General features: G+C 68.9%; 47 protein-coding genes and 5 pseudogenes (1 of these 52 running past the window's edge). 24 read left to right on the forward strand and 28 right to left on the reverse strand.

What is annotated here, in order from left to right:
- The first annotated feature begins 37 nt into the window (after nt 1–37).
- The 10 genes from ABZW18_RS18695 (at nt 38) to ABZW18_RS18740 (ending at nt 11,402) form a co-directional block, all read left to right on the forward strand.
- Entirely contained in the window at nt 38–1,237 is a 1,200-nt protein-coding gene (locus tag ABZW18_RS18695) for an acetyl-CoA C-acyltransferase (RefSeq protein ID WP_356188637.1), read from the forward strand.
- Between the two features lie 260 nt (nt 1,238–1,497).
- Nucleotides 1,498–2,136 carry an HAD family phosphatase gene (locus ABZW18_RS18700; RefSeq protein ID WP_356188639.1) on the forward strand — a complete coding sequence of 213 codons (639 nt, stop codon included), beginning with the start codon at nt 1,498–1,500 and terminating at the stop codon, nt 2,134–2,136.
- Nucleotides 2,137–2,464: 328 nt separating this feature from the next.
- Nucleotides 2,465–3,991, forward strand: coding sequence for an AMP-binding protein (locus ABZW18_RS18705; RefSeq protein ID WP_356188641.1), 1,527 nt, complete (start codon nt 2,465–2,467; stop codon nt 3,989–3,991).
- A 59-nt stretch (nt 3,992–4,050) separates the two neighbouring features.
- Nucleotides 4,051–5,016, forward strand: a complete 966-nt coding sequence (locus ABZW18_RS18710; protein WP_356188643.1) for a nitronate monooxygenase family protein — start codon at nt 4,051–4,053, stop codon at nt 5,014–5,016.
- 356 nt (nt 5,017–5,372) lie between these two features.
- Nucleotides 5,373–6,059: a TetR/AcrR family transcriptional regulator gene (locus tag ABZW18_RS18715; RefSeq protein ID WP_356188645.1), complete on the forward strand. Its 687-nt coding sequence runs from the start codon at nt 5,373–5,375 to the stop codon at nt 6,057–6,059.
- A gap of 685 nt (nt 6,060–6,744) precedes the next feature.
- On the forward strand, nt 6,745–7,563 hold the full coding sequence (locus tag ABZW18_RS18720) for an SDR family oxidoreductase (protein WP_356188647.1): 819 nt from the start codon (nt 6,745–6,747) through the stop codon (nt 7,561–7,563).
- Entirely contained in the window at nt 7,560–8,372 is an 813-nt protein-coding gene (locus tag ABZW18_RS18725) for an enoyl-CoA hydratase-related protein (RefSeq protein ID WP_356188649.1), read from the forward strand. The genes ABZW18_RS18720 and ABZW18_RS18725 overlap by 4 nt, the downstream gene beginning before the upstream one ends.
- Nucleotides 8,359–9,588, forward strand: a complete 1,230-nt coding sequence (locus ABZW18_RS18730; RefSeq protein WP_356188651.1) for an acyl-CoA dehydrogenase family protein — start codon at nt 8,359–8,361, stop codon at nt 9,586–9,588. Before ABZW18_RS18725 ends, ABZW18_RS18730 begins: the two co-directional genes overlap by 14 nt.
- Before the next feature lies 1 nt (nt 9,589).
- Nucleotides 9,590–10,372: an SDR family oxidoreductase gene (locus ABZW18_RS18735; protein WP_356188653.1), complete on the forward strand. Its 783-nt coding sequence runs from the start codon at nt 9,590–9,592 to the stop codon at nt 10,370–10,372.
- On the forward strand, nt 10,365–11,402 hold the full coding sequence (locus ABZW18_RS18740) for a phosphotransferase family protein (RefSeq protein WP_356188655.1): 1,038 nt from the start codon (nt 10,365–10,367) through the stop codon (nt 11,400–11,402). Before ABZW18_RS18735 ends, ABZW18_RS18740 begins: the two co-directional genes overlap by 8 nt.
- A gap of 7 nt (nt 11,403–11,409) precedes the next feature.
- Here ABZW18_RS18740 and ABZW18_RS18745 read toward each other — a convergent pair whose 3' ends face one another.
- Nucleotides 11,410–11,613 carry a transposase domain-containing protein gene (locus tag ABZW18_RS18745; protein WP_356188657.1) on the reverse strand — a complete coding sequence of 68 codons (204 nt, stop codon included), beginning with the start codon at nt 11,611–11,613 and terminating at the stop codon, nt 11,410–11,412.
- A 658-nt stretch (nt 11,614–12,271) separates the two neighbouring features.
- Here ABZW18_RS18745 and ABZW18_RS18750 point away from each other — a divergent pair.
- From ABZW18_RS18750 to ABZW18_RS18770, 5 genes are read left to right on the forward strand one after another with little or no spacing between them, the layout of a single operon-like run.
- Entirely contained in the window at nt 12,272–13,831 is a 1,560-nt protein-coding gene (locus tag ABZW18_RS18750) for an ATP-binding protein (protein ID WP_356188659.1), read from the forward strand.
- A 33-nt stretch (nt 13,832–13,864) separates the two neighbouring features.
- Nucleotides 13,865–14,260, forward strand: coding sequence for a roadblock/LC7 domain-containing protein (locus ABZW18_RS18755; protein ID WP_356188661.1), 396 nt, complete (start codon nt 13,865–13,867; stop codon nt 14,258–14,260).
- A gap of 3 nt (nt 14,261–14,263) precedes the next feature.
- The gene (locus tag ABZW18_RS18760; RefSeq protein ID WP_356188663.1) at nt 14,264–14,656 is read left to right on the forward strand and encodes a DUF742 domain-containing protein; all 393 of its coding nucleotides are present in this window, start codon (nt 14,264–14,266) and stop codon (nt 14,654–14,656) included.
- Nucleotides 14,634–15,305 (forward strand): ATP/GTP-binding protein, encoded by a 672-nt coding sequence (locus ABZW18_RS18765; RefSeq protein ID WP_356188665.1) that lies wholly within the window; start codon nt 14,634–14,636, stop codon nt 15,303–15,305. Before ABZW18_RS18760 ends, ABZW18_RS18765 begins: the two co-directional genes overlap by 23 nt.
- The gene (locus ABZW18_RS18770; protein WP_356188734.1) at nt 15,229–15,828 is read left to right on the forward strand and encodes a GAF domain-containing protein; all 600 of its coding nucleotides are present in this window, start codon (nt 15,229–15,231) and stop codon (nt 15,826–15,828) included. Before ABZW18_RS18765 ends, ABZW18_RS18770 begins: the two co-directional genes overlap by 77 nt.
- Nucleotides 15,829–16,194: 366 nt before the next feature.
- Here ABZW18_RS18770 and ABZW18_RS18775 read toward each other — a convergent pair whose 3' ends face one another.
- On the reverse strand, nt 16,195–16,641 hold the full coding sequence (locus tag ABZW18_RS18775) for a DUF2855 family protein (protein ID WP_356188667.1): 447 nt from the start codon (nt 16,639–16,641) through the stop codon (nt 16,195–16,197).
- Nucleotides 16,642–16,698: 57 nt separating this feature from the next.
- Between ABZW18_RS18775 and ABZW18_RS18780 the strand changes: the two genes are divergently transcribed.
- A complete protein-coding gene (locus tag ABZW18_RS18780) occupies nt 16,699–17,331 on the forward strand; it encodes a helix-turn-helix domain-containing protein (RefSeq protein ID WP_356188669.1) in 633 nt (210 codons plus the stop codon).
- Between the two features lie 330 nt (nt 17,332–17,661).
- On the opposite strand, the gene ABZW18_RS18785 is transcribed toward ABZW18_RS18780, so the two are convergent.
- The 5 genes and pseudogenes from ABZW18_RS18785 to ABZW18_RS18805 form a co-directional block, all read right to left on the reverse strand.
- On the reverse strand, nt 17,662–18,711 hold the full coding sequence (locus ABZW18_RS18785; protein ID WP_356188671.1) for an LLM class flavin-dependent oxidoreductase: 1,050 nt from the start codon (nt 18,709–18,711) through the stop codon (nt 17,662–17,664).
- Between the two features lie 357 nt (nt 18,712–19,068).
- Nucleotides 19,069–19,722 carry a TetR/AcrR family transcriptional regulator C-terminal domain-containing protein gene (locus ABZW18_RS18790; protein WP_356188673.1) on the reverse strand — a complete coding sequence of 218 codons (654 nt, stop codon included), beginning with the start codon at nt 19,720–19,722 and terminating at the stop codon, nt 19,069–19,071.
- A 411-nt stretch (nt 19,723–20,133) separates the two neighbouring features.
- Nucleotides 20,134–21,471: an MFS transporter gene (locus tag ABZW18_RS18795; RefSeq protein ID WP_356188675.1), complete on the reverse strand. Its 1,338-nt coding sequence runs from the start codon at nt 21,469–21,471 to the stop codon at nt 20,134–20,136.
- Nucleotides 21,468–23,030 (reverse strand): long-chain fatty acid--CoA ligase, encoded by a 1,563-nt coding sequence (locus ABZW18_RS18800; RefSeq protein WP_356188677.1) that lies wholly within the window; start codon nt 23,028–23,030, stop codon nt 21,468–21,470. The genes ABZW18_RS18795 and ABZW18_RS18800 overlap by 4 nt, the downstream gene beginning before the upstream one ends.
- A gap of 315 nt (nt 23,031–23,345) precedes the next feature.
- A pseudogene (locus ABZW18_RS18805) lies at nt 23,346–23,634 on the reverse strand (acyl-CoA dehydrogenase family protein); the annotation flags it as partial.
- A gap of 306 nt (nt 23,635–23,940) precedes the next feature.
- Between ABZW18_RS18805 and ABZW18_RS18810 the strand changes: the two are divergent.
- From ABZW18_RS18810 to ABZW18_RS18835, 6 genes are all read left to right on the forward strand, one after another.
- Nucleotides 23,941–24,234, forward strand: coding sequence for an acyl-CoA dehydrogenase family protein (locus tag ABZW18_RS18810; protein WP_356188679.1), 294 nt, complete (start codon nt 23,941–23,943; stop codon nt 24,232–24,234).
- A 177-nt stretch (nt 24,235–24,411) separates the two neighbouring features.
- Complete coding sequence (locus tag ABZW18_RS18815; RefSeq protein WP_356188681.1) at nt 24,412–25,599, forward strand: acetyl-CoA C-acyltransferase; 1,188 nt, start codon at nt 24,412–24,414, stop codon at nt 25,597–25,599.
- A 36-nt stretch (nt 25,600–25,635) separates the two neighbouring features.
- Complete coding sequence (locus ABZW18_RS18820) at nt 25,636–25,809, forward strand: SDR family oxidoreductase (protein ID WP_356188683.1); 174 nt, start codon at nt 25,636–25,638, stop codon at nt 25,807–25,809.
- 63 nt (nt 25,810–25,872) lie between these two features.
- Nucleotides 25,873–26,064, forward strand: a complete 192-nt coding sequence (locus ABZW18_RS18825; protein ID WP_356188684.1) for a hypothetical protein — start codon at nt 25,873–25,875, stop codon at nt 26,062–26,064.
- A 9-nt stretch (nt 26,065–26,073) separates the two neighbouring features.
- The gene (locus ABZW18_RS18830) at nt 26,074–27,267 is read left to right on the forward strand and encodes an acyl-CoA dehydrogenase family protein (RefSeq protein ID WP_356188685.1); all 1,194 of its coding nucleotides are present in this window, start codon (nt 26,074–26,076) and stop codon (nt 27,265–27,267) included.
- A gap of 75 nt (nt 27,268–27,342) precedes the next feature.
- Nucleotides 27,343–28,839 carry an AMP-binding protein gene (locus tag ABZW18_RS18835; RefSeq protein WP_356188687.1) on the forward strand — a complete coding sequence of 499 codons (1,497 nt, stop codon included), beginning with the start codon at nt 27,343–27,345 and terminating at the stop codon, nt 28,837–28,839.
- Nucleotides 28,840–28,886: 47 nt separating this feature from the next.
- On the opposite strand, the pseudogene ABZW18_RS18840 reads toward ABZW18_RS18835, so the two are convergent.
- Nucleotides 28,887–29,206 (reverse strand): annotated as a pseudogene (locus ABZW18_RS18840) (FBP domain-containing protein); the annotation flags it as partial.
- 79 nt (nt 29,207–29,285) lie between these two features.
- Between ABZW18_RS18840 and ABZW18_RS18845 the strand changes: the two are divergent.
- Both ABZW18_RS18845 and ABZW18_RS18850 read left to right on the forward strand, forming a co-directional pair.
- A complete protein-coding gene (locus ABZW18_RS18845; protein WP_356188689.1) occupies nt 29,286–29,855 on the forward strand; it encodes a WHG domain-containing protein in 570 nt (189 codons plus the stop codon).
- Nucleotides 29,856–29,942: 87 nt separating this feature from the next.
- A pseudogene (locus ABZW18_RS18850) lies at nt 29,943–30,164 on the forward strand (lipase); the annotation flags it as partial.
- 326 nt (nt 30,165–30,490) lie between these two features.
- Here ABZW18_RS18850 and ABZW18_RS18855 read toward each other — a convergent pair.
- From ABZW18_RS18855 to ABZW18_RS18950, 20 genes and pseudogenes are all read right to left on the reverse strand, one after another.
- Nucleotides 30,491–30,817, reverse strand: a complete 327-nt coding sequence (locus ABZW18_RS18855) for an alpha/beta hydrolase fold domain-containing protein (RefSeq protein ID WP_356188691.1) — start codon at nt 30,815–30,817, stop codon at nt 30,491–30,493.
- A gap of 15 nt (nt 30,818–30,832) precedes the next feature.
- Entirely contained in the window at nt 30,833–31,945 is a 1,113-nt protein-coding gene (locus tag ABZW18_RS18860; protein ID WP_356188693.1) for a hypothetical protein, read from the reverse strand.
- Nucleotides 31,946–32,017: 72 nt separating this feature from the next.
- A complete protein-coding gene (locus ABZW18_RS18865; RefSeq protein ID WP_356188695.1) occupies nt 32,018–32,971 on the reverse strand; it encodes a hypothetical protein in 954 nt (317 codons plus the stop codon).
- 1 nt (nt 32,972) lies between these two features.
- Nucleotides 32,973–34,448, reverse strand: coding sequence for a hypothetical protein (locus ABZW18_RS18870; protein ID WP_356188696.1), 1,476 nt, complete (start codon nt 34,446–34,448; stop codon nt 32,973–32,975).
- Nucleotides 34,435–37,914 (reverse strand): hypothetical protein, encoded by a 3,480-nt coding sequence (locus tag ABZW18_RS18875; protein WP_356188698.1) that lies wholly within the window; start codon nt 37,912–37,914, stop codon nt 34,435–34,437. The genes ABZW18_RS18870 and ABZW18_RS18875 overlap by 14 nt, the downstream gene beginning before the upstream one ends.
- On the reverse strand, nt 37,911–40,487 hold the full coding sequence (locus tag ABZW18_RS18880; protein WP_356188700.1) for a dynamin family protein: 2,577 nt from the start codon (nt 40,485–40,487) through the stop codon (nt 37,911–37,913). Before ABZW18_RS18880 ends, ABZW18_RS18875 begins: the two co-directional genes overlap by 4 nt.
- A gap of 60 nt (nt 40,488–40,547) precedes the next feature.
- Nucleotides 40,548–41,099: a hypothetical protein gene (locus ABZW18_RS18885; protein ID WP_356188702.1), complete on the reverse strand. Its 552-nt coding sequence runs from the start codon at nt 41,097–41,099 to the stop codon at nt 40,548–40,550.
- Complete coding sequence (locus ABZW18_RS18890) at nt 41,096–42,946, reverse strand: hypothetical protein (RefSeq protein WP_356188704.1); 1,851 nt, start codon at nt 42,944–42,946, stop codon at nt 41,096–41,098. The genes ABZW18_RS18885 and ABZW18_RS18890 overlap by 4 nt, the downstream gene beginning before the upstream one ends.
- 266 nt (nt 42,947–43,212) lie before the next feature.
- A pseudogene (locus ABZW18_RS18895) lies at nt 43,213–43,455 on the reverse strand (integrase core domain-containing protein); the annotation flags it as partial.
- A gap of 80 nt (nt 43,456–43,535) precedes the next feature.
- Nucleotides 43,536–46,049 (reverse strand): ABC transporter substrate-binding protein, encoded by a 2,514-nt coding sequence (locus ABZW18_RS18900; protein ID WP_356188706.1) that lies wholly within the window; start codon nt 46,047–46,049, stop codon nt 43,536–43,538.
- 309 nt (nt 46,050–46,358) lie between these two features.
- The gene (locus ABZW18_RS18905; protein WP_356188736.1) at nt 46,359–47,927 is read right to left on the reverse strand and encodes a glycosyltransferase family 39 protein; all 1,569 of its coding nucleotides are present in this window, start codon (nt 47,925–47,927) and stop codon (nt 46,359–46,361) included.
- A 483-nt stretch (nt 47,928–48,410) separates the two neighbouring features.
- Nucleotides 48,411–49,400 (reverse strand): glycine betaine ABC transporter substrate-binding protein, encoded by a 990-nt coding sequence (locus tag ABZW18_RS18910; protein WP_356188708.1) that lies wholly within the window; start codon nt 49,398–49,400, stop codon nt 48,411–48,413.
- Complete coding sequence (locus tag ABZW18_RS18915; RefSeq protein WP_356188710.1) at nt 49,400–50,281, reverse strand: ABC transporter permease; 882 nt, start codon at nt 50,279–50,281, stop codon at nt 49,400–49,402. The genes ABZW18_RS18910 and ABZW18_RS18915 overlap by 1 nt, the downstream gene beginning before the upstream one ends.
- On the reverse strand, nt 50,278–51,465 hold the full coding sequence (locus ABZW18_RS18920) for a betaine/proline/choline family ABC transporter ATP-binding protein (protein ID WP_356188738.1): 1,188 nt from the start codon (nt 51,463–51,465) through the stop codon (nt 50,278–50,280). The genes ABZW18_RS18915 and ABZW18_RS18920 overlap by 4 nt, the downstream gene beginning before the upstream one ends.
- Nucleotides 51,466–51,553: 88 nt before the next feature.
- The gene (locus tag ABZW18_RS18925; RefSeq protein ID WP_356188712.1) at nt 51,554–52,201 is read right to left on the reverse strand and encodes an ABC transporter permease; all 648 of its coding nucleotides are present in this window, start codon (nt 52,199–52,201) and stop codon (nt 51,554–51,556) included.
- Between the two features lie 46 nt (nt 52,202–52,247).
- A pseudogene (locus tag ABZW18_RS18930) lies at nt 52,248–52,471 on the reverse strand (Lrp/AsnC ligand binding domain-containing protein); the annotation flags it as partial.
- A gap of 1 nt (nt 52,472) precedes the next feature.
- Nucleotides 52,473–53,495 (reverse strand): hypothetical protein, encoded by a 1,023-nt coding sequence (locus tag ABZW18_RS18935; RefSeq protein WP_356188714.1) that lies wholly within the window; start codon nt 53,493–53,495, stop codon nt 52,473–52,475.
- 348 nt (nt 53,496–53,843) lie between these two features.
- Complete coding sequence (locus ABZW18_RS18940; protein WP_356188716.1) at nt 53,844–54,605, reverse strand: class E sortase; 762 nt, start codon at nt 54,603–54,605, stop codon at nt 53,844–53,846.
- Nucleotides 54,606–55,369: 764 nt separating this feature from the next.
- Nucleotides 55,370–57,253, reverse strand: coding sequence for an FAD-dependent oxidoreductase (locus ABZW18_RS18945; RefSeq protein ID WP_356188718.1), 1,884 nt, complete (start codon nt 57,251–57,253; stop codon nt 55,370–55,372).
- Nucleotides 57,254–57,358: 105 nt separating this feature from the next.
- Nucleotides 57,359–57,671, reverse strand: the 3' end of a protein-coding gene (locus tag ABZW18_RS18950; protein ID WP_356188740.1) for a BTAD domain-containing putative transcriptional regulator. Its footprint extends 1,262 nt past the window's final position; only the last 313 of its 1,575 coding nucleotides appear in the window; its start codon lies beyond the right edge, outside the window — the gene reads right to left on this strand; its stop codon occupies nt 57,359–57,361.

The raw sequence follows: 57,671 nt of genomic DNA on the forward strand, positions 1-57,671 counted from the left end.
CCGGACGAACCGGCCCGACAGGAAGCAGTGAGGCGACATGAGGGAAGCAGTCATCGTTTCGACGGCACGGACGCCGATCGGGAAGGCGTACCGCGGCGCGTTCAACGACACCCAGGCGCAGGAACTTGCCGCCCATGCCCTCTCGCACGCGGTGCGGCGCGCCGGGCTCGAGGGAGGCGAGGTCGAGGATGTGATCCTCGGCTGCGCCATGCAGCAGGGGGCCTCCGGTGGCAACGTCGCCCGCCAGGCCGCTCTCCGTGCCGGACTTCCGGACACCGTGTCGGGGATGACGATCGACCGGCAGTGCTCGTCGGGCCTGATGGCGATTGCGACGGCCGCCAAGCAGATCGTCGGCGACGGAATGCAGGTCGCTGTCGGCGGCGGTGTCGAGTCGATCTCCTTGGTGCAGAACGACCACATGAACACCCACCGCATGGCGGATCCCTGGCTGGTCGAGCACAAGCCGAGTATCTACATGCCGATGTTGCAGACGGCGGAGATCGTCGCCGAACGCTACGGCGTGAGCCGGGAACGCCAGGACGAGTTCGCGCTGGTGTCACAGCAGCGCACCGCGGCGGCGCAGGAGGCCGGGCGGTTCGACCAGGAGATCGTCGCGCTCGACAGCGTCAAGAAGGTCCTGGACAAGCAGTCCGGGGAGGTGCGGGACGAGGCCGTGACCCTGACCCGGGACGAGGGCAACCGCGCGTCGACGACACTCGAGGGCCTGGCCGGGGTGGCGGCGGTACTGCCGGACGGTCAGGTGACCGCGCATTCCAGCGTGACGGCGGGCAACTCCTCACAGATGTCGGACGGGGCTTCGGCGTCGGTGTTGATGGAGTCGAAGGAAGCCGAGCGCCGCGGGCTGGAGCCGCTGGGCGTGTACCGGGGTATGGCCGTTGCCGGTTGCGCGCCGGACGAGATGGGGATCGGTCCGGTGTTCGCCATTCCCAAGCTGCTGAAGCAGCACGACCTCACCATCGACGACATCGGTCTGTGGGAACTCAACGAGGCGTTCGCTTCCCAGGCGCTGTACTGCCGTGACGAACTGAACATCGACCCGGAGCGGTTCAACGTGAATGGCGGCGGAATCTCGGTCGGCCATCCGTACGGAATGACCGGTGCCCGCCTGGTGGGGCACGCCCTGATCGAGGGCAAGCGCCGCGGCGTCCGGTATGTGGTGATCTCGATGTGCGTCGGCGGCGGAATGGGCGCAGCCGGGCTGTTCGAGGTCGTTTGAGGTCCGCGTCCCGGCTGGGCGGCGCAGGCAATGGCCGGCCGGTGGTCGCGGCACCCGTCTCGTCCTCCGAGTCCTCCGCGGTCCCTGCCTCTCCACGAGGCCGGGGCGCGGCCGTCGGGGTCGCGGAGTCGACGAAAAGGGGCCCGCCCGCCCTCATCCTTCCGCGGGCTTCCGCGAGGCCGCGCGATGAGGCCGGCGGGACATGGCTGCCGTTGTATGAGGCCGGTGAAAAGCCGGCCGTGAGAGAGGGTGTGGGTACTGTGTCGAATGTGGTGGAAAAGGCCCGAACCGCGGTTCTCGTGGACTTCGGCGGGGTCATCACCTCCAGTGTGTTGCGGGCTTTCACCGACTTCGGCGCCTCGCTCGGCGGCGACCCGCGCCTGCCGCTGGACCTCCTCAGCCGGGACCAGCCATCACGCACTCTCCTGGCCGACCACGAGTGCGGCCGTATCGACGCCGAAGCCTTCGAGCGAGGATTCGCCGAGCGTCTCCGTGCCCACGGCGCCGACGTACCGGCCGAGGGGCTCACGGCCCGGATGCAAGCGGGAATGTCGATCGACCAGGACGTGCTCGCCCTGCTCGATGATCTCCGCGCCGCCGGGTACCCCGTTGCGCTGGTATCCAATTCGTTCGGCGCTGGAACCTACGACGGCGTCGACCTCGCCGCTGTGGCCGACGCGGTCGTCATCTCCTCCGAGGTCGGGATCCGCAAGCCTTCCCGGCGGATATACGCGATCGCATGTGAACGCCTCGGCGTCGCCCCCGAGGAGGGGGTCATGATCGACGATCTGCAGCAGAACCTCGACGGAGCGGCGCGGATCGGAATCGGGGGCGTGCTGCACACCAGTGCCACCGACACCCGCCGCCAACTCGCCGAACGCTTCAGGATCACCGCCTGACCGATCGACCGGTCGCGGGAGACCGGTCATGCCCCGTCGGCACCGCCCGCGGGCCGAGCGGCAGTGCTCGCGCTTCGCCCTGTGCGGTGCTCATGCCTTCTGCCTCCCCGTACCACCTCTGCCCGCCCAGGCGGCCGGACGAGCTGCTGTACGCGGTTCGCGACGGTGGCATCGCCGTCGTCCACGGCGAGAGGCCTGGGCGATACGCACCTCCGGCCACTTCCCCCGGGCCCAAAGTCTTGAATTCGATGCCGGATTCAATTCTACTGACGGGCGAGGGTGAGACCCGTACCGCATCACCTGCTGACATCCCCGGAAGGCACCGCCCATGGCCAGTGTTTTCGACCCGGTCCGCCGCCACGCGGCCGCAACTCCCGACAACATCGCGCTGCGCGGCGGCGCGGATCAGTGGACCTACCGGCAGCTGTGCGACGCGAGCGTTCGGTATGCGGGTGCCTTGGCCGCCGCGGGCCTGTCGCCCGGGGACCGGGTGCTGCTGGCGGCGCCGTCGGTGCCCGAGTTCGTGGTGGCCTACCTCGGGATCCAGGCCGCGGGCTGTGTCGTGGTGCCGGTCAACACGATGTCCACCCGGGCCGAGGTCGAATACGTCCTCGGCGACGCCGGGTGCTCGTTGGCGATCGCATGGCACGCCCTGGGCCCCGCCGTCGCGGAGGCGGCCGCGACGCTCAAGGTGCCCTCCTGGACGCTGTCCCCCGGCGCGACGGTCACCGATGCCGCCCCCGCCCGCGTCGTCGACCGGGACCGCGACGAGACCGCGGCCATTCTGTACACCTCGGGTACGACAGGGCGGCCGAAGGGTGCCCAGCTCACGGTCGGGAACCTGTTGTCCGCCGGGGAGATCGGCGCCGAGTGCAGCCGCGGATCGAGCGCCGACCGTACCGGCACCGGACTCCCGCTGTTCCACGTGTTCGGCCAGGCGTCGGTCATGATGGCGACCTTGACCGTGGGCGGTTCGATGTCGTTGCTGGCCCGATTCGACCCGGCGTCGATGCTGGAGATGCTGCGCCGCGACCGGCTCACCATCATGGCCGGTGTACCGACCATGTGGAACGCGATGCTGCACGCGGCAGGGGATGCGAACCCGGCGGACTTCGCCGGGCTCCGCGTCGCCGTCTCCGGGGGCGCGTCGCTGCCAGGGGAGATCGCCCGGGCCTTCGAGGCCCGTTTCGGCTGCACCATCCTCGAAGGCTATGGGCTCACCGAGACCACCGCGTTCGGCACCTTCAACGACATCGACCGCGGCGGCAAGACCGGGTACACCGGCCGGGCGGTCCCGCGGCTGCAGGTCCAGGTGCGTGATTTCGACGGCAACGAGTGCCCGCCGGGTACCGCCGGCGAGGTCCACATCAAGGGACCCACGGTGATGCGTGGCTACTGGAACCGCCCCGCGGACACCGCCGCGGCAAACTCGCCCGACGGCTGGTTCCGGACCGGCGACCTGGGTGAAACCGACACGGACGGCGACCTGCGCATCGTCGACCGGATCAAGGACTTGATCATCCGCGGCGGCTACAACGTCTACCCGAGTGAGGTCGAGGAGGTTCTCTACGAGCACCCGGACATCATCGAGGCAGCCGTGATCGGCGTTCCCGACGACCACTACGGCGAGGAGGTCGCAGCGCTCGTCGCCGCCCGGCCCGGTTCGGATCTCGGTGCCGCCGAGGTGTCGAGCTGGACACGAGAGCGGCTGTCCGCCTACAAGGTCCCGCGCATCATCCGGTTCGTCGACGCGCTGCCCAAGGGCCCGAGCGGGAAGATCCTCAAGCGTTCCATCGACCGTACGGAGCTGACCCGCGATCCCGCGCTCGGCGACGTACCCGCCCGCCGGAACTGAACATCCGTCGACGGACGAGACGTGTCCGCCGCACTAGAGAGACGCATGGTGAGTTGCTCATGAGCCTGCCTCCCATCCTGCGGGACCGGCTTCGCCTGCCCGTGGTCGCATCGCCGATGTTCATCGTGTCCAATCCGGAGTTGGTCATCGCCCAGTCGGCCTCCGGCATCGTGGGTTCCTTCCCCGCGCTGAACGCGCGGCCCCAGTCGGCGCTGCGCGCATGGCTGCAGCGCATAACGGAGGAGTTGGCCAAGCACGACGCCGACCGTCCCGAGGCACCGTCCGCGCCGTTCGCGGTCAATCTCATCGTGCACAAGACCAACTCACGCCTGGAGGAGGACCTCGCGACCGTCGTGGAGTTCAAGGTGCCGATCGTCATCACCTCTCTCGGCGCCCGGGCCGATGTCAACGATGCGGTCCACTCCTACGGCGGCATCGTGCTGCACGACGTCATCAGCAACCGGTTCGCGCGCAAGGCGGTGGAGAAGGGCGCGGACGGCCTGATCGCCGTCGCCGCGGGCGCGGGCGGGCATGCCGGCACGCAATCACCCTTCGCGCTCGTCCAGGAGATTCGCGACTGGTTCGACGGCCCCCTTCTGCTGTCGGGCTCCATCGCCCACGGCCGCTCGATCCTCGCCGCGCAGGCCGTCGGCGCGGACCTCGCCTACGTGGGTTCGGCGTTCGTCGCCACCGACGAGGCGAACGCGGAGGACCAGTACAAGCAGATGATCGTGGACTCCACCGCTGCGGACATCGTGTACTCCAACCTGTTCACCGGCGTGCACGGCAACTACCTCCGGGGCAGCATCGAGGCCGCGGGGCTCGATCCGGCCGCACTGCCCGGCTCCGATCCGTCCACCATGGACTTCGGAAACCAGGACATCAAAGGGGCGAAGGCGTGGCGGGACGTCTGGGGCGCCGGTCAAGGCGTCGGCGCGGTCGGGGCGGTACTTCCCGCGGCAGCGGTCGTCGAGCGCCTCGCCGGTGAGTACGCCGAGGCGAAGAGCCGGCTTCAGCGCATGTGACGGTGTGGCAGCCGCCAGCCGCATCCCACCGCTGAGTGCCGCACTCGGCGGGTACGGCCACTCGGTGCGACCGGCGCCGCCCCGCTCGCGGGAACCGGCGCCGCCGTCGCCTCCTCGGCGTCGCGGAACCCGTGGCGCCCGCCAGTGCAACGGCCGCGCGCCGTAGGGCGGTACGCGTCGGTGACCGTCCGCTGTGCGGATGGTCACGGCGCCGCATCCCCATGTGGTCGAGCGCCTGGACTCCGGCCGCTTCGGTCGCTCCACGGACGGGTCGGGAACCGGCTCCGGAATTCCCCCGAGCCCGCGCACCTTGCGCATTTGTGATGCTGGCGTCAGATTCAAGTACACTTCGGGGGATGGACACCACTGCGCCCGAGGACAGCGAGAAGGCACCTCCGATGGCGCCCCTCTCGCCACTTCGCGAGCCGCCGACGACGAAGCGCGGAGCGCGGACACGCGCCGCTTTGGTGAAGGCCGCGCGGAAGGTGTTCGAGCGGGACGGCTACCTCGACACCCGCCTGGCCGACATCACCAAAGAGGCCCGATGCGCGGCGGGATCCTTCTACACCTACTTCGCCAACAAGGAAGAGGTGCTTGCCGCCGTCCTCCTGGAGGCGCAGGAGGACATGCTGCACCCCGGCGTGGGCCGGGTGCAGGGTACCGACGATCCGTATGCGGTACTCGAGGCGAGCAATCGCGCGTATCTCGAGGCGTACAAACGGAACGCGAAGCTGATGGCGCTGCTTGAGCAGGTCGCACAAGTGGAGCCGGAGTTCCGTGAGTTCCGAAGCCGGCGCACGGATACGTTCATCCGCCGCAACGCCCGCGGCATCGCCGACCTGCAGGCGCGGGGTGTCGCAGACGGTGAGGTCGATCCGATGATGGCCTCCCGTGCGCTGTCGGGCATGGTCAGCGTCATGGCCTATAACGCCTTCGCGCTCGGCGAAAGGCAAGCAGAAGGTGCGCCTGTGGACTTCGAGGAGCTCGTGTCCACGGTCACCCGGCTCTGGGCGAACGCCCTGCGCTTCCCCGGCCACCGCTGATCCGCCGTAGCGCCGGCCGGGGCGGAGCCTGCCGCCTACGATCGTTCGACGATCCCGGATCCCGGCGCCCGCATCGGCGACGAGGATCGGCTTGCGCGAGTTCACGCTCGACCACTTGACTCATCACACCCTGGTACCGCCGGGTACCTTCTCTCCTTCCCCCTCCTCCACGGATGTGACGATCGCGCGCAGGCGGATGGGTAAGCCGACCGGTCAGGGGCGGGGAACGGTACCTGGCCGCAGCCGTCGCCGAGGCTCGGGGCGAAGCTGTCGAACGTCAGCAGTTGCGACGACACGGCCGCAGGGCCGGTCCGGGTCAGAGGCGTGGAGCCGGTGCGCGATGACGCCCGTCAGCGGGGCTCGCGGCCGGGCGCTCGTGGCCGAGTGGCCGTCTCTCGCGTCTGGCGAAGGCGTTGACCCGCTTCTGGTTTCCGTAGGACCGAGCCCCTTGCCGATCCGTTCGGTGAGCCGCTCGTACCTCTGGGGGACGGACGGAAGGGCGGCGATGCGACCGTGAAATCTCTGTCCGCAGTTCAGTGGGGCGAGGCGGCCTTCTCGACGTGGCGATGCGCACCAGACGGTTGAACTTGACGTCAGATTCAATTATAAAGGTTGGGCGGGGACCACGGTCACATCTCGGGGCCGTGCCCCGGCACCGCACGCCCCGCCACGGAGAGGGTTCGCTGTGAACGTTGCAGAAAGAGTCGCCATCGTCACCGGTGGCGGTGGCGGCATCGGCGGCGCGCTGGTCGCCCGGCTCGCCCGCGAAGGCGCCCGGGTCGTCGTCGCCGACCTCGACGCGGACACCGCGCGGGCGGTATCGGAGAGAGTCAACGCCGACCATCCGGGCAGCACCGTCAGCGCCGGCGCGGACGCGTCGGACACCGCCCAGATCCAGCAGTTGATCGCCCTGGCGGAGAGCGCGTTCGGTCCGGTCGACCTCTACTTCGCGAACGCGGGCATCGGCGGGGCACCGGGCCTCGACGCGGGCGAGCAGGACTGGGACCTATCCATCGACGTGAACCTGCGAGCCCACATCCGTGCGGCGAGGCTGCTGGTGCCGCGATGGCTCGAGCGCGGCGAGGGCTACTTCGTCAGCACCGCCTCGGCGGCCGGGCTGCTCACCCAGATCGGCTCCGCCACGTATGCCGTCACCAAGCACGCGGCCGTCGGATTCGCCGAATGGCTGAGTGTCACCTACGGCGATCGCGGGGTCCATGTCAGCTGTCTGTGCCCGATGGGGGTGAACACCAGGATGCTGTCCTCCGGGAAGGACTCCGGGGACGTCCTGGGGAGAGCGGCCACGCAGGCCGTCACGTCCGCGGGTGACGTCCTCGAGCCGGCGGAGGTCGCCGACGCCGTCCTCGCCGCGATCGAGGGCGAGCGCTTCCTGATACTGCCGCACACAGACGTTCTGGACATGTACCGGCAGAAGGGCTCGGACTACGACCGGTGGCTGCGCGGGATGCGCCGCTACCAGAGCTCCCTGCTGGCGCAGGCATGACCGGCGCGCCGGGCGAGCTCGTCCTCGCCGAACACCGCGGGCCCGTGCTGGTGCTCACGTTCAACCGGCCCGCCAAGCTGAACGCCTGGACCGACGAACTCGAAGACCGCTACTTCACGCTGCTCGACGCCGCCGAAGACGACCCGGACGTACGCGCCGTCGTGGTCACCGGCGCGGGACGCGGATTCTGCGCCGGCGCCGACCTCCAGCGGTTGCAGGCGGCCGGCGAGGTCTCCGAGGCGGACAGGGCGCGGCGCCGGCCGCGCGACGTGCCGCTGACCCTGCGCAAACCGCTGATCGGAGCGGTGGGCGGGGTGGCCGCGGGCCTGGGCATGGTGGAGGCGCTCTACTGCGACATTCGCTTCGGCTCGCCGTCGGCCCGGTTCACCACGGCATTCGCGCAGCGCGGGCTGATCGCCGAGTACGGGATCTCCTGGCTGTTGCCCCGGCTCGTCGGGCACAGCCGGGCAACGGACCTGTTGCTGTCGAGTCGCATGGTGGACGCCGAGGAGGCACTCCGTATCGGACTCCTCGACCACCTGGTCCCCACCGGCAATGTGGTCGATGCCGCTGTCGCGTACGCGGCTGAGCTCGCGACGCGCTGCTCCCCGGCATCCATGGCCACCATCAAGAGCCAACTGCAGGGCGACGCGGACGGCACCTACGCCGATTCCGTGACCCGGGCGGAAGGCGTCATGCTCCAGGCCTTCCGCGGGGCCGATTTCGTCGAGGGCGTGGCCAGTCACCTCGACAAGCGCCCACCGAGTTTTCCCTCCCTACCCGTCAGGAGTTCAGATGTCCCTGTTTGAGATGTCGGACCGCGCCAGGAAGTACCAGGCGGATCTGCTCGAGTTCATGGATTCGCACATCTACCCCGCTGAGGAGGTGTACCACGAGCAGATGCGTGCGTCGGGTGACCCGCATTTCCACCCGCCGATCATCGAGGAACTCAAGGCGGAGGCGCGCAAGCGCGGACTGTGGAACCTCTTCCACCCGCACGCCGAGTGGGGCCCTGGGCTGACGAACCTCGAGTACGCGCCGCTGGCGGAGATCATGGGGCGCAGTCACATCGCCTCCGAGGCGTGCAACTGCAACGCTCCCGACACCGGCAACATGGAGGTGCTCACGCGGTTCGGCACCGACGAGCACAAGGAGAAGTACCTGGGGCCCCTGCTCGACGGGACGATGGCCTCGGCCTTCGCGATGACCGAGCCGCGTGTCGCCAGTTCCGACGCCACCAATATTGAGTTGCGGATGGAGCGCGACGGTGACGAGTACGTGCTCAACGGCCGTAAGTGGTTCGCGTCCAATGCCCTGCACCGCAATTGCAAGGTGCTCATCGTCATGGGGAAGACCGATCCCACCGCTGACCCGCACCGGCAGCAGTCGATGATGGTCGTCCCGATCGACGCCCCCGGGATCACGGTGATGCGCGGGCTGCCGGTGTTCGGCTACCAGGACCGTGAGGGGCACGCCGAAATCGATTTCACCGACGTCCGGGTGCCGGTCAAGGACGTACTCAAGGGCGAGGGTGAGGGTTTCGCGATCAGCCAGGCCCGGCTCGGGCCCGGTCGTATCCACCACTGCATGCGGGCGATCGGCGCGGCCGAGCGGGCGCTGGAGCTGATGTGTCGGCGTGCGCAGTCACGGGTGACGTTCGGTCGTCCGGTTGCCGACCGGTCCAATGTCCAGGACTGGATCGCGGAAGCGCGTATCGATATCGAGATGATCCGCCTGCTCACGCTCAAGGCCGCGTATCTGATGGACACGGTCGGGAACAAGGAAGCGCGCACCGAGATCGCGGCCATCAAGGTGGCCGCCCCGAACATCGCGTTGAAGATCGTCGACCGCGCGATCCAGGTGCACGGGGGAGCAGGAGTGACCGATGACTTCCCGCTGGCGATGATGTACGCGCAACTGCGGACGTTGCGGCTGGCGGACGGTCCTGACGAGGTCCACAAGCGGGCCATCGCCAAACAGGAACTGCGGCAGTACCGCGACGCCGCCACGGCAGCGGTGGGTTGAGATGGCAGGACTCGATCTCACCGGTCGCACCGCCGTCGTCACCGGCGCCTCGCGCGGTATCGGGCTGGCGATCGCCCAGGCCATCGCCGCCGCCGGCGGAAACGTCGTCCTCACCTCCCGGTCCCAGGAGGCGGCGGACGCCGCCGCGGCCCAGGTCAGGGGAACAGCGGTCGGCGTCGGTGCGCACGCGGTCGACGAAGAGGCGGCCCAGCGCTGTGTGGATCTGACGCTCGAGCGCTTCGGAAGCCTGGACATCCTCGTCAACAACGCGGGGACCAACCCGGCCTTCGGGCCGGTCATCGACCAGGACCACGGTCGGTTCGCCAAGACCTTCGACGTGAACCTGTGGGCTCCCGTCCTGTGGACGGGTCTGGCCATGCGGGCCTGGATGGGCGAGCATGGCGGGGCGGTCGTCAACACCGCTTCGGTCGGCGGCATGGGCTTCGAGGCGAACATCGGGTTGTACAACGCGTCGAAGGCCGCACTCATCCATCTCACGAAGCAATTGGCCCTGGAACTCTCGCCAATGGTTCGCGTCAACTCCGTGGCACCGGGTGTGGTGCGCACGAAGCTGGCGGAGGCTCTGTGGAAGGAGCACGAGCAGGCCGTGTCTGCCTCGACAGCGCTTGGGCGCATAGGGGAGCCTGCCGACATCGCCTCGGCGGTCGCCTTTCTCGTCTCGGACGCCGCGAGTTGGATCACCGGCGAGACCATGGTGATCGACGGCGGGCAGTTGCTCGGTGACGCGCTCCCGTTCAGGCAAGGAGCCGGCATCGGTGTCTAGCGCGGACATCGTCGGAATCGACGCCGGGGCGGTGAGCCGCTGGTTCGAGACCCTCGGCGTCGACTTCGCCGGGCCGTTGACTTTCGACCGGATCGGGCTCGGCCAGTCGAACCTGACCTACCTGGTATCGGACCAGGACGGCGGCAGGTGGGTGCTGCGGCGCCCACCGCTGGGTCGCCTGTTGGCGTCGGCGCACGACGTGGCCCGCGAGGCGCGGATTCTGACCGCGCTGGAGGGCACCGCCGTCCCGACCCCGCGGGTGCTCGGGCTGACCGATGATCCTGCCGTGACCGACCTCCCGCTGCTGCTCATGGAGTTCGTGGACGGCCAAGTCGTCGACAGGATGTCGATCGCGCAGTCGTTGACGCCCGAGCGCCGCCGGGCGATCGGAATGTCGTTGCCGCGGACGCTGGCGAAGATCCACGCGGTCGATCTCGAGGCGACCGGGCTGACCGGTCTGGCCAGCCACAAGCCGTATGCGCAGCGTCAGCTCAAGCGGTGGTCGGGCCAGTGGGAGAGGTCCAGGACCCGCGAGTTGCCCGCCCTCGAGGACCTCACCCGGCGCCTTGTCGCGGCCGTCCCGGAGCAGCGCGAACTGACGCTCGTACACGGCGACTTCCATCTGCGCAACGTCATCACCTCCTACGACAGCGGGGAGGTGACCGCGGCGCTCGACTGGGAGCTGTCGACGCTGGGGGATCCGTTGGCGGACATGGGCAGCCTGCTGGCGTACTGGCCGGAACCGGGGGAGGAGGAGACCGGGGGCGATTTCGCCGCCTCCGTCCTCGAAGGCTTCCCGGACCGTGCCCGGCTCACTGAGGTGTACCTGACCGAAACAGGCCGGGACCCGGCGGCACTGCAATTCTGGCACGTGCTGGGCCTGTGGAAGGTGGCTGTGATTGCCGAGGGCGTGATGAGGCGAGCGATCGATGAACCCAAGAACAAGAGCGCGACAGGCACGCCCACCGTGGAACGTATCGATGCGCTCGTGGACAAGGCATGTCGAATCGCTCGCGAAGCCGGGATCTGAGAAGTATTCAGCGAAGGCGATCGCGATGGGCGCCGTGCGGGGAATCAGATGTTTCCCGGCGGACGGCGCTGTCGGAGCTGCTGAACAGGCACAACGCCAAGATGAAGGAGACCACCGCCCGGACCGGCGACAGCCGGCGCCGACGCTCGCCGCAGCCGGTCGACTCCACGACCTCGTCCGCCGGCCCAGGGCTGATCTCCTCGGTCAACACGCCGAGCCGGACATGCTCTACCGAAACGCCGTTCCGGCGGCACCATCAGCCCGTTCAACGGGACATGACTGTCCTCCGCGATGGCAGACGGCGGGCGGGCGATGGCACACTGAGCGGCCAACGGAGTTCCCTCGCGGACAGCCGGATCTTGGTCGATCTTCTGTCCTACCGGGAATTCCGTTGTTGCGTCCCAGCCTCCGTCGACACGTCACCAGAACCTGCTGCTGGACGGAGAGTTGGCCATCCCGAGCCGAAGAAGCCCCGTTACGGGCTGCTGCACGCAGCAGCCCGCATCACCCGCGGCGGCCGCCGCCTCCACCTGGCCCTGGCGGCATGAGCTGACGAACGCTTTCGTCTGCCTCGCGGCTTTGCCGAGGCCGACCCGCTGTCAGTTCCCTCGAGTTTGCCGCCACTGCCCGTGAGTGCCCGTTCGTTCTGGCACGGATTTGGCACGTTCGACCGGTGTGTGTCACGGCACTGGGGCCAGTTCGGGAACGTGCGGTCTGATCAATCGTTCCCCACGACGTAACCACCCGTGACGTGGAGCGCTGTTGGAGGTAATGTGCGTCGTACACTTTTCGGCCAGCTGGCCGATATGTATCCAGGGAACGTGATGCAGGAACCTTCGATGTTGCCCGCTCATGCCCACCAGGAGCCGATGTCAGTCGGCTCCCAAGCGTGGCATGTCCCGGACGATCTGGGCGGTCGTGGCAAGGCGGCTGAGCGCCACATGGTGCTACTCGCGGTGTTGCCTGCCGGGTTGGTCGCGATCACGGGAGCCGCAGCCGCTGCTCTCCTGTTCACCGCGGGTGTGGGCCACGTCGACAAGGGCGCCTTCTGGGGGCTGCTCACGGGCGCGCTGCTGCTCATCTGCGGGATCCTCACGGGCGCGGGGTACTTCGCCTCAGCGAAGGCGCGGTCCGTCGAGCGCCGCTATACCGAGCTGAGCTGCTTCGCAGCACGCGGCCAGGCCGAACTGGCGAAGTTGCGGCAGCAGACAGAGCGTGGCCAGCAGCTGATAGAGCGTCAGCGGAATCAGCAGAACCGATTCCCCGGGGCGACGGGGGATGCGCTGGACCGGCTCGGGCACGAGGTCGCATCCGCCCAGCGCGCTGCCGAGGCGACTGTGGCGGAGACCGCGGCAGGGGCGCGCGGCGGCGTGCAGTTCGAGGTCTTCGCCAATCTGGCCCGAAGGCTGGAGTCCCTGGTGCACCGCGAGATCGGGCTGCTGGACGACCTGGAGAACGAGGTCGAGAACCCGGACTTGCTCAAGGGCCTGTTCCATGTGGATCACCTGGCTACCCGTATCCGGCGATACGCCGAGAATCTCGCCGTGCTCGGCGGCGCCGTCTCCCACCGCCAGTGGACCCGACCGGTCAGCATGAGCGATGTGCTGCGTTCCGCGGCTGCCGAGATCGAGCAGTATTCGCGGGTCAAGATGGTGCCTCCGGTAGACGGCACGGTGAGCGGGCACGCGGTCGTCGACGTGGTCCACCTGCTGGCGGAGCTGGTGGAGAACGCCACGGTGTTCTCCCCTCCCCAGACCCAGGTGCTGCTGCGTGCCGAGCACGTCACCGCCGGGCTGGCGGTCCAGGTCGAGGACCGTGGTCTGGGCATGACGTCCACTGAGCGGAACCAGCTGAATTCCCTGCTCGCTTCCCCTGACGGGATCGCTTTGGGCGAGCAGCTCCAGGACGGTCGGATCGGCCTGTTCGTGGTCTCCGCGCTTGCCCGGCGGCACGGTATCGCCGTACAACTTCAGAGCAATATCTACGGCGGTACGGAGGCGGTGGTGGTGCTGCCGCATGAGCTGTTGGGCCGGCGTCCGGATGTGGCGGAACCACAGCAACAACCGTCGGGCGTCGCTCCCCCCGCCCCTCATGGACACCCCGACGAATCGGCGGAGCAGACGCGTGCGCGGGACACGCCCATCGCTCGAGGCGCGGAACCCGCACCGGTGGCCGAACCGCCAATCGCCCCCGTCGCGGCCCCCACGCCGGGAGAGGATCGCCCCCTGCTGCCGAAGCGCCGCCGTCAGGAACACCTCTCCCCGGAATTGCGGCAACCCCCTCACGCTGCCGTGGCGTCGAAGGATGTCGAGCACGATGCCGGCCTGATGGCCGCATTCCAGACCGGCATCCGCCTGGCCGAAGAAGCCAAGGAAACGGAGACCTCCCCGTCCCGTGGCGAACATACGCGGCCAGACCCGGCCCCCTAGCAGTTTCACGTCATTGAGGAGAAGTACACGATCGTGGTGAGCGAAGATCTTTCTTGGCTGTTGAGCGGCCTTGTGCAGCGCGTACCGCATACGCGGAGCGGACTGCTGTTGTCCTCGGACGGTCTGGTGATGGCCTCGGACGGACTGGACAAAGACGCAGCGGATCATCTGGCGGCCCTCTCCAGCGGGCTGTACTCGCTGGCCCGCAGCGCAGGCAAGCGATTCGACGACGGCGGTGATGTGCAGCAGATCGTGACCCAACTCAGCAGCTCGCTCCTCTTCGTCTCCGCGGCCGGGCAGGGTGCCCTGTTGGCAGTGCTCGCCGGGCGCGAGGCGGATGTGTCGGTGCTGGGCTACGAGATGACGATGATGGTCAAGAGCGTCCGCCCGCACCTGGGGGCCGCTCCCCGTCAGTCGGTGGGGCAGTGACAGATGCCGGACGACTCGGACGATCCGGATGGGCGGTTGCTCGACGATGCCGTCGGGCGGCTGGTCCGGCCGTACACCGTCAGTGACGGACGCACCAGACCAACCTGCCACTTCGACTTGATGACCATGGTGGTGGCCACCGGTACCGCGCTTCGGAGCGGTCTCGGACTTGATCACACACATGTACTCGAGCTGTGCCGGACGCCGGTCACGGTGGCTGAGATCGCGGGGCACACACGCATGCCCGCAACAGTGATCAAGGTGCTGCTGTCCGACTTGGCGGAGCGTGGCGCGGTCGCCACACGGCGCTTCGACCTGGGAACACAGGGGCCATGTGTTACCCCCGATATAGATCTATTGGAGGCGTTGCGGGATGGGCTCCTCAAACGACTCTGAGGCACCCGGCGCCGACTCCCTTCCGATGGGGATCAAGATTCTGGTCGCCGGGGGTTTCGGGGTGGGCAAGACCACCTTTGTGGGAGCGGTCAGCGAGATTGAGCCGCTGAGCACGGAAGAGCTACTGACCGAGGTCAGTGCTGCGACGGACAGGCTGGACGGGGTGGAGAACAAGGCCACCACCACGGTCGCGATGGACTTCGGCCGGATCACCATCAGCCCCGACCACGTGCTCTATCTGTTCGGCACGCCCGGCCAGGAGCGCTTTTGGTTCATGTGGGACGAGATGTCAGCCGGGGCACTTGGTGCGATAGTGCTCGCCGACACCCGTCGGCTGGACCACAGTTTCGCGGCGGTTGACTTCTTTGAAGCGCGTGGCATCAGATTCCTCGTCGCGGTCAATGAGTTCGAAGGGGCGCACCACTATCAGCCGGAAGAGGTGCGGGCGGCGCTGGACCTCAAGCCCGAAGTGCCGGTGGTCCTGTGTGATGCTCGCCTGTCCAGCTCGGGTATTCGGATTCTACTTTCCCTCGTTCAGCATCTGATCAGTTCAAGGAGTCCCCATGACAGAAATGGTGTACAAATCTCCCTTCGGGGGGGAGATAGCGATCGCCGTGCGTCATCTGCTTCTCCCTCCGGAGGACCCTGAGGCACAGGCCCGGGCGCTCCGGCTTCGGGAACTGGGGATTGAAGACAAGCCCGTTCCGGAGTTCGATGAATTCGCGCGTGAACTGGCGCAGCGCACCGGGGGGTGCTACGCGGGCGTCAACTTCTTCGTCGACGAGAACCGTCAGTACTTCGCGGGCTTGTACAGCGCGGCCTCCGACACAACCGTGGAGCTGGAGTCCCCCCTTCTCGAGGACCCCGTGCCCGGTCGAGTGATGCCTCGTGACTTCGACATAGGTTTCTGCCCGCATGTGGTCAGGCGGCGCAAGGCTCTGGTCCTGGAGGACGTCCGCGACTATCCACGTTATGCCGGGAATCACGTGATCGATGCAATCGGAATCCACTCCTATCTGGGAGCGCCGCTGATCGACCGCACGGGCATGGTGCTGGGCACGATCTGTGTAGTGGACCAGGATCCGCAGCCCTGGGGTCACCAAGGGCTGGAGACCATCAAGACGATGGCGGCTGAACTGGTGGAGCGCATCGAGCGGTCGGAGCACGGTTAGTGAGGGAGCCTGCTTGAAGGGGCCTGTGTAGGGCAGATGAGGCGCGCTGGGGAGGCCGTCGAGGCAAAGGCGCCCAAGGGTGGTCATGCGCCGGTCTTCCTCTATGATCCGGCACCGACCAGCCCTTCGGGCAACCAGGTTTCGCCCAACGGCATCGTCAAGACTGCCAGAGGCAGGAACATCTTTGACGGCCTCGACCAGCGGTGGACACAGGTGACTGGGAGTCCGTCGCAAAGGCCGAACCCGAAGTCATCATGATCCTCGACTACGGTGATCTGCCCGCGAAGAAGAAGATCGACTTCCTGAGGAAGTCCCTGTGGGTGCCCGATACTCGGCCGCCCTATGCGACCTGGGTGTATTCGTGGATCACTCCGCCGAGTCGGTCATGGCGGATGACTCTGTCTTCGGGATGGCCTGGGGGTGCGGCGCGACGAGCGCCCACACCCGGCCGGTGCCGGGAACGGGTGCCGGTTGCGCCTGCGGACCGACCGCGCCATGGACGCGAACTGCGCGCACCGGTGTCAGCGGGCGGTCCGGGGAGCCGGATCCGTTGCGGGATGCGACGACCTCGGCGAAGCCCCGGAGCGGGACGATGCCCCAGCCTGCCCGGGTCGGAAAGAACTCCCAGTAGCGGAAGGACTCGCCGAGCGCGGCGTAGGTGACGTTGTCGGCGGTGAGGCCGACCCGGTCGACCCGCAGCAGCGCCTCGCCGTCCCGGATCTCCGGGACCAGCGCGTCGACCAGTTCGGCGGTCGACAAGTCATCGCGGGCGACGAGTAGATTCCAGCCGCTGGAAGTGGCGGAGGTGTCCATAGGCCGGAACGTAATTGAATCCGGGTTCGGATTCAATACTCGGCTAGGATGCGGCGCATGCCCTCGCCCGACCCTTCAGCCTCCGAGCCCGTAGCACCCCGGCGCACCCGTCGTGGGATCCGTACCAGGGACGCCCTCGTCGCCGCAGCCCGGCGGACCTTCGAACGGGACGGCTACCTGGACGCCAGGATCGTCGACATCGCGGCCGAGGCCGGCGTCGCCACCGGCAGCTTCTACACGTACTTCGCCTCCAAGGACGATGTCTTCGCCGCCGTTCTGACGGAGCTACAGGACGAGATGCTGCACGCGGGAGTCAGTGGCGGCAGTCGCCGGGAGCTGCGCCGCGGGGTGGAGGAAGCCAACCGCGCCTACCTGGAGTCCTATCGGCGCAACGCGGCGCTGATGGCCGCCATGGAGCAGGCCGCTGCCGTGGACCGGCGGTTCCTGCAGCTGCGGCTGCGGCGGTCGCAGGCGTTCATCGAGCGCAGCGCCGCAGCGATCACCCGCCTCCAGGAAGCCGGCCTCGCCGACCCGGCGCTCGACCCGGCAGTCACCGCTCGGGCCCTCAGCGCCATGGTGAGCCGCATGGCGTACGTGACCTTCGCCGCCGACCAGCCCGTGCCCTTCGAGACGCTGGTGGAGACCCTCACCCGGCTCTGGATGAACGTACTGCGCATGCCCCAGGAGTGATCCTCTGCCCGCTGGGCTCTGCGATGTCTATGATCCGAGTCACTGCGGCCACCTCCTTACGGGGGCTCGGATCCGCCGTTTTCCGACGCCGGGGCGCCTTGTCGGGTTGAACGGGTGCACCCCCCGACAGCTCGACGAAGTGGGGCGGGAGTACGGCAGAAGTGGTCCTCGGAAGACGTGGTGGCGCCCTGGGCGATGCGGTCGGCGGTGCGGCCCGTGGCGGGCTGCGCTACCCATGGCCCGCTTCCGCAACGGACCACCGGGCGGCCCCGATGTGATTGAGCCGTGGTGGACTACCGCCGCGTCGGCCAGTCCTCGTGCCGGGCGGGGTCATGGGAACGCGGGCATGATCGTGTCGTGGATCAGGCGGAGCTGGTGGTTCACGTCGGCCACGCCCTCGAGGTCGCGGCCGGTGAAGGCTTTGACGAGGCTGCGGTCGGTGATGGCGCAGATCACGTGGTTGACACCACTGGGGGCGATCTCCCGCTGTACCTTTTCCAGACACTCCTGCGGAGTGCCCGCGATGGAGAGGCGTTCGGCGATCTCGGGTGTGGTCAGCTCGATGCCGCGGGCGAGGTCACCGGTGGCGATGGCGTCGATGATCGGCTTGAGTTCGCCGGGGTCCACCCCGTTGCGGCGCAGCTGCTCCTCGGGCATCGAGGAGGCGTAGATGCCGACCATGCTGCGTGCCGCGTCCTTGGCGGTCGCGGAGTCGGGGCCGGTAGCGAAAACGACCCAGGCGCCGATGTCGAGTGACCGCCAGTCCTTGCCTGCCCGCTCGGCTCCGGCCCGGATGTGTCGTACTGCGTAGTCGTATGCCTCGCGGGTGTAGCTCAGCGCGTGGTGGCAGCCGTCGGACAGTTCCCCCGCTGCCTCGAAGGACCTGGGGCCGCGCATCGCCCCGAGTTTGAGCGGAACATGGGCCTGGACCGGGCGGGCGAAGGTGAACAGCCCGCGGTAGGTGAAGAATTCGCCGTCGTATGTGATGGTGCCGTCGTCGAGGAGCGTGCGCACCACGTGCAGGGCCTCTTTGACGCGGGACAGTGGCCGGGTACGAGCCCAGTCGATGCCGTACTGCGCCAGCAGCCCGAAGTTTCCGCTGGACAGGACTGCTTCCGCGCGCCCGTCGGACAGCTCGTCGAGGGTGGCCAGGGCCTGGGCGATCAAGGTGGGTTCGCGGAGGGTCACGGGGGAGACGCTCGGGCCCAGCCGGATTCGGCGGGTCTGGCCGGCGGCCGCGGCGAAGAGCAGCCACAGATCTTTGTGCCATGTCTCGTCGGCGGCATAGCAAGCGTGGAAGCCGAGTTCGTCGGCGAGCCTGATCGATGCCAGGGACTCCTGGAGTGGGTAGTCGGGGAGTAGGGCATAGCTGAACTTCACGGGCGTCACCTTCCGAAGTGGAATGAGGCGGTACCGGTCGTCGAGCCTGATTCCTCCTATGAGGGGCCCCTTCGAGGGTGTGGACAGCGTCCTCATCTGTCCAGAGTGCGTGGGCGGTTGAGCCCCGGGGCCCGCGCCTCGTCGGCGGGGCGTCCTGCCCACTGGGCCCCGACGAGCTGTCCGATGGGGTATCCGGTCCGCGACCCAAAACCGAGCCGACGATGCTCTGTTGCTCCGCCTTCGGCCGGCGGCCGTAGCCGGCGACAACGGCGGGCACGGGCTCGAAAAACGCTCCCGGACCGGCTTGGACTGCATCTGCTGTACCAGACGGCACATTGAACGGAATGCGTCAGACCGTCAGGATCTCTCGGAATCCTCCGCGGACGCGGCAACCCGGGCGTGCAGTGCCGTGAGACCGTCGAGGAACATGTCAAGAGCGAGTTCGAAGCTGTCCTGGTCGATCTCGTCGGCACGCTCGCGCAAACGGTAGGCCCCGGCCAGGTGCGGGTATCGGTCGACGTAGACCTGGATATCGTCGTCGAATCCTCCGGCGAAGGAGCTCATCGCGGCACCGACCACCAGGTACTTGGTCGAGGCTCCGATCATCGTGGCGTACCGGGGAGCCCAGCCTCCGGCCACCAGACCGCCATGTACGGTGTCGGCGCGCCGCAAGGACGCTTCACGATGTGCCGGTCCATAGGCCAGGAACGGAACTATGTTGGGATGAGCGGCCAGCGCAGCGCGATAGGACCGTGCCCAGGACGCCACTCCATGACGCCAGTCGCCGGTCTCGAAGCCCGAGACATCGACGCTCGCCATGATGGTGTTCGCGACTTCGTGGAGGACATCGTCCTTGGTCTTCACATGCTCATAGAGCGAAGAGATCTGGACCCCGAGGCTTCGGGCGAGCTTGCGCATCGACAGCTCGGCGAGCCCTTCCTCGTCCACGATGGCCAGCGCCGAGGTGCAGATACGGTCCCGGCTGAGGATCGGTTTGGTCGGCCGGCCCACCGATGCACCCCCAGGTCGTCTCGCGGTCGGTCACCCGCAGTGCCCAGCTTCTGACCTCACCTTACACGCAGGGTCAGCGTGGGAACGTCACTCGAACAGGGACCGACGCGGGCCACGGCGTGCCCCTCCTGCGGTCCGCGGTCCGAACCGGAGGCAGGGCCGGCACGGCGGACCGGGGCGCCTGGAGTCACGCCGGGCCGGAGGCCAGGGGCCCCGTTGCGGGGCCACGGAAAGGTAACGGGGTGCCGCTCTGCATCCAGTGGCGCAGCCCACGAGTTGGTCCGGTTCGAGGCCGGGGGAGTGCACACCCGCAATGACGGCCACCGCACGCCCCCGAGCACTTGGTCGTACTCGGAGCATCGCGCGGTGGCCGCCCCGTTGTCGACAACCCACCGGGGTTGAAAGCGACGGCTATTCCGACGGATCGCGGACCGGCTTGATCCGCCACAGCGACAGCAGGGCGACGGCCGCCATCACTGCGATGTATATGGAGATCGACATCGAAGTGTGCGTGGTCTCCAGCAGCAGAACCATCAGGAACGGTGCCAGACCACCGCCGAGCACCGCGGCGATCTGGTAGCCGAGGGAGGCGCCGGAATAGCGCACCTCGGCGCTGAACATCTCGGCGAACAGCGCCGCCTGCGGACCGTACGCCACCGACAGGCACAGGACGCCCCCGACCAGGGCCAGGACGACGAGCGGGAACTGCTTGGTGTCGACGAGCTGGAACATCGGGAACGCCCAGATACCCAGGGCCACGACCCCGGCAGCGTAGACGCGGCGACGGCCCACGCGGTCAGAGAGCGCCGCGAAGAACGGGAGTGCGACGAGCTGGGCGGCATTGCCCAGCAGCACGGCAGTGAGCACGGTGCTCTTGCTCATTCCCAGGTGCCTGGTGCCGTAGTCGAGCATCCCGGTGACCAGCAGGTAGAAGGACGCGTTGACGACGAGGAACGAGCCGGCTGCGAGAAGGATCTGCTGGGGCTGGGAGCGCAGCACCTCCAGCACCGGCGAGCGCCGCCGGGTTTCCTTGCTCTCGGCCAGCCGCTCCTCCGCGCGTTGGAACGCCGGCGTCTCCTCCAGCCGCTTGTGGACGAACATGGCGAGCGCGATCATCACAACGCTGAAGACGAACGGCACCCGCCATCCCCACGCCTCGAAGTCGTCCTTGGCGACCACGCTGGTGATGAAGAGGAAGGTCAGATTGCCGAGGATCAGGCCGATCGGTACGCCGAGCTGCACAAAGCTGCCGTACAGTCCTCTCCGCCCGGGCGGTGCGTACTCGGTCGCGACGAGCATCGCACCGCCCCACTGCCCTCCGACCGCCAGGCCCTGGGCGAAGCGGAGCAGCGCCAACATGATGGGTGCAGCGATCCCGATCATGGAGAAGGTGGGCAGCAGACCGATCAGCGTGGTCGCCGCGCCCATGATGATCAGTGTCGCCACCAGAACGGGTTTGCGGCCGAACTTGTCGCCGTAGTGGCCGCAGACGATGCCCCCGAGCGGGCGCGCGGCGAAGCCGATGGCGAAGGTCGCGAAAGCCGCGAGCACTCCGGCCACGGGGCTGAACGACGGGAAGAACTTTGTGCTGAACACGAGCGCGGCGGCCGTGCCGTAGATGAAGAAGTCGTACCACTCGATGGCGGAGCTGGCCATGGCGGTGAGGGCTGCACGGCGCACCTCGGAGCGCGGAACCGCTGCTGTATCGATTGGTTTCTGCGGGTCTGTCCTGGGGCTCTGAACAGTCATGGGGCGACGGTCCTTTCGGTGGCTCGGGGGGTGGCCTGCTGGATGAACTGCCGACGCAGTTCCCGCTTGAGCACCTTGTGGCTGGGGCCAAGCGGCAGACGGTCGACGACCTCGACGCGACGGGGGTACTTGTGGCGGCCCAACCGGTCGCGGGTCCACGCGATGAGGGCGTCAGGATCGATGCGGCGGCCGGAGCGCGGCACGACAACGGCGCAGATCTCTTCGCCGCGTTCGTCGTCGGGGATGCCGATGACGGCTGCCTCGGCGATGTCGGAGTGGCGCGTCAGGGCTTCTTCGACCTCACGGGGGTAGACGTTGAACCCACCGCGGATGATGAGATCCTTCTTGCGGTCGACGACCGAGAGAAACCCGTCGGCATCCTTGCGCCCGATGTCGCCGGTACGGAACCAGCCGTCGACGATGGCGGCGTCGGTGGCCTCCGGGTCACCGAGATAACCGGCCATGACGTTGTGACCGCGAATGACGATCTCGCCCGTCTCGCCGTGCGGCAGCAGCTCGATGCAGCCCTCGATATCGGCGTCGGCGATCTCCACCTCAACGCCCCACAGGGGATGGCCGACGGTGCCCGGCCGCGTCCCGTACCCGGACTGGTTGACACTCGCCGTCGGAGAGGTCTCGGACAGTCCGTAGCCCTCGTACACGGTGGTGGTGAAGGTCTTCTCGAAGCGCTCGAGCACCGCGACCGGCAGTGACGCGCCACCTGAGATGCACATGGCCGGCTGCGGGAGCTCCGGCTGACCGGTCGCGCTGTCCAGGAGCCGGATGAACATCGTCGGTACGCCGTAGAATGCAGTGACCGCTTCGTCCCGCATGAGGGCGATGGCGCCGTCCGGATCGAACCGCGGCTGCAGCACGAGCGTTGCGCCCACCCGGAAGGTCGCGTTCATGGCCACGGTCTGGCCGAAGGTGTGAAACAGCGGCAGGCAGCCGAGCACGACGTCGTCAGGGCGCAGCCCATTGGCATCGTAGGCATTGACAGTCGCGTTCATGACCAAGTTGAAGTGGGTGAGCACGGCACCTTTGGGGCGCCCTGTGGTGCCGGAGGTGTAGAAGATCACGGCTGGGTCGTCGGTATCCCGAGTGGTGTACGTACGCAGAGGGTCGGCCGGACGCGCGAGTGCGTCCAACGACCCGCTGTTGTGACGGTCCCCGAGGGGCAGGACGGAGATCCCCGCCGTGTGCGCAGCCTTCCGGCCGAGATCGAGGTGGCTCACCTCAGCGACGAGCGTTCGGGCGCCGGAGTGCTGGAGGATGTACGCGGCTTCGTCGGCGTTGAGCAGCGTCGGCACCGGCACGACGACACCGCCGAGGGCCAGGATGGCGTAGTAGGTGCGAACGAAGTCCGCCGTATTGGGGCACAGCAACGCCACACGGTCATCGGGGCGCACGCCCTGCTCCCGTAGCGCGGCGGCGTAGCGCAGGGCCTCGGCCCACAACTCGCCATAGGTCAGGCGGACGCCGCCTTCGACCAGCGCGAGACTGTCGGGGGAGCGACGGGCGGGTTCGGCGAGCGTCGCCGCGAGCGACAAGGCTGTCATAAGGTCTCCTGCCATCACACAAGAGCGCTGACATGGGTCAGCGAAGGACTGGCGGACATGGGTCCTGGGCGCCGAGCGGCGGCCTGACGAAGCTCGGAGCGCCGTATGCGGGTGGTTCGGCGAGTCGGCTACGCCGGTCGGGTGCAACAGATGAACACGAGGGGACGGGTTCGGTTGCGGCGCGGGTAAGGGCCGTGGACCGCGCTCTGTGGGCGTCCGGCAGCACTCGGAGGTGGCCGATCATCGTTCGGTTGTTGCCGCAGCGTAAACCGATCGTCGATCGGTTACAAGGGGCGGCCGTCGATGTAGCCGTTTGCCGCCGAACACCTGGATCGCCAGGTTGGAAGCCCTGACGGCGGTTTCGCCGGCGAACAGCTTCGCCATCGACGCCTCGGTCCCGAACCGCTCGCCGCGCTCGATGAGATCGGCGACCCGCCACACCAGCAGCCGGGCGGCGTCGGTCTCCACCGCCATGTCGGCGAGCATCTCCTGGACGAGCTGGTATCCGGCGATGGGGCGGCCGAACTGCTCGCGCTCACCGGCGTACCGCAAGCTCGCCTCCAAGGCCGCGCGCGATGCCCACGCACCCGGCCGCCACTGACAAGGGGGCGACCACGAGACCGCCAAGACCTACGGACAAGGCCCGGCCCTGGGGAGCCGGACACATCCGGATCCTGGAGTCACGGTGCGTGCACGCCCCAGCCGGCGGTGGCGTACGGCGCGCTCGGGGGGGCGGCCCCCTTCACAGCGGGCGCGACACGGACTACAGTCCCCAAAAACTTGCAGTGCTAGTTTAACTCGGCGCGCCTGCCTCTCAGCGCGCTCCATTGCACCCGACCGCGAGGTGTACCCCCATGGATCTTGAACTCACACCGGAGCAGGCGGCCGACGCGACCTGGCCAACGGCCCGATGTCGTTTACGACGGGCTGTGTCGGCATGGTCTGGGCCGGCCTGGAGGCGGCCGTGCGGCACGCGGGGGAGCGCAAGCAGTTCGGCACGCCGATCGCCGGGCACCAGCTGCTCCAGAAGATGATCGAGGACACTGCCGTCGCCCTCGGCGCCGCCCGGCTGCCGACCTGGCGGGTCGCCGACCACATCGGCCTCGGGCTGCCTTGCGCCGCCGAGCCCCGGTGGCGCAGTTGTACCCCGAGCGAGGCCGCGGAGCGTTGCGCGAACAACGCGCTCCAAATCTTCGGCGGCTAGGAATGCACCGACAAGTACCCGGTGGGCAAGCCGCCGCACGACGCCCGCGAGATGACCCTTCCAAGAGGGCACCAGCCAGATCCACAAGCGTTCATCGCAGTTGCCTTCACCGGTGTAACTCCATCGGTCGAGCTGCCCGTTCCACACCCACCACCGCCCGCCCAACCAGGAGTCCCCGTGCGCCCCGTGTACTTCGCCGCCGCCCGCCGCACCCCCATCGGTCGGCTGCGTGGCGCCCTGTCCACCGTCCGCCCTGACGATCTCGCCGCAACCGTCCTCAAAGGCCTGCTCGCCGATGTGCCCGCCCTGGACCCGGTCCGCATCGACGACGTCTATTGGGGCGCCGCCAACCAGGCCGGCGAGGACAACCGCAATGTCGCCCGGATGGCGGTGCTGCTGGCCGGCCTGCCGGAGTCCGTGCCCGCAGCCACGGTCAACCGGCTGTGCGCCTCGGGCATGGAGGCGGTCACCTCCGCCGCGCGGACCATCGCCGCAGGCGAAGCCGAGGTGGTGGTGGCCGGCGGCTCGGAGTCGATGAGCCGCGCCCCCTTCGTACTGCCCCGCCCGGACGAGGCGCTGCCGCACAAGATCGAGACGTATGACACCCGGCTCGGCTGGCGGCTGACCAACCCGCGTATGCACCAGCTGCACGGCGTGCTCTCCATGGGCGAGACCGCCGAGGAGGTCGCCGAGCGCTATGGTGTCGGCCGCGAAAGGCAGGACACTTTCGCGCTGCGCAGCCACCGGCGCGCCGCCGCCGCCCGCAAGGACGGCCTTTTCGACGCCGAGATCCTGCCCGTCACCCGGCCCGACGGGGTTGTCGTCGCCGCGGATGAGGGTATCCGCGACGACACCACCGCCGAGCGACTCGCATCCCTCAAACCGGTCTTCCGCCGGGACGGCAGCGTCACCGCGGGCAATGCCTCCCCGATGAACGACGGCGCTGCCGGGCTGCTGCTGGTCAGCGAGGAGGCGCTGCGCGAGCTGGAGCTGGAGCCGCTGGGCCGTTACGCCGCCGGCGCCAGTGCCGGGGTCCACCCCGACACCATGGGCATCGGCCCGGTCCCCGCCACCCGCAAGGTGCTGGCCCGGCTCGGCTGGGACATCGCGGACATCGAGGAGGCCGAGTTCAACGAGGCATTCGCCGCCCAGGCACTGGCCTGTATGGACCAGTTGGGCATCGACGGGGAGCTCGTCAACCCGACCGGCGGTGCCATCGCGCTCGGCCACCCCCTCGGTTGCTCCGGTGCCCGCATCCTCACCACTTTGCTGCACCGTATGCGCCGCACCGGCGCACGCCGCGGGCTGGCCACCATGTGCGTCGGCGTCGGCCAGGGCAGCGCCGTGGTCATCGACCACGGCTGACACCCACCCCTCACAGGCGCCGATGGGAGAACGTTCATGAGCAGGTTCGGCTCCGCACCCGAGGAGCACCAGCGGCTGGCCGCCGAGCGCACGCCGCTCCGCCGCGTCGGGCAGCCGGAAGAGGCTGCCGCCGTGGTCGCCTTCCTCGCCAGCGACGACGCCTCGTACGTCAGCGGCCAGACCCTGTACGTCAACGGCGGAGCCCGCTGAGTGTCCTCGCCCGCCGCGGCCGGCTGCGCGCCGCGTTCCGGACCTTCGGGACCGTGAACCCCGGTGGGCAGCAGCCTGACCGCCCTGCTCACGGCGAACCCGGAGCTCGCGGTGACCCGGAGCAGGACGCCCACCGAGCTCCGGGCCGACCCCGTCCGCTCTGCCGGGTTCAGCCGCCCCTCGGGTCTGCGCCGCCGGCCGTTCCCCACCCCCACCCGCCGAGTCGACGTCGGCGTGTCCCAATTGATCACGTAAGGAAGCCCGATGAGCACCAGCCGTACGCTCGCGCCGTTCGACCCGATTGATCCGCTGGGCCTGGACTCCCAGCTCTCCGAGGACGAACGGGACGTCCGCGACACCGTCCGGAAGTTCTGTGCGGAACACGTGACCCCCTACGTCGCGGACTGGTTCGAGGCCGGTGATCTGCCGACCGCGCGTGAACTCGCCCAGGAGTTCGGCAGGCTCGGCCTCCTCGGCATGCACCTCGAGGGCTACGGGTGCGCCGGCGCGAGCGCGGTGCACTACGGTCTGGCTTGCCTGGAACTGGAGGCCGCCGACTCGGGGATCCGCTCGATGGTCTCCGTGCAGGGCTCCCTGGCCATGTACGCGATCTGGGCGCACGGTTCCGAGGAGCACAAGCAGGAGTGGCTGCCGCGCATGGCCGCGGGCGAGGCCATCGGGTGCTTCGGCCTGACCGAACCCGACTCCGGTTCCGACCCCGGCTCGATGACGAGCAGGGCGCGGCGCGACGGCACGGACTGGGTCCTGAACGGCCGCAAGATGTGGATCACCAACGGCAGCATCGCCGACGTCGCCGTGGTCTGGGCGTCCACCGAGGACGGAATCCGCGGTTTCGTCATTCCGACCGACACTCCTGGGTTCAGCGCCCACAAGATCAAGCACAAGCTCTCCCTGCGCGCGTCGGTGACCAGCGAACTGGTACTGGACGACGTCCGGTTGCCCGACAGCGCGATGCTGCCCGAGGCGAAGGGGCTTTCGGGACCACTCAACTGCCTGAGCGAGGCGCGGTACGGGATCATCTGGGGCGCCATGGGCTCCTCCCGGTCCGCCTGGCAGGCCGCACTCGAATACGCCCAGCAGCGCACGCAGTTCGGCAAGCCGATCGCCGGCTTCCAGCTCACCCAGGCCAAGCTCGTCGACATGGCGGTGGAGCTGCACAAGGGCCTGCTGCTGGCCCTGCACCTCGGTCGTCAGAAGGACACGGTCGGCCTGCGACCCGAGCAGGTCAGCTTCGGCAAGCTCAACAACACGCGCGAAGCGCTGGGGATCTGCCGGACCGCGCGCTCCATCCTCGGTGGCAATGGCATCTCACTGGAGTACCCGGTGATCCGGCACATGGTGAACCTCGAAACGGTGCTGACCTACGAGGGCACGGCCGAGATCCACCAGCTGGTGCTCGGCCAGGCGTTCACGGGGCACAACGCGTTCCGCGGATAGGCCATCACGCGGGCGGCACCACCGGCTCGCGTATACGTCCGTACAGGACTTATCTCAATGAAGAGAGGGTTCCCGATGACCGCAACCGTCAGCTTCGCAGACACGGAGATCGCCCCCGAGGAGCTTGATGCGCGGGCCCGCAAACTGGCCGGCGGAATGGCCGCCCTGGGGCTGCGCGAGGGCGATGTGGTCGCGGTGCTCCTGCGCAACGACCCCGTCTACGTGGACATCATCCTGGCCTGCCGGATCGGCGGGTTCTCCTACTGTCCCCTCAACTGGCATTTCACGCCGTCCGAAATCGGCTACATCATCCAGGACTCCGGCGCCCGGGTGGTGATCGGCCACGCCGATCTGCTCAACGCGGCACGCGCCGCTCTGCCCCACGGCGTCACCACACTCGCCGTCGCGGGCGATGCCGGCGGGGAAGCGGTCGAGTATGAGAAGTGGCTGGTACATCAGCCGGATTACAGCGGTCCGGTCGTGGCACCGCGCGGGCACATGGCCTACACCTCGGGCACGACGGGACGGCCCAAGGGTGTGGTCCGCGCTCCCATACCCCTGGGGGCAGTGGAGTTGTACCGGAGGCGGTCCCTCGAGGTGATGGAAGCCAGTTTCGGGGTGCGGGCAGGTTGCCGTGCCCTCATACCGGCTCCGCTTTACCACAGTGCGCCGAGCGGCTTCGCGCAGTGGACGAGCCAGATCGCCGACACCCTCGTCATCGCGCCTCGCTTCGACGCCGAGCAGACGCTCGCCCTGATCGAGCGTCACCGCGTCGACACCTTGTACTGCGTCCCGACCATGTACGTCCGCCTGCTGAAACTGCCGCGCAGAGTGCGTGAGCGCTATGACCTGTCCTCGCTGCGGTTCGTCGGATCCACGGGCGCGCCCTGTGCTCCGGAGGTGAAGAAGGCGCTGATCGACTGGCTCGGTCCGATCGTGCACGAGACCTACGCCTCCAGCGAGAGCGGCTGGATCACCGTGATCGACTCGAAGGAGGCGCTTGAGCGTCCCGGCAGTGTCGGCCGTCCGGTCGGCGAGGCGCGGATCCGTGTCGTCTCCCCGGACGGCGTGGACTGTCCCCCCGGTGAGACCGGGATCATCTACGTGCGGCAGCCCGCGTACACGGACTTCACATACCGGAATCAGCCCGATGCGCGTGAGCGCGTCGCTCTGGACGACCTGATCACCCTCGGGGACATGGGCTACCTCGACGCGGACGGTTACCTCTACATCTGCGATCGCGCGGTGGACATGGTGATCTCCGGCGGAGTCAACATCTATCCGGCCGAGATCGAGAACGCGATCCTCGGGCAGCCCGGTGTGCTCGACTGCGCGGTGTTCGGTGTGCCCGACCCGGAATTCGGCGAGCGGCTGCACGCCCTGGTGCAACCGGAGCGCGATGCTGTGATCGACCCGGGGGAGCTCGGCCGGGCCCTGCGCGCCACGCTCGCCGGATTCAAGGTGCCGCGGAACATCGAGATCGTCGACGACCTGCCGCGCGACGACAACGGCAAGATCGCCAAGCGTCGCATCCGTGCGCATTACGCGGAGCCCGAGGCGCGACAGGCCTGACGGTCCCGCCCAATTCCCGCCACCGCATCATCCCTGCCCACCGGAGGCGAGTTGCCCTGCTGTCCGGCCTTCCCCGCCCTCCCCGCGACCATCGGGGAGACACCGCCGGTGTCGGTGGTCGCGCACATGAGCACGTGCTGCGCCGCATCCGCCAGGAGGTGGTGCTGGGGCAGCGCAGCGCGAGGGCCCTCGGGCGGCCGTCCAACTCGGTGACGAGGTAGGAGCGGTCGGGAGCCTGAGGATCTCGCCAGCCGAGGCAGTCCAGGTCGTCCCAGGGGCGGTCGGCCAGGTCGCGCGGGACAGGCAGGCGTTTCGCCGCGCCCTTGGTGCAGTTCACGAACGCGGTACGGATCTCTCGTTCAGTCAGCGGCTTCTCAAAGAGAGGCCAATTTGCCTATAGGTTTTAGGTAACTGCATAATTGGTTCTGCCGAATGGGAGGACGGGCATGGTACGCGTAGGACTGACCACGGAACGCCTGGCCCGGGCGGGGGCGGAACTGGCCGACGAGGTCGGCTTCGACCAGGTGACCGTCTCGGCGCTCGCCCGGCGGTTCGATGTCAAGGTCGCGAGTCTGTACTCGCACCTGAAGAACTCCCAGGACCTCAAGACCAGGATCGCTCTGCTCGCCCTGGGGGAACTCGCCGACCGGGGCGCCGCAGCTCTGGCCGGGCGGGCCGGCAAGGATGCCCTGGCCGCCTTCGCGAACGTCTACCGCGACTACGCCCGGGAGCATCCCGGCCGCTACGCCGCGGCCCAGCTGAGGCTCGACCCGGAGACGGCGGCCGCCAGCGCCGGCGGCAGGCACGCAGAGATGATGCGGGCGATTCTGCGCGGCTACGACCTGACGGAGCCGGACCAGACGCACGCGGTCCGGCTTCTGGGCAGTGTCTTCCACGGCTACGTCAGCCTGGAGATGGGGGGAGCGTTCAGCCACAGCGACCCCGACACGCAGGAAACCTGGTCACGGATCCTGGACGCCCTCGACGCCCTGCTGCGGAGCTGGCCCGCGCCCTGACCAGGGCCCCGCACCAGCCGGAGGCCGTCGGCCGCGCGGCGTATCGGCGAATCGGAACGATCCGAAATATTTGACCAACGGGCGGACATCATCCGGGAGGAGCTCTCTCGCATCACCGCCGCGCGGGCGGCTGACGACCCGAACCTGCGCTTCCTCGACGGCCGCGAACTCTACGGCGAGGCGGACTTCTCCGAGCTGCCGCTACCCGACCAGCTTCACCCGGATGCTGCGGCACACCGCCGCATCGGCGAACACTTCGCCAAGCTGGCCTTCACCGCTAACGGCCTCTTCACGGACGGCAGCGCCTGAAACCGGTTTCTGTCTCGCCACCCGTGATCGGCGAGACAGAGCCTGGTAGTGCTGAGTCGGGCATGGGGCTTACCCCTCGGTGAGGACGATGGGGTAACCAGCCCCAAGGGGCGGTTGCCGGCAGGTGGGGCAGTGGCCGGTCCAGGTGGCGAGCAGCCGTTGGAGCGGGTCCAGGGCCTGGTAGAGGGTCAGGCCTCGCCAACCTCAAACCGGCCAGGACGCGCGAGGAACCCGCGTGGGTTCGTCTGAAGGCCATGCGACAGCGGAAGACTTGCTGATGTGCCGGAGTCGCCATGAGAACATCCATGCCGGGCGGCCCACCGTGCTCAAACGGCCGGCACCGCGCGTTGCCGCTGGTTGCCGACGTGTGCGGCGCCGCCGACGCCGGCCGAGGGTGCGTCATGAGGTGACGTCCGCTGGTTCTGTGAGGGCGTCCCGGGGGCGCGCACCTGGTGTGCGAAGGCCCGCTGGGCGAGCCGGATGTGGGGAAACAGGATGTCGAATCCGTGGACCGCGCCGGGGAATTGCACGATCTCCGTCTGCACGCCCGCCGCGCTGAGCCGCGCCGCGTAGGCCGGCCCCTCGTCCCGGAGCGGGTCGACTTCCGCGATCACGGACAGCATCCGTGGCGGCAAGGGCCAGGGAGCTGTCACGGAGTCAGGTCTCTCCTACACGCTGCCGGCCGCCTCCCACAGGCAGATCAGCGTGCGGTCGGCTTCCGCGCCCGGAACCCGGACGCCGGTCTGCCACAGGAACTGGTGAAGGTCGGGAATGCCGTCACTCCACACCTCGGCGAAGAAATCGGCCGTTTCCGGTCGGCGGAAGAGCTGCGCCGTCGCACCGGTGCAGACCAGCACGAGGTCGCCGGGCCCGGTCTCGAAGGTTCTCCAGTACGCCGCGGATTCCCCCACGGGAAGGGCACGGTCGGCGCGCCATGAGGCCGTATCGGCAACCGGACCTGCCCCTTCGCCGGTGACAGCGCTCCCGGCGGTGCTCCACCTGCCCTGTCGATGCAGCAGCACCTCCCCCGAACCGGCACCGAACATCAGGTGTCGGCGGCCGACTGCATCACCGAGCGGAGTGAGCAGCGCCACGATCTCGGTCGACACCTGCTCGGGCGATACCTGGTGGCGGTCGGCAAGGCGGTCCAGGTTCTTCGCCGCGCCGCGCAACGTGGACCGCACCAGGTCGGTGACGGTGTCCTGCCCGCCGTCGCCGGAGAGGGCCGCCTCCAACGGGCCCGCAAAGGTATGGAGATGGGTGACCAGTGACTTGGATGCCAGCACGGCTCCCGCCTGCGACCACTGCCCCACCGGGTTGCCGGCGGCAGCTACCGACAACAGAACGGGGCGTGCGAACCCACGAAAGGTGTGCAGGAGCAGCCCGTCGCGGCGGTGCCGCTGGTCGGTGCGGTTGCGTCCGCCCCGCTGTGAGGTGGCGCGCACCCGCAGCGGTCCGAGGTCGGCCCCGTCGACGACCGTGTCGGCGGCCGTGTCCCGTTCGAGCGGCAGCCCTGTGCCCACCGCGGTGGGCAACGGACCTTCCCCGATGTGCGGCGAAGCGTGTACCGCCACGATGCGCTCCGGGCCGGGCACCTCGACGCGTTCCACCCGCTCCGGGCCGGGGACTTCCACGATCTCAGTCCGTACCGGTCCCGGCACCTCTACGCGCTCGACGCGCTCCGGGCCGGGCACCTCCACATACTCGGTCCTCACCGGACCGGGCACGAGAACCCGCGGACGGCGGAACGCCAGCCAGTAGCCCAGAAGCGCATTTCCCATGACCGAGATGATCAGGAGAACGACGACGCCATTCATGAGAGTCCTTCCGTGGTCGGCCGGCACGAGGAGGCTTCACAGGTCGGTGAGCGGGGCGCAGGCCGAGGCAACCAACAGGTCGCGCAACTCCCGTGCGTGCGCCGAGTCCAGGGGCCGTCCTTGCTCAGGTATGCAGCGTGCGCCAACGTCTTCCGCGGGCCACCCGTAGCGACGGCTCAGATCGGCGAAGCCTTGCCGAGCGGCGTGCAGCCCTGCGGTGAAGCGACCATCGGCGAGCTGCGCGACCGCATCCGTGGCCGACTCGGCCCATGGCCGCAGCACTTTCTCGACCAACTCGGCCGGACCCGACGACTCCCACAGCGCTGCCGCCCGGGAACCGACCGGCAACGGCTTCCCGGCCGGCAGTCGGGCGACCTCCAGCCAGGCCTCTGCCGCTCCGACGGGCTGCAGCACGGCGACGGTGAGTCCGACGCACGCGTCGCCCAGCACCCTCCGCACCGCCGTCGGCGCCCATGCCGCCAGATTGGCTCGGCCGCCGATGCCCGCGCTGTCCGCACCGACGACGACCAGCGCGATGCGCTCGGCAGGCACAGCGGCCAGGACGACGGGGAGCAACTGGCGCAGCGCGGACAGCTCCGGCCTGAGCCGTGTCTGCGGCGTCCGTGTCGCGCGGGCCAGAGGGCCGTACCCGACGACGAGCAGCACCGCATGGGCGTCCTGGACTGCGCGGCGCCAGCCGACGGCGGCGACCGGAGCCGCAGGGGCATCCACGAGCAGGTGCTGGATGCCCTGTTCGTCGAGCGGCAGAGTGAGCAGGCCTTCCAGAACCGTCCGGGTGCCGTCCGGCAACTCCGCCGACCGAAGGAGCGCGATCCGGTGCGGGACGGGTCCGTTGCCGGCGAGTGCGCGGAGATCCTCACGCAGTGCCGCCCGCAGCCCGGCGCGCGCCCCGACCTCGGTCCGTTCCAGCACCTCGACGATGTCGGCCTGCCACTCCGCTGTGCCGCCCCGCCCGTAGCCCGACGGCATGTCAGCGGCCGTCCGGCTCATGCCGTTCACAGATGGCCCGGCCTTTGTATCGCTTGGCGCCGGACCCTTCCGTTGTGCTCCACGGCAGCCTGATCCACCACAGGATCCGGTTTCCCGTGTTCCGTTCGCTCACGACAGGTTTTTCCAGCAGGCCGGAGCGTTCCTCGTGGGCTGGATACATCTTGTCGTGCAGTTGGCCGCCCGCGTCCTTGAGCAGTTCGGAGACGATCTCCCGCCGTCTCGCACGCTCGTTCTGCCACCAGCTGTTCCGCTCCGGCACGGGATCGGGGACGATCTCGGCGAGTACTTCGTCGAGCTGGATCAGTGCCTGGGGGAAGCCGGGGAAGCCGGGCCCCGGGCGCTGGGCCGCGTTCAGACGCTTGCGGACCCGGTTGATCCAATTCTCGAACTTGTGGCGGGTCACCGGATGGGTACGAGGCGGAGTCTCCTCGAGCAACAACAGTCCGCCACCGACGTCGACGGCCTCGCGGACCACCTCGATCAGCGCCTCGGCGCGGGCCGTCAGAGGCATCAGCCGGGGATCGGCGTCCTGGGTATGGAGCAGTGCGGGCCCGGCCACAGGCTGAGCCAGCACCGCGTCGAATGCAGGAAGGACATGGCTGTCCGGGGCCGGCGCGGCAGTGCCCAGGGCCTTGGCGATGTCTTTCAGCAGTCCCTGGCGATCTCCGGAGTTCAGCCGTAGTGCGTCCACCCGCAGCCCGCGGGCCAGGGCGTCGACCGACCCGCGGGCCGGCAGGATGTCCTGCTGGGACGGTTGATATCCCGGGATTTCCCGCAGCAACACCAGGCCCTTCGGGGGATGGGACCACAATTTCTCGGTTCGGCGCTCGAGCTGGTCCTGGGCCTGTTCCGAAACCGCGCTGGAAGTGGCTGAGCCCGCATGGGGCGGTGCCGCCGGGCCGGCCGCATCTGCCGCCGACTGTCCCTCCTCGTCGCCATCCGCCGCCTCACACCCCTCCCCACACGCTGCCGGCTGCGGCGGACCGTTGGCGGCATTCCGGTCTTCCTCCGCCTCTGGTGGCGAGGGCTGCTCCTGCTGTTGTCCATCCTCCGCGTCCTCGTCGGTTTCCCCTTCCGGCACGGCCCCGGATACCGGCTCGGCTTCTCGCTCCTGGTCCGTGGCCGACGCGGCTCCCGTCTGCGGCCCGTCTCCCGTTTCCGAAACGGGGACCTGCTCCGGTTTGCAGGTGACCGCACGAAGCAGTGCGTCGAAGGCTTGGAAGACGTCTCTCGCACCCGTCGCGGTACCGCCCAGTCCAAGGTCCCGAGTGTCGAGTTCGAGTTGGTACAGACCCATCGCAGCCACGTGGAACAAGGCCAGCACCGACTGCCGGGTACCGCTGTCCTCCCCGTCCGGCAGGGCGGACAGCGCAGCCGCGAACCTCAGGGCCGCCTCGCGGACCGCGTCCTCGGAACCCGGGGTCCGCCCTCCTGAGGCGGTCTCAGTGCCGGCCATTGAAAGGTGCCCAATCCGGGAAGAGGCTGTCCAGATCCTGCTGCATCAGCGAGGTGTAGACGGACCCGGGGTTCTCCTGCATCGCCCGGAGATCCTTGGCCTCCCAATACGGCAGCCGGTGCCGGTTCACCCGCAGCATGCCGTGGCTGTCGAGGGTGAGATAGTGCCGCGCCCCTTTACGCGTCCCCGGTGGTACGCGCAGCCTGTCGATCTCCTGGTGATCTCCCTCCGGCATCAGCGCCTCGAAGACGTACTCGTCCGAAGTCGGCAGTGGGTCGATGGCCACCACCATGCCCGGCAGTGGATCGCCCGGACTGTCCAGGTCCCGGCTGTCGTGGAAGAGCTGCGTCAGCGGTCCGGTGTCGCGGCCCGTCTCCCGCCACGCCTGACGGTCGATCACCGTCCGCCGCTCGGTGCGCTCGCCTCGCCGGTTCACCCCGTACAGCACCAGCGACGCGGTGAGCGAGGTCAGATGGCCGTCAGCGTCCAGCACAGCATGGCCGGAACGCACGAGGTCGACCGACCGGCCGTCGACCACGAGGTGTGGTCGGCTCCCCACGCAGAAATGGATCCGGGGTTCGAGCCGTTCGTCCACCTCCAACTGCATCCGCACTTGGGAGGTCACGCCGTCGGCGATGCGTCCCCACCAAAGGTCGCTTTCCAGCTGGACGCCCTGCACCGCGGCGGCCCGCTCCACCCCGAAGGAACCCCAGCTCATGCTGACCTTGCCGTTGAGCGGCCGGTGCAGGTTGACCATGCGCTCCGCCGTGCCCCATCCGGTTCGCACCGCCATCCGGTCGCCCGGCACTTCCTCGTACGGCTCGCCGACGGTGAAGATCTGCACGGGCTTGTTCTCCGGACCTATGAGGCGGAAGTCGCAGGGGAGCGTGGGGGAGAGGTCCCCCGTCGTGATGGTCACCGAGGTCGTCCGGGTGGTGCCGCCGAGGTCGTCACCGCCGGCGCGCAGCACCGGACGGCTGCGGGCGTGCACCCACGCGGCGCCGAGAGAGGTGGCCTGCTTGGCGAACGGCGCTTCGACGTCAATGGCCGCCGGGTTGCGGAACACCGGTGAGCCGTTGGTCAGCAGCTGCGGTGCGATCTCGGCCGCCACCGCCTCCTTGGCGATCGGCATGGACGTGCTCCGCCCGCAGAGCATGATCCGGTCGAGGGTGAGGTCGGGATCCTGCCGGAAGCGGCTCTGCACCATGTCGACGGCGATGGCGGCCGCCTCCCGGAATACAGGTGCAGCCAGCCGCTGGAAGTCCTCCTGACGGAGCGCGAGGAACTCGTCTCCGGACTGCGCGGACAGCAGCTCGCCCAGGTACGCGGCGGTGTCTTCGTCGGCGGCCTCGTCGTCTCCGCCGCCCTGCCCAAGCTGCTCCAGCCACTTGCTGACGTCGTTCGTGCTCACAGGCCACGTCTTGTTCCCAGGCTGCCCCAGGTGCACCTTGGCCTTCTCGGCGTTCTCCCACAGCGCATGGAACAGTGGGTTCTCCTGGTCGCCCGTCCGTTCCCAGCCCGTCGGCAGTACGGCCATCAGGGTGCGGCGCACTGCCTCCGGGGCCAGAGTCTTGGGAAGCTCGGGCGGCGCGAGGTGGGTGAGCACCTCAGCCGCAAGGCTGCCCGGACCGGCACCGGAGGCCGATGCCAGCCCCGGTGGAGCGAGTTCCAGCAGTTCCCTGTGCCGGCCCCGGCCCCGGCCAGAGCCCGGCGTCGTATGCGGAGTGTCTCCGTCTGCCTTCCCGGTCTGCGTAGCCGTGTAGGCCCGCTCCATGAGCCTGTCGATCAGTGACGCCTTGAGCAGGTAGTAGACCCGCAGCGTCAGGTAGTCGCCGCCCAGATCCGGGTGGCCCGTGGAACCCAGAACCTCGGGACGCAGCTCGTAGGTACGCCCGCGGGTGCGCTTGTCCTGCGCAGACATCTCCTCGCTCAGATCGGTCAGAGTGAGGCCCAGCAGGGCGATGTCCGTGGTTCCTCCACCAACGTCGATGACGAGCATGGTCTGCAGCCATGTCGGGCGCGGGAGGTGGTGCAGCCGACGTGCCGCCGCCCGCATCACCTCCACGCCCGCGCCCGGGTCCCCCGAGAAGTCGCGCATCACGAAGAACAGCCCCGCGGACACACCCTCGTCATAGTCCGTCACCACCTGGGACAGGCCGGCCTTGGTGCGCAGCAGCTCCACCATCCGGGCCCGCACACCGGGAGCGGTGGTCGTCGGAGAGGTGGCGACCAGCTCGGTGAGGCGGCGCGGTTCACCGGTCTGGGGGTTGCGGATCAGCGCCTCCGCGGACTCGATCAGCCGTACGAAGGTGAGCGCGATCAGGTCGTCGGAAGGGTGTACGACACCTTCACCGAGTACAGGGACCGGCACATCGGCCGGGTGGCGTAGCAGCCGCTTGAGCCCGCGGACCGTCCCTGAGTGCTGTGCCGACAGGTGGAGGACCCCCTCGCGGACATTCAGAGCGCTGGGCGCCTCGTACGTGATGGTCGCACCGCCGAAGTCCACGCGTTGAAGGCCCAGTTGGCTCAGGGGCGGTACGCGCAGCGCTTGGACGTACGCGGTGTGCAGGCGGGGTACGACCCAGTTGCTCCAGGCGGAGGTCCGTCCGCGTCCTTCCAGGGCGTAGGCGGTGCGCTCCACGAGGACGGGCAACGGGCCGGGGTTGCCGGGTGCCCGCAGCAGCTCACAGAGCCGGCGGACCGTGCGGCTGTTGTCGGGTTCGGCCTGCAGGACGCCGGCGGCGATGTGATCGGCCTCGTCCGCCCATCCCGGGGGCGGGACGGCGTCGTCCGGGGAGCCGGCTTCGGGACCGACGGAGGAGGCCAGGTCGTGGTGCGGCTGCAGGATCTTGGCGAGGCCCAGAGCGAGTTGCCGCTGCTGCTCCGGGTCCATCCGACGGACGGTGTTCTCGTCGCCGTTGTAGATGGTGGCTGTGGAACTGGTGGTACCGAAGTCGATGGCTGCGAAGTCCCGGAAGATCGCCTGGTCCCCGATGTGCCGGGGGATGCCGGTCAGTGGTGTGTCGGCGCGCCGAGTCCTCTCGGTGGCGAACACCAGGTGGACCGTGGCGAAGTCCTGGTCCGGTGTGCCCTGTTCGTCCTTGTAGGTAAGCCGCCAGCTGACGATCGTCCGCACCTCGCCGGGTCTGCCGTCGGGTGCGCGGACCACCTCGGCGGGCACCCACAGGCCGGAGAGCACCACGGATCGGGCGTAGAGCGGGTTCGTTCCAGGGAGCGGCTCCCTCGGGGCCCAGTTGTTCTCCAGCCACTGCCGCAGCGCCGGCGGCCCGCCCCCGGTCTCGGTGATCCGCAGCTCCTGCGGGAAGGCCCGCGGTATGCCACCACGCGTCTCCAGCACCACATCGGGCAGGGGATACCAGCCGTCGTTCTCGACGCTGGTGAAGACCTGGTCGCTGCCGTGCAGCCCGGGCAGTTCCGGTTCGAAAGCGATGTACAGGACGGTCACGCGGCATCCTCCCAGCGGCGCAGAACGGCACGCAGGGTCTCCCGGCCGTCCTCAGTGGCGGTGGTATCGGGCCGCGGCGCTCCGGCCGCAGCCGCGAGAGCTCTGATCATCTGGTCCACCTGCAGTGGATCCGGTACGGCGGACGCGCTGCTGTGGACGGTTCTGATCATGGGGGAGAGCGTTGCCGCGAGCATGTCCGCGAACGTCGCACAGACCCGGTCGCTCAGCGCGACCACCAGGTCGCGGCGCAGCCGGGCGACCACGTACTGGCTGCTCTCGGCCTCTCGCACGGCTGCCAGGGGGTCGTCCTCATACTCATGGCTCCACGGCAGAACATGGTCCCTCTGCCGGGGAAATCCCGGTACTTCGGCGTCCTCCGGCGCCAGCTCGAAGCGGTCCGCGACCGACGCCGGGATCGCAGCCAGCGGTTCCTTCCGGGCCAGCAGCCGTACCTGCAGCAGCCTCAGGTCGGGTGACATCCCGGGCAGATGGGCGAAGAGGTTGCGCAGCTGTATGCCGGTCTCCTCACGTTCCAGCCACGCGTGCAGGTCCTCGAAGGCCGCGCTGTGCTCCGCGAGCCACGCCTCGGCCCATACGGTCAGCTTCTCTCTGGCGTCGGCGTGCAAGGCGCGATAGGTGGTGGCGTACTGGGCGTAGAAAGCGGTGGTGGTGTCGCCGTCCCTCTCCTGGGCAGCCCCCATGCCTTCCCGGTAGATCTGCTGCTCCTCCTCGGGCAGGTTCGCCAGCCACGGTGGCTCCCAGTCGCCCCTGTCGGGACTCTTGGCAACCACTCCGTCCTCGACGGCGGCGAGCAGATCACCCCACAGCGGCCAGGAGAACACCACGGAAATGGCACGCTGCTCGAGTCGGGCGAGCACCGAACCGCCGCTGCCCTGCCTCGCCTTCGCCGGATTGCGCAGCTCGTTCAGATCGGCGAGCAGCCCGTCGGCTGCGGCCCGCAGCGCCTCGAACCGGCGCTGCAACTCGGCCGCCTCGCCGCTGTTCTGCGCGACGGGGCGCGCGTTCAGCCGGGCCTCCAGTACAGTGCACGCCCGCAGAGCACGCGACGCCTGGGCGCGGACCGTCTGACGCTTGAGGGAGACTCCGTGCTCGTCGATATGCCGCGCGAGCATACGGCGCAGCGAGGACAGGCCCCCATCGCGGGAGTACTCGCCGAGATCCCTCACCCAGTGGTGCTCCGGGTCCACGGCCGCCATCCGGTCCGCCAGCCGACCCCAGGCGCGTTGCCCCTCAAGCAGCTCCTCGGCCTTCGTCTCGCTGTTGGCGCAGAGGTCGGCGAGGGTGCAGGCGAGGCCGCCGCCTCGAGTGGCCGCGGCCGCGTGGACGGAGAGCACCTGGAGGCGGTGCAGCCGTTGGGCAATGAGCATACGGGAGGCCGCGAGCGCGGCGGTCAGGTCGTCCGAGACTCGCTGGACCGTCTCGCCGTCGGGCGTGGCGCCATCCGGGAGCTGTGGAACGGTCGCCGTGTCCCATTTGTTGAGCGTGACGAGGATGGCGTCGGTGAGCTTTTTCTTGCTGTGCCCTTGCGCCTGCATCATGCCGTAGAAGCGGGACATGTCCCGGGAGCCGAGGAGATCGCCGCGACCGACGACGAGGATCGTCTCCACGTTCCTCAGCTGCGAGCCGCACAGGTACGCGTCGCGGCTGCTCTCCGCCCCAAGCCCGGGAAAGTCGAGCAGGAGGGCGCCGGCGTCTGCGGGCTCCCAGGTGCCGGGCGGGACGGCGACCGTGAAGCCGATTCTGCGGATGAGGGGAGCGACGGTCCCCAGGCGCCGCAAATCGTCCTGCAGCGCCTTGCGGGTGAGTGGCTCGTCAGGGGGAGTCCGGTGCGGGTAGGGCGCCCCGGGCATCGGGGGCAGACCCCGGCTGGTGACGGTCAGAACGGCTTCGGTGGGGAGTTCGTAGGTGTCGCCGAACAGGGCGGGGTGGAGGAGAGCCAGTGCGTCGCTCAACGCCCTGATCTCCATGACCAGTTTGCGCAGAGCCTCGTTGTCCTCCTCACGCGCCCACAGCGTTGAGCGGGCCCAGCGGTCGAAGGTGGTCCACAGTTCGTGGCCCGCCCAGTCGGGGGCACCGCCCGTCGAAGAGGTGGCCAGGGTGTGGCGGAACGCGGCCAGGGCCTTCAGATCGCAGTCCGGATCCGCCTTCGCCACCTCCTCCGCCAGATGGCCGACCATGTAGTCCAGGCACGCGGTGACATGTTCGTGCCCGAAGAACTCCACGACCGCTCGATTGCCGAGCTGCGGCCCTTTCACGTTGCGATCGACCCTCAGTTCCAAGGCGCTGACCTGAGCCGTCGCCGGCAGTTTGTGGACGGGCAGCAGCCTGGGATCGCCGAGTACGGCCCCGATGACGCTGGACTTGCCCGCGCTGAACTCTCCGACCACCCCGATCGTCACAGGCGCCGCGGCGACACTGCGCAGTTCATTCAGTTGACGCTGGGCCGCCCGGAGCGCGTCAGCGGCTTCCTCAGGGATCCCGGGGATGCGCTGGATCGCGTCGCGTGCCTCCTGTACGAACCCCAGCGCCTGAGCAGGATCTTCGATGGGCAAGGGGCAACTCCTCACGGCGGGGCCCACCAAAACGGTGGGGCGGGACAGGCGGTCAGTCGGTCAGTCGGGGTAGTAGAAGAAGATCTCGAGGCGCAGCGTCCCGGACGGGGCGTTCAAGTCCATGTAGGCGCGGTGGAAGACGGGGTCGGTGGGCAGCAGCGGATGTCGGTGCCTGCGGATGACGCTCATGGCGGACTTGGCGTAGGCGCTGCTGAGGTGGTTGGTCCGGGCGCAGCCGGAGCAGCCCCCGTTAGAACCCCAGACGAACACCATCGCCGCCTTGCGCTTCTCCTTGGCCAGCGCCGCATCGAGGCGGTTCCGCAGGGCGCGTTCCGCCGCGGCGCGGCCGGAACGCCCGGGCGTGGAGAGGCTGTCGGCAACGCGCTGGTCCGTGAGCAGGGGCACGTTGACGCTGTCCGGGATCATGCCGGTCCGGCGCCTCACGTCGCGTACGGTCTCGTCGCTGTCCCCACGGTCCGGGGAGGCGACGACAGCCTGACCGCCGAGGACGACGAGGACCAGGACGAGCAGCAGGTCGGCGAAGAGCCAGCCGGCGAGGTGCGAGATCTGCCGTGATGCCGGGGCCGACGTAAGGCCGGGTCGGCGGATCATGATGGCGCGGCCGGGTGCGCGGGCCCGGTGGCGGGCTCCTGGGGTCTGCGGTGGGGAGCGGCCTGCGGTGCCGGTCCGGCATCCTGTGCCGGTGCGTCGGGCCCTGGCCCGTCGCCGTGCTGGGGGGTGTCGCGGTGGGCCTCGTATTCCGGGCCGGGCCGGACCTGCCGGTCCTCCCGAGCGGCCGGGTGCCCGGCGGCCGACCTCTCTCCGTGGGGTGTCGGGGCGTCCTGCGACGACTGCGGCCTGCTCGGTTCCACGACGGGCCGAACCGTTCCGTCCGACGCCTCGTCAAGCAGTTGCCCGGCAGGTGCCGGGTCACTTTTCGCGGACCTCGTCCCGGGGCCGAAACGGGCGGCGGTTGCGTCGAGCAGGGCCACGGTCTCGCACAGCGAGTTGACGGCTGCGGTAAGTCCCGTCAGTGTCCGCTCGAATGTCGCCAGTGCCGTGTCCTGCCGCGATACCGCGCCGCGTAGCACCTCGTCGTAGCGGTCGACCACCGTGCTCATCGCCTGGATCCGGGCGCCCTGCTCCTTTCCGGTCTCCTCGAGCGACCGGGCGAGTTCGACGGCGGCCGCGGCGATGGCCAGCCGGTAGGTGCGGGCGATCTCGCCCGCACCCTCCTCCAGCGTGCGGCGCACCCAGCCGCCGAGTTCGCCGCCCGCGGAACCGAGGCTGTCGCCGGCCTCCTTGAGGGCCTCAACGGAGCCACGGACGTCTTCCCGCAGCCCCGCCAGAGCCGCGTCCACCTGCTCGCCCGCCTGGGTAACCAGCCTCTCGACGCTCACGCCCACTTCGTCCATCCGCTGTGTTGCCGCGGCGGAGAGGGCGGAGACGGTCTGCGCCGACTGCTCCCCGAGCGTGCCGACGCTGCGCGCCGCCAGGTCGGCTGCTTCCCGTACGGTACGGGCGGAATCCTCGGCAGCGGAGGCGAGTCCGGCCCTCGTCCGCTCGAGGTCCTCGCCGAGCGACTGGGTGAGGCTGCGGGTGGCCGCCGCCGAATCCTGTTGGGCCGCGCGCATACCGTCGGCTGCCTGCCGTATGCCGTCGGCCGCTCGGTCCAACTGCGGCGGCGCGGTGCCGAGACGCCGGGCGACCTCCTGCACGGACCGCAGCAACCCGGAGGCCTCCGTCAGCAGCCTGCCGGTCTCGGCCTGGCTCCGGTGGCCGGCCTTGAGAAGGTCCTGCAAAGAGCCGGCCGCGCGGCCGAGCTCGCCGGTGAAGCGGTCGGGGCTCTCCCAGCGCAGCGCGTTGAGCCGGAGCTGGGCCTCGGTGAGCAGGGGCCCCAGCCGGTCCGCCGCCTCGCGCAAGGTCCGGTCGTCCCGCTGCTCCCCGATCCGGCGCAGTATGCCCGACCCGAGGATGACAACGGCAAGGACGGCGAGTGTGCCGATCGTCCACCAGATCATCGAGCCGAAGGCGAACCCGCCGTCCAACCGGCCGCCAAAGCCCTCCTGCCACAGCTCCAGGAAGGTACGGCCTTCCGCGAGACGCCGGCCCGCGTCGGTGGACCTCAGCTCCTGATAAGCATCGGTGGCGTTGCTGAGGCCGAACCAGGTGATGCCGAGCGGCACAAAGATCAGTACGGGTGGGACGTGCTCGATGACAGCGGCGGCCCGAGTGGAGGGGGATGCTTTCACGACGGTGTACGTCTCCGGGCGCCCGAAGGAGTTCAGCAGATCGAGCTGAGCCCAGGCGTCCGGCGGTGAGAGGAATGTGTCCGGGGGAGCGGGCTGCCCGTCGGCCGCCGCGCTGCTCCGTTCGTCCGCGCTGTTCCGTTCGTCCAGGACGTGGCTCAGGCCGGTCAGCGCCGGGCGGTGAACGGCGAGGGTAGGCAGTTCGGCCACCGCCCGCAGTCGCTCACCGAGAGTTGTGTGACCGTCGGATACCGCCTCCGACAAGGCGACGTGCTCGCTCAATGCTGCCCCCGACAACGGGAGTTGCCACTATGCCGACCGCGGCGCCAGGCCCCCCGAGCGCTCCACGGCCGGTCGCACCATGCGGTGGCTCCCGGCTCGAATAGTGTCCACCTCCCGAACCTGGTATGTCAGATGTTCTGCACTATTCACATAGCTGCGTACGCTAGAGCACCTGATCACCAGATCATTCGTATTTATGTTCTATGTGCAGTCGTTCGGGAATGACTCCGGGCCCGGTGCGGACGATGTTGGTTGTAGTGCCGCTGGTACACGGTCAGAACACGGCGACCGTGGCCCTCGCTGAGGATCAGGACGTTGCCAAGGACCTCCCGGCGGAGAGTGCCAATGGCCCTCTCGCAGTGGGCATTCGTCCTCGGTGCCCGTGGCGGTGTCTTGAGGACTTCGATGTCCTCGCCCCGGAAGACGGCGTCGAAGCTCCCCCGGCGACGAGTCGTCGAATTCGACGGCGCTGCGGTCTGCGCCGGTACGGAGAGCTCGGGCTGCCGGGCGCCCGGCGTCACTTGCCGCCCCGGGTGCACTGCCCATGGCTGTCGACTTCCGGGCTGTGGGGCGCCAGGCAGAGGAAGAGGGGGCGCCGGGAGCGCTGGTCGTCGTCGAGCGGCAGTTCGAAGCCTCGGTCCGGGGCGATGTCGTCCCGGACCGTAACGCCCGTGCGGAGCGCCTGCAGGACGTTGGACGGTGTGGCGGAGCCCCCGGACTGTGCGGAGGCCTCGAGGATGGCCGCCGCAGCCGCCCGGAAGGAGTCTCCTCCGGTGGCGAAGTCACTGCCGCCCTTCGAGGAGTCGAGAACGGGCCGGTCGGAGAAGGACACGTAGTACAGGTCCACGGCGGTGTACTTGTGCAAGCGCGCGGAGGCCGGTACGTCCTGGTAGTCGATGAGGGTGTTGACGTCGGCGGAAATTACGGGGATGGGAGAGGGCTGGGCCCGGTCCCGACCGCAGGCGTCCTGTACCCGGGCGAGGACCTTGGGCAGCTGGGTGCCGCGGGCGGCGTAGAGAGTGATGCCGTCCTGCGCGGGAAACTCGCAGATCCTCTGTGCGAGCTGCGGGAGCCTGAGCGCGGTGGCGCCGCTGTTCTCCGGGGTGGGGGGCGGGATCTCCGCGAACCACGGCTTCTGCACCGTGATGTTACGGCGTGTCAGCTCCTTGTCGAGCTTGCTCCGGAGCTCAGCGCTGTAACGGTCGTTGCGATCGTAGACGATCAACGCCTTCTTGCCGCCGAGGTCGGCGGCGCGCCCGGCCATGGCCCGGGCCATCACCGTGTTGGTGGGCTGGGTGTGGAAGAAGTTACGCGCCTCGTCGGCCATGAAGTCACCCGTGACCGAGGCTCCGATCACCGGCATGCTGGCGCCCAGGTGGTTGATCGCGTCGACCGATTCCTGACGGCTCTGGGTGATGCCGATCACGGCGGAGATGCTGCTGTCCCTCGCCGCCAGTTCCTTGATCCGGTCCGCGACCGCTTTGCCTTCGCTCAAGGCGAAGCCGGCGTTCGCCACCAGCAACTTCAGCATGGGCTTGTCGTTGTCGACCAGGGCTCGCTCGTTCCACGCCCGCTGTGCGTCTGCGGCGCCCTGCAGTTGCAGCACCCCTGCCGGGACGATCTGCTCGCCGCGGCCCCTTGGATTGGCGGTCAGCGGCGCGAGGAACACCACGGTGCGGTGAGGGCCGGTGACGTCGGCGTTCTGTTGGCGGATCCGGTCCTGCAACGAGCGCAGGAGCGGCTGCGATCGACTATCGGTGAAGTAGCAGCCGCGTGACTCGGTGTCGATGCCCACGCGTGCTTTTCCGGCCTGCCAGGTCGCCGGGCAGGGGGTGTGGTGCAGCCGTGCGCTCACGGTGACGAATCCGGGGTAGGCGCCGGTAACGAGCACCAGCGTCGGTGCCAGCCACCAGATGTGCGCGGCGAACCTGCTCACCTCGCTGGGCCGGACCTTGGCGTTGAGCAGCAGCCGTCCGGCCACGGCGGACTGCTCGGGTCCGTCCGGCACCCGGACGGTGATCCGGTCGGCCTGCTCCGTGGCCGCCGGGCGGCTGCGGATGGCCCGCAGATGATCGGCCGCAGCGCTCATGTCCAGTGAGGGACCGCCACCGGTCTGCGGGTCCGTCGACGGACCGCCGTGCGCCGCCAGTACCAGGACAGGAGGGCGGGCGACCTGCGGATGCAACTCGCCGTAAGCATCGAGCAGTTGCCGGGCTGGTCCGGCGCCGGGATCGGCCAGGTCCGGCAGGAGAAGAACGAAGCACCACACTCTGCGGCGGCGCTTGGGACGGAAGCGGCTGGGCGCGACGGCCGCGGAGAGATCCATGGACAGCGCCTCCAGGAGGAGGCTCAGCCGGAGGGTGGCCTGCTGTTGCTCGTCGGCCTCGCGCAGACGCGTTGCGGCTTCGATGAAGTTTCGTGCGGCGAGGCCCGCTTGGGTGACTCGCTGGGTGTACCAGCGCATGCTGTGGTTGAGCTTCCCGCGGTGCCATAGCTGCAAGGGCCACGCCAGAAGAAATCTCAGCACTGCGGTGAGCCACTGGGATCGCACCGCGTCGGCTCCGCCGTTGTCGAAGCCGTCGCGCAGCGCGATGAGACCGGCGGTTCGGCGTTCCCATGACTTCCGCAGCCCCTGAGCCATGGCCTGCTGGGGGTCCGGGGGTACATCGGCCGCCAGTGGGTCATCGTCGGACAGTTTCACGTCGAGAACGTCCCGGCACGTCCGGTACACGGGCAGACGCAGCGTCCCGGAGAGCCGCGGCATGGTGTTCTCCCACTCCTTGACCAGGGCGTCGAGCAGCGCGACGTCCGGCCTGGCATCCCTCGTGACCATGGCCAGACAGCCCTTGTCCACGAGAGCGTGCGGGACGAGGAACTCCTGGTTCCCCTCCGGGTTCTCCCTCCGAAGCCGCTCGCCGTAGCCGGACACGAACGCTTCCGCGCGCCCCGGAGCGGCTTCGTCCCGGAAGACCACCACCGGCAGCCTGCGGCCGGGGTCCCGCTGGACGGCCAGCGCATCCAGGGCCCCCACCACGTGATCCACATTGTCAAGAGCCGGAATTGGCAAGGCCCTTCCCCCTCCCCTGGCATCAGTGACTTGTCGTGATACTGCTCCTCTTTGAATGTGATACAGAATGAAATGACATGAATGATTGATCTTGCCGCTAAAATGGCGCTCTGCGACCGAGGTTGACCCTTGGGCCGCCGGTCGGCCGCCGAGCAAGGCCCCCGCCTCAGGACGAGCTCGACACTGTGATCCCAGGTCGCCGAAGCGCGCGATCAGTCGTCCGAAGGCGGGCCGCAACAGAGCCGCGTGACGCGGCTGCAGGGGCCAACAGACCTATGCCCGGCGGTAGATCGTGATCGAGTGTCCGACCTCATCGATCGGCTTGCTGCTGTCGATCAGCGCCGCCAGTCGGCCGTCGGCCTTGGCGATCGAGGAGTCCGACACGACGAGCAGCCCATGAACCTCGTTAGGGGACACCTTGAGCGGGTTGGATGCATCGATGCCGTAGTAGGACGGCACGCCGCTGCCCTTGTAGACGAGCCAGATCTTCTCGTCCGGATACCGCTGCCGGAGGCGGTCGGCCAGCCGCCCGAGGTCCTGGCCCCAATCGACGTTCGAGTCATGCAAGCGCAGGTGAGTCTTCGGTGGCCCGCCGAACGCCTCGTTGGAGTACGGCAGGTAATACGGGTACGTCCGCAGCGAACTGACCGCGACGAACAGGGCCAGCGCCGCAGTCAGGAGGTGTACCCACCGCCACCGGGCGGCGACCACGCCGGCCGCCGCGACTGCCAGGAACATCGGTACGAAGACGGCGTACCGGACGCCGAAGTCGCGGGACCCGTTCAGGGCCGAGGCCAGCAGCACGGCCGTGGGGAGGAGCACGTACAGTGCCGCGGGCCGAAGCCGGGGCACCGTCAGGATCGCGACGGCACCCGTCGGCCACAGCGCGAGCATGCCGAGCGGCGTCTTCACCAGCAACGCGGTCGGCAGGTAGTACCACAGCGAACCGCGGTAGTGCCGGCCGAACAGGAAGCCGCCCCACGTCGAGTCCTCGAAGCCGAACTGGATGCGTATCCCGTCCCGGTACGGCTCTGGCAACGGCAGCCAGTTGACGACGAGCCCGCGCAGCCCGTGGGTGACCGGCACGTGTCCGGGCATCGCCGCCCAGCGTAACCGCGGGTCGACGGCGAGGTAGGTGGCCCACACCACGATGACCGCGGCCAGCGCCACGACGACCGCCGCCGCCACGCCGAGCGCAAGAAGCCGCACCGTTCCGCGCGTGCCGAGGTCGTGCGTCCGACGGGCGTACCGGACCGACAGGACGACGAGGAGCAGCAGCACCGGAACCGCCGGCAACGCGCTCATCTTCGTGGCCACGGCCGCGCCGAGCGCCACCCCGGCGAGCGGGAGGTAGAGGGGCGGCCGCCGCCGTGCCCGCCACAGCAACCAGACCGACGTCAGCAGGAAGCCGGCCGCCGGTACGTCGAGCGTGGCCAACGACCCGTGTGCGATGACGTCGGGCGAGAACGCGTACAGGGCGAGCGCCAACAACCCGCCCACAGAGCCGACGAGGTCACGGGCGAACGCGAAGATGACCAGCCCGAACAGCAGCGACAGCAGGATCACCGGCAGTCGCGCCAACAGCATCAGTCGCCACGGATCGTTGCCCGACTCGTACAGCAGACGCCTCCCGAGCGCCGTCTGGCCGCCGACGAAGGCGGGGTCCAGACGCGCGTCGGCGAAGGCCAGTCCGGTCGCGATGATCAGCTTGCCCAGCGGCGGATGCTCAGGGTTGTACCGCAGGCTGTGCTGCTGCTGGTAGACCACCGCCGTGCCCACGTACACGGGCTCGTCGATGGTCGGGGCCTGCTCCACGGCCGTCGTGACCATCGCGACCGCCATCTCGGCAAGGAGCACGACCACGACGAGCGCGAACAGCCACCGCCGGTGCCGCCGCAGCCCTTCCCATCGGCCCGGCGGCTTCCCGGTGGTCGCCGACGTGGGCCGACGAGGCAGAACGGGAGGCGCGGCGTGCTCGCCTCCGTCGGGATCGAGGAGCGAGTGTTGTTCTTGCGTCATCGTCCCCGTACCCCGGTGAGCGTCCGAACAGAGCCGCCACTCCGCCTGTCGGCCGTGAATGATGGCACGACCTGTGTTACGTACGCTCCGTACGAGCTCGTTCATCGGCGGTTTGTCGCATCTTCCGGTTCCACGGTGAGGTGTTTTCCCGTGCCCGAGAAGGTCATCGAGGGCAAGCTGCTGTGTTACGTCGTGCGCGACGGGCGGCTGTTGGTGTTCCGGCACACCGACTACAGCATCGAGAGGGTGGGCATCCAGGGCCTCGGCCGGCGGCATCCGGCTGCTGATGCCTCCCGGACGAAGCGCTCAGCCCTCCCGGATGAAGCCCTCTTGCACGAGCCAGTCCTTCGCCACCTCGTGCGGGTCCTCCCCTCCCACATCCACCCGCGCGTTCAGCCGCTGGGCCTCCGCCGCCGTCAGCCGCCTGCTGATCGGGGCGAGGATCCCGGCGATGGCGGGGTACTTCTCCATCGCGGCGCTGTTCATCTCCGGTGCCGCGTTGTAGTTCGGGAAGAAGTGCCGGTCGTCCTCCAGCACTTTCAACTTCAGTTCCGGAAGGCGGCCGTCGGTGGTGGCGGCCACCCCGAGGGTGCAGGCGGCGCCCTTGGCGACCTGGGTGTAGACGATGCCGTCGTCCATCTTCTTGAAGTTCCCGGGCGGGAGGGTGAAGCCGTACTTCTTCGCCACGCCCGGCAGGCCGTCCTCGCGCACCGCGAATTCGCTCCCCCCGCAGATCGTGGCTGCGCCCGGGTCCTCCTTCACCAGACGCGCCACGTCGGAGAGGGTCCGCAGACGGTGCTTCTGCGCGTTCGCCTGGTTGGCGACCAGCGCGTAGGTGTTGTCGAGCGGGGCCGCGGGCAGCCAGGTGATGCCGTGGCGGCGGTCCTCGTCGCGTACGGCCTCCCACTGCTCGTACGGGTCGACGATCGGCCGGGTGTGCCCGAGGTACGTGATCCAGGCCGTGCCCGTGTACTCGAACATCCCGTCCGCCGCACCGGACTTGACCGCCTCGCGGGCACCGATCGAGCCCTGGATGTTCGTCCGGTCCAGGACCTCCGCGCCGGCCGCCTTGAAGACCAGCCCCATGATCTGGCCCAGGATGATCTGCTCGGTGAACTCCTTGGAGGTGACGGTCAGTTGGGCGCCCGCCAAGGGCCGGCCCTTCCCGATCGAGCCCGGCCGCACCGAGTCGGCCAGCGGGCTGCCGCTGGTCAGCCCGCAGCCGCTCAGCCCCGCGACGGCGAGCAGCAGCGCGCACGTGCCCGCGGCGGCGGCCCGCACCCGGGACAGGCGCATCAGTCCACCTCCAGGCCGCGCGGGCGCAGCAGCACTTCGACGAGCATCCCCAGCCAGTCCACGATCAGCGCCATGGAGACCGTCAGCACGGAGCCCAGGACCAGCACCGGCATGCGCTGGTTGGTGATGCCGGAGGAGATCAGGTCGCCGAGGCCGCCGCCACCGCCGAAGGTGGCCAGCGTCGCGGTGCCGACGTTCAGCACCAGCGCGGTCCGTACGCCCGCCAGGATCAGCGGTACGGCCAGCGGCAGTTCGACCCGGAACAGCACCAGGCGCGGCGACATCCCGATGCCGCGTGCCGCGTCCACCAGCGCCGGGTCGATGGCCTTCAGCCCGGCGACGGTGTTGCTCAGCACCGGCAGCACCGCGAACGCCACGATGCCGATCAGCGCCGCCCGCCGGCCGATGCCGAGCCAGATCACCAGCAGCGCCAGCAGGCCCAGGGCCGGGGTCGCCTGGCCGATGTTGGCCGCCGCGACGAACGGCGGGGCGGCCCGGCGCAGGCTGCTGCGGGTCAGCGCGACGCCCAGCGGGATCGCGATGACGAGCACGAAGAAGGTGGAGATCGCGACGAGTTCGGTCTGCTGGCGGAGCGTGGTGCGCACGATGCCGCCGGAGAGCGAGTTCCTGGCGATCGAGTCCAACTCGGTAGTGCTGAGATAGAGCGCGGTGGCGCCGAGGGCGGCCGCGACGAAGGCCGGCACCGTGACCAGCTTCTGCCAGGTGATACGGCGTGATACCCGGTGGGGGAGGCCGGGGCGGCCGGGTGCGACGGGCCCGGTCTCGGGCTCGTCCGGGCCCGGAGCCCGGTGACCGGCCTCGGGAGCGGCCCTGCCACCAGCCCCGGGGGCGGCCTCGTCACCGACCTCGCTCCGACTCACGAGGGCTCACCCCGGACGGTCCGCGGAGCCTCCTCGGCCCGCCGCTCCTCCGGCGCCCCGTTCATCGCGTTGAGCAGCGTCGCCATGTCCACGACGCCGACGTACTCGCCGCGCTGTCCGGTGACCGCGACCCGGCCCGCTCCGTCGGACAGCAGAGCCTCCAGCGCGTCCCGCAGCGTCGCGTCCACCCCGATCCGGCCGCGGACCGGGGTGCCCGCCGATAACGGCAGGGGCTCTGCCGCGGGCTGCGCGGTCTGGGCGCGCGTCAGGTCCTCGGGCCGCAGCCAGGTGTGCGGGCGCCGGTCCCGGTCCAGCAGCAGCAGCTGATCGGCGGAGGCGGAGGCGGCGCCCGCGCGCAGCAGCCCCAGGACGGTCTCCAGCGGGTCGTCGACGGTGGCGGTCGGGACGTCGGCGAGCTCCACCTCCCGTACGCGCTTGAGGTTCAGCCGCTTCACCCCGGCGCCCGCGCCCACGAATCCGGCGACGAGGTCGTCGGCCGGTCTGGTCAGGATCGCCTCCGGGGTGTCGAACTGGGCGATGTGCGACCGCTCGCGCAGCACCGCGATCCGGTCGCCGACCTTGATGGCCTCGTCGAAGTCGTGGGTGACGAAGACGATCGTCTTGCGCAGCTCGAGCTGCAGCCGGATCAGCTGGTCCTGAAGGCGTTCGCGGGTAATGGGGTCGACGGCTCCGAACGGCTCGTCCATCAGCAGCACTGGCGGGTCGGCGGCCAGCGCCCGCGCCACCCCGACCCGCTGCTGCTGGCCGCCGGAGAGCCGGCGCGGATAGCGGCCGCGGAACTCCCCGGGATCCAGCCCGACCAGATGGAGCATCTCCTCGACCCGGTCCCGCACCTTCGCCCGGGGCCAGCCGGCCATCTTCGGTACGAGCGCGATGTTCTCGGCGACGGTCATGTGCGGGAAGAGGCCGGTTGCCTGGATGGCGTAGCCGATGGTGCGGCGGAGCGCCACGGGGTCGATGCCGGTGACGTCCTCGCCGCCGATCGTGATCCGCCCCGAGGTCGGCTCGATCAGCCGGTTGATCATCTTGAGGGTGGTGCTCTTGCCGCAGCCCGAGGGACCCACGAGGACCACGGTCTCGCCCGCCGCGATGTCCAGGGTCACGTCCTCCACGGCCGGAGCGGGGCTGTCCGGATAGCGCTTGGTGAGGTTGTCCAGTCGGATACTCGCGCCGGCGGGGGCCGGCTGGGCGAGTCCGGCAGGCTCTGCGGTTGCGGAAGCCCGTGCGGTAGGTTCGGCGGTTTCGGCAGGTTCAGCCACGGATCCCCCGTGAGATGGTGAGCCGTCCGATCAGCACGTACCCGGCGTCGAACAGCAGGGCCAGGACGACGATTCCGAGCGTCCCCGACAGTACTTCGTTGAGCGCGTTCGCACTGCCCAGGCTGGAGATCCCGCGGAAGATCTGGTTGCCGAGCCCGGGCCCCGAGGCGAAGGCCGCAATCGCCGCGATGCCCATCAGCATCTGGGTCGCCACCCGGACGCCGGTGAGGATCGGAGGCCAGGCGAGCGGCAGTTCGACCCTGAGCAGCCGGGCGAACCGCGACATCCCCATGCCCCTGGCGGTCTCGACGAGGGCCGGGTCGATCCCGCGTAACCCGACGACCGCGTTGCGGACCACGGGCAGCAGCCCGTACAGGGTCAGCGCGATGACGGTCGGCGCGACGCCGAGGCCGACGACTGGGACGAGCAGGCCGATGAGGGCCAGGGAGGGGACGGTGAGGATGGTTGCGGTCGTGGTGATCGCGAGGTTTCCCGCCCACTCGGTGCGGTAGGTGAGGACGCCGATCAGGACGCCGAGCAGTGTGGCGGCGACCATGCACTGGAAGACGGCGCTGGCGTGCTGATAGGCATCCACCAGCAGCTGCTGGTAGCGAGTGCCCAGGTACTCCCAGAAGCTCACTTCTCGGCCCCTCCGTCACGGGCGGTTCCCCAGCGGTCAGCGGTCCTTACGGCGCCTGCCGCGACGCCTGGCGCACCAGCGGGATGATCCGGAGCGGCACCGGATTCTCCATCACGATCGCCGTCGAGGCCCGCACGATGCCATCGAATCCCACCACCCGGTCGATCACGCGCTGCAAGTCCGGAGTCGAGCGTGCCACCAATGGCACAGCATGTCACCATGGCCCGTCGTGGTGTGCGGCTCCAGCACTTCCGGCACGCCGTCCATGTGCTCAGCGAAGGCGACGGATGTCGCGATACACCGACTTCATGTAGTTGGAGAAGTCCTCGACATAGGACTGGTAGTCCTGTCGCCATCTGTCGATGTCGGACTGATTCACCGGCTCCCCGAGCACTCCGGCCAGGTGCTGGGCCAAGTAGTCGTCGTTGTGTTCCGGGGTGAAGGTCACCTTGTTGTTGTTGCTCGACATGTCGAAGCTTCGCGTCAGGTCGAGGCGGAGTGTCTTGTAGAGGAACGAGTTCGCTGAGAACCGCAGCGACTCCGGCATCTCCTTGGCCTGGGACTGGGCGCCGTGATACCACGAGATGTACACGGAGTCGTCGAACATCTCGTAGCGGTAGACTGCTGTGTCCTCGATGTACAGCAGGTTGACTGGACAGAAGCGGCGGTAGTCGAAGAGCGACACCACGCTGATGATCAGCTCGTGGCGCAGGTCGCTCTCGAGCTCCTGGATGTCCTTGCCTGCGAACCGTTCCCAGTAGACCCTGTCGGCGGCACGCCGTCCGATCGCTCTCGGGTCGCCGGGGCTCAGCATGGCGACCTTTACCTGCTGCGGATAGTGGTTCGAGGCACGGAGCCGCGCGGCCACATAGCGGGCGCTCGGGCCGCGGAACGCGTAGAAGCCGGTCTCCTCAAGGCTGCGGATCATGTCAACGTTGAACCGATCGCCGTACAGACCGTCCTTCGGGTCCAGCGGGGGGTAGAGCGCGATGGGGAGAAACTCCTTGTTGCCCTGCGCCACTGTCGCCGTGAGTTCGCTCGAGAATGCCGTAAAGGTGTCCTTGAGTGACTGCTGGAGGCTCTTCTCCTGGATGCGCGTGCTCAATACCGAGAAGATCACCGCGAAGATTACACTGGCTATCAAATTGAGCCCGAGAGCCGACAGGACCTCGCGCGTCGTCAGGCTCCGGTCGAGGTTCACAAACACAATCCCCACGACCAGGGTGGCCAGGCACGCCACGGCGAACGCGTAGTTAACCAGGGTCTTGCGGGCGATTTGATGCCCCGCTGCCATCTCTGCCCCCTCCCTGCCTCGGCTCCCCAGACCTCTACTCCAACTGCAATAGTGTGCTGGGTATTTGAGTGTAAGTCAGGTGCTTGAAGATGAACCGATCGTGGACCGGATCGGTCAGATCACGACCCGGCTCCGGTGCTCGGGAAGCACCACGTTCCGCCACATCCCGCGGGGAGCACTCCCGGCGCGTGGTGGGAGCCGTCGGACAGTTCCCCCGCTGCCTCGAAGGACCTGGGCCCCCGATCTCACGGAATTCTGCGGCGTGGTGCAGCGCCCGGTCGGGCTCGCGCTCATCAGGTGCCGGCTCAAGGGGCGTTGAGCGCCTTGCCCGCCAGATCGAGCGCCGGGTCAGGGCGAGGCCGGATTGCCGGGAGTCTTCCGCGTCGAGGCCAGCACGCCGACTTTGTCGATGCGGTGCTCGGGGTTGCCCTTGTCGTCGCGCCAGAAGTTTCCGGCCGCGTCGTCCTCCGGAGTCGCGCAGGTGGAGATTGTGATCATGGATTCCGTGGGACGCTCACCCGGGGAACCGGGGACCGCCGCCCGCTGCTCGGCGAGCGAGCTCTCGGAGCGGAAGGAGGTCTTCCTGGTCTTGGTGATCTTGTATTCGTAGATCATGCCACCCGACGTGACGAGCACCGAGTCGCCCTGGTCGAGGGACGGGAGGTCGCGCAGGGGCCCACCAGCGGAGAGGCGGTGGGCTGTCACGAGGTAGTTGCCGATCTCGCCGGGGCCGACACCGCCATGGTCCCCGTACGGGCTGGTGGCCACGCCGCGGTTCTGGATCCGCGTACCCGGCCAGTCGTCAGTCGTTCCCTCGTACGGGACGACGTGCAGGTCCTTGAGGCCGATCGACGGGATCGTCAGCGAGGCGGTCCGGGTCCGCGTGCTGGTCTCGCGCGGAGTCGGCTTCGTTGAGGTCGTCTGCGGGGCCGGCGAGGGGCTGTCCGACGAGGGAGGCGTGGGCGTCTCCGTGGGCACCGTTGCAGTGGACGCTGCGCCCCGGGTGGCCATTCTGTCGGCTGCCCCGTCGCCGTCACCGGAGAAGCAGCCGGCGAGCACGACGATGAGCGTGCCGGCGAGTGCGACCAAGGCCGCGCGGGAAGGTGACATGGTACTTCCCAGTCGAAGCAGGGGCATATCTGACCATGAGGCGGTCGAGGGTGAGCGCCTCTAGGTCGACAACAACAGGAACCGATCAGGTGTTCCCCCGTCCCGGGCAGTGCGGAAGCTGACGCGCGCATCCTCGGTCCAGACCATCTGCTGACCATGCAGACCCAGCAGCGTCTGAGGAAGATCGGCTGGTTCGTGGACCTTGTGATCGAGGACGGTTGACGAGCGGAGGTCAGCTTGATCTTCACCGTGGTCTCGTCGTCCTGTCCCGATACGTTGCCCCGGAACTCGCCGTACTCGTGCTGCCCTCGTGACTCGTTGAAGCCGAGCCGATCCCCAGCGTTGCTGTACAGCAGGGGGTGCAGCAACCACCGACAGCGCAGAAGTCCGCGGCCCTGAGTGGCTGATCGACCGGCCGAGCAGACCTCAGGGACCATCGCGCCGGCGATGAGGCGGCACCAGGGGGCCGCTCGCTCCTGGACTACGGAGTCCGTGACGGTGCGGGCGCCGGCCGACGGGGGGCAGCACTGCCGCACGGATGATGACCAGCGAGGACGTCTCCGCGATCGGTGCCAGGCCTACACAGCAGAGATCAGCATCCGTGGACTATCCGCGGACCGGACCGGACCGGACCGGACCAGGCCCAGAGCACCTCCACGCTGTTCCCGGCTCGTTCGGCGACCTCCGCAGGGTCGACTCCAGCATTAAGCCAGGACGGCAGTGTTGCGTGCCAAAGGTTGTGACTCCACGAGGTCCGGATCGGCTCAGCTGCCCAGGTACTCGTGCACCAGGCGCACGGCCGTAGCTCCCTCGCCCACCGCCGAGGCGACACGCTTGATCGAGCCCTTCCGTACGTCTCCCGCCGCGAATACGCCGGGCATGCTCGTCTCCAGCGGCATGGGGTCTCGACCGAGTGGCCAGCGCGCGGGGGACTCCTCGCGGATCTCGCGCCCCGTCACCAGGTAGCCCTGCCCGTCGCGCGCCATGCTGTCCGGGAGCCACTGTGTGTGCGGTTCACCGCCGATCATGATGAACAGTGCGGCTGCCGGAACCCGCTCGACGGTGTTCGCCGTCCGATCCCCGAGCGTCAGGTGTTCCAGGTGCCCATCGCCGCCACCGTCGACCACCTCCGTCCGATGGCGGACGATGATATTCGGCGTCGCCTCGACGGCACGCACCAGATAGGCCGACGCTGACTTCGCCAGGCTGTCGCCCCGCACCACCAAGGTGACCGTGCGAGCGTGCTTGGCCAGATGCACCGCGGCCTGACCGGCCGAGTTCCCGGCGCCGACGATGAAGACGTCCTGATCTCGCATCGCCCGGCTCTCGCCCACGGCCGCGCCGTAGAACACGCCGGAACCGACCAGAGCTTCCAGGCCCGGCACGCCGAGTCGCCGCCAGTCGACACCTGTGGCGATCAACACCGCGCGTGCGCTGACCTCGGAGCCGTCCAGCATGTGCGCCACTCGCCGGTCGCCGCGGCGTTCGAGCGCGACCGCTTGTTGTGCGAAGACGATGTGCGCGCCCATCAGCCACGCCTGTTCGCAGGTCTGCTCCATGAGGTCGCCGCCGGCAATGCCGTGGGGGAACCCCGGATAGTTCCTGATCATCGGGCTCGTCCCGGCCTGCCCACCCGAGATGGCCTGCTCAAGCAGCACGGTGTTCAGTCCTTCGGACGCCGCGTACACGGCCGCCGTCAGGCCGGCCGGCCCGGCGCCGACGATGGCGGCGTCGCAGACGTCCATGTCGTTCGTGACGCTGACCCCGAGCGCGCGCGCGAGATCGGGCAGCCTCGGATCGATGAACGCCTGGCTGTCATGGCGGATCACCACCGGCAGGTGCGACGCGTCGATGCCGGCCTCCCTCAGCAGACGCCGTCCGGCCTCCTCCTCGGCCGGGTAGACCGCGAACGGCAGGTTGAAGCGCGCCATCACATCGCGCAGCCGCAGCACACGGCGGTCGCCCTTTCGGGCGACGACGCGGAACAGCTCGAATTTCGGTTCCTGATCCTTCGTCCACGAGGACAGGAACTCGCTCACCGCGCGGTACAGCATCTCGTCGTCCGCCCACGGTCGCACGATGTGGTAGTCGGCGCGGCCGAGCGCGATCGCCTGTACGGCCGGGCTGGTCGACGAGTAGTCGCGGTCCACGAGCAGCACACGCTTGGCGCGCGGATACAGCTCATGTGCCCGTGTGAGGACGTCGACGGAGTCGTCGTCCACGAGCAGCAGTGCGAGGGGTTCCCTGGCCCGCGCCAGTTCCTGCACCGCGATGAGCGCGGCTTCCGGCGAGCCCGCGCCGTTCACCGTGAATGCTCTGCCGAACCGTCGCGTGAGGTCGGCGAGCAGCACGCGAAGCGAACTCGGGTCATGATCCACCACGAAAATGACCGGCCACGTCACCTGTGCAAGCCTAATGGCGGCCGGCGGGTCATGCGCGGCTCGCCGCGACAGGCTGTCCAGCCTTGGGGCCGGCCCCTGGGATCGATCTTTCGGCTGCCGCACGGGAATGACCATCAAGCCGGTGTCGCGTCTGGGACCACTTCGAAACCACACGCTACGCAGATCACCAGCACAGCAGAACGACCGACCATGCGCCTCACACCCGCTGACCTCGGAGAATGCCTCCCGCAATGTGCCGGGGGCCAAGGGGTCGCAGGTTTCAGATCCTGTCGTCCCGACGGTGTATTTGCAGGTCAGAGGGCCGTTTCCGATCACCGGGAGCGACTCGACGAGTCGGGGGTGGCATGGGTGTCACTGGCAGGAGAGGACGGTGCGGAGATCGTCCGTGGAGGCTCCTCCGAAATCCGGTGCGTACAGCCCGGTGTCGGCTTCGGACAGTTCTTCGGCCAGGTGGGCAAGGGGGAGACGGGGTTGTATGGCAGCGCGCGCGGCCACGATGCTCAGCGCCAGTGGCAGGCCCGCGCAGCGCTTGAGTATCGCGGTGACCGCGTCGGGTTCGGCGCCGAGGCGGTGCTCGCCGAGGTGGCGGGTGAGGAGCCGGCGGGCCTCGATCTCGGACAGGGCGTCCAGGGTGAGGAGTTTCGCTCCGTGGGTGGTGACCAGG

The sequence above is a fragment of the Streptomyces sp. NPDC004647 genome, assembly GCF_040609575.1.
Taxonomy (GTDB): Bacteria; Actinomycetota; Actinomycetes; order Streptomycetales; family Streptomycetaceae; genus Streptomyces.

What these genes read in the sequence shown, in the direction of transcription:
- ABZW18_RS18820 (WP_356188683.1), top strand. Translation starts at nt 25,636, where the DNA reads ATGAGCAGGTTCGGCTCCGCACCCGAGGAGCACCAGCGGCTGGCCGCC.
- ABZW18_RS18780 (WP_356188669.1), top strand. Translation starts at nt 16,699, where the DNA reads ATGCCCTCGCCCGACCCTTCAGCCTCCGAGCCCGTAGCACCCCGGCGC.
- ABZW18_RS18715 (WP_356188645.1), top strand. Translation starts at nt 5,373, where the DNA reads ATGGACACCACTGCGCCCGAGGACAGCGAGAAGGCACCTCCGATGGCG.
- ABZW18_RS18870 (WP_356188696.1), bottom strand. Translation starts at nt 34,448, where the DNA reads ATGGCCGGCACTGAGACCGCCTCAGGAGGGCGGACCCCGGGTTCCGAG.
- ABZW18_RS18905 (WP_356188736.1), bottom strand. Translation starts at nt 47,927, where the DNA reads ATGGCGGTCGCGATGGTCACGACGGCCGTGGAGCAGGCCCCGACCATC.
- ABZW18_RS18935 (WP_356188714.1), bottom strand. Translation starts at nt 53,495, where the DNA reads ATGGCAGCGGGGCATCAAATCGCCCGCAAGACCCTGGTTAACTACGCG.
- ABZW18_RS18770 (WP_356188734.1), top strand. Translation starts at nt 15,229, where the DNA reads ATGGTGTACAAATCTCCCTTCGGGGGGGAGATAGCGATCGCCGTGCGT.
- ABZW18_RS18710 (WP_356188643.1), top strand. Translation starts at nt 4,051, where the DNA reads ATGAGCCTGCCTCCCATCCTGCGGGACCGGCTTCGCCTGCCCGTGGTC.
- ABZW18_RS18885 (WP_356188702.1), bottom strand. Translation starts at nt 41,099, where the DNA reads ATGATCCGCCGACCCGGCCTTACGTCGGCCCCGGCATCACGGCAGATC.
- ABZW18_RS18830 (WP_356188685.1), top strand. Translation starts at nt 26,074, where the DNA reads ATGAGCACCAGCCGTACGCTCGCGCCGTTCGACCCGATTGATCCGCTG.
- ABZW18_RS18765 (WP_356188665.1), top strand. Translation starts at nt 14,634, where the DNA reads ATGGGCTCCTCAAACGACTCTGAGGCACCCGGCGCCGACTCCCTTCCG.
- ABZW18_RS18730 (WP_356188651.1), top strand. Translation starts at nt 8,359, where the DNA reads ATGTCCCTGTTTGAGATGTCGGACCGCGCCAGGAAGTACCAGGCGGAT.
- ABZW18_RS18735 (WP_356188653.1), top strand. Translation starts at nt 9,590, where the DNA reads ATGGCAGGACTCGATCTCACCGGTCGCACCGCCGTCGTCACCGGCGCC.
- ABZW18_RS18695 (WP_356188637.1), top strand. Translation starts at nt 38, where the DNA reads ATGAGGGAAGCAGTCATCGTTTCGACGGCACGGACGCCGATCGGGAAG.
- ABZW18_RS18800 (WP_356188677.1), bottom strand. Translation starts at nt 23,030, where the DNA reads ATGACAGCCTTGTCGCTCGCGGCGACGCTCGCCGAACCCGCCCGTCGC.
- ABZW18_RS18940 (WP_356188716.1), bottom strand. Translation starts at nt 54,605, where the DNA reads ATGTCACCTTCCCGCGCGGCCTTGGTCGCACTCGCCGGCACGCTCATC.
- ABZW18_RS18860 (WP_356188693.1), bottom strand. Translation starts at nt 31,945, where the DNA reads ATGGGAAATGCGCTTCTGGGCTACTGGCTGGCGTTCCGCCGTCCGCGG.
- ABZW18_RS18910 (WP_356188708.1), bottom strand. Translation starts at nt 49,400, where the DNA reads ATGCGCCTGTCCCGGGTGCGGGCCGCCGCCGCGGGCACGTGCGCGCTG.
- ABZW18_RS18760 (WP_356188663.1), top strand. Translation starts at nt 14,264, where the DNA reads ATGCCGGACGACTCGGACGATCCGGATGGGCGGTTGCTCGACGATGCC.
- ABZW18_RS18835 (WP_356188687.1), top strand. Translation starts at nt 27,343, where the DNA reads ATGACCGCAACCGTCAGCTTCGCAGACACGGAGATCGCCCCCGAGGAG.
- ABZW18_RS18865 (WP_356188695.1), bottom strand. Translation starts at nt 32,971, where the DNA reads ATGCCGTCGGGCTACGGGCGGGGCGGCACAGCGGAGTGGCAGGCCGAC.
- ABZW18_RS18705 (WP_356188641.1), top strand. Translation starts at nt 2,465, where the DNA reads ATGGCCAGTGTTTTCGACCCGGTCCGCCGCCACGCGGCCGCAACTCCC.
- ABZW18_RS18845 (WP_356188689.1), top strand. Translation starts at nt 29,286, where the DNA reads ATGGTACGCGTAGGACTGACCACGGAACGCCTGGCCCGGGCGGGGGCG.
- ABZW18_RS18810 (WP_356188679.1), top strand. Translation starts at nt 23,941, where the DNA reads ATGTCGTTTACGACGGGCTGTGTCGGCATGGTCTGGGCCGGCCTGGAG.
- ABZW18_RS18795 (WP_356188675.1), bottom strand. Translation starts at nt 21,471, where the DNA reads ATGACTGTTCAGAGCCCCAGGACAGACCCGCAGAAACCAATCGATACA.
- ABZW18_RS18750 (WP_356188659.1), top strand. Translation starts at nt 12,272, where the DNA reads ATGTCAGTCGGCTCCCAAGCGTGGCATGTCCCGGACGATCTGGGCGGT.
- ABZW18_RS18725 (WP_356188649.1), top strand. Translation starts at nt 7,560, where the DNA reads ATGACCGGCGCGCCGGGCGAGCTCGTCCTCGCCGAACACCGCGGGCCC.
- ABZW18_RS18775 (WP_356188667.1), bottom strand. Translation starts at nt 16,641, where the DNA reads ATGGACACCTCCGCCACTTCCAGCGGCTGGAATCTACTCGTCGCCCGC.